The following is a 57671-nucleotide window of genomic DNA, read 5'->3' as shown; positions in this document are numbered from 1 at the left end:
TATTTCTAACGGTGTGGTAAATGCCTCGAACTGAACAAGGATTTACGTTAATCGAAACCTTATTTGCGTTATCCATATTAGCTGTGATGCTTTTACTCGTTCCGAAATTACAGGTGGAACAAACAGACAAACTGGAGCTTAAGCAATTTCTTGATACGTTGGAAATGGACGTGCTCTATTTACAGAATACAGCGAGTACGCAGAGGATAGATACACCTTATGTTTTAAAATTCCATCCGGATACCTACAGTATCACACTTAATCGCACCACCATCATCACACGGGAATATCCGTCCCAATTTTCTTTGGAGACTTCTTATCCGAAAGATGTTGCATTTTATGTGAGAGGTGTGATAAAAAATCCGCAAACCATTTGGATAAGCCTGGAAGGGGAACCGTACCAGATTGTATTTCCATTGGGGAAAGGCCGATTTTATGTTGAAAAACGATAAAGGATTTACCTTATTTGAAACCCTGATTGCTTCGCTGCTTCTATTCTCCATGCTTACCATGCTTTTGCCTCTTCTTTCCCTCCTTGCGAAAGAACAGTATGATTCCGTTGAAAGAGTCCATATAACAAATGAACTGCATGATGATTTGCAGGGGGCATTGATTGGAATAACGACTTATCCAAGCAACTATACTGTAACTCCTTACCGGGCTTCTGCAGCATTTTCTTTCAAACTGGAGGGGGAGTTTTTGAAAGGATGTGCAGAATGGACTAATGCCAAACAAAAAACAGAAACAAAATGTCTTTACGCCGTTTTGGAATAATCAGAATGGATTTACTCTGATTTCGATACTTGTCGCTTTCACAATTTTGGCATTAACGCTGCCTTTTGTGCATTATGCGCTGTCTACACTTTCCTTCAAGCAAACATATACAGAAGCCTTATCTGTGCAGCAATTTTTAATCCATTTACATGATGACGTCATTGCCTCTACTTCTGTTCATGTTGCTGATAACCAATTGCACGTCCGGTTTCTTGATCGAAATGACAATACAGAAAAGACAGCAACGTTCAGCCAGTATAATCGTTCTATACGAAGGCAGGTAAACAGACAGGGGCACGAAATATATCTTCATGATGTATCGGATGTTGTTTTTGAAGAACAGACAAATGCTATATTCTTAACAATTACCACAGAGTCAGGTGACGTATATGAAAAAACAATTTATAATGCTCCGTAATCAACAAGGCTTTTTATTATTGCATGTTGTCTGGGTTATCCTTATTGTCTTTCTGTCGATTCATTTTTTGGTTGATCAGTACCAGACTTCAAAAGAGATTGCTCATAATCAGTTAAACCATATTGAGATAGAAACACTTTCGCAAATGGCCTATCAGAAAGCACGTAAAGAAATAGATGAGGATGACATTTCTCCGTCATATCAAACTGATTATGTTTTTCCACAAGGGGAAGTGAAGATAGCATTCCGGGAAGAATTGGATGAAAATGTCTATATTCTCTTGTCTATTAAACCGAACGGTAATGATCATTTTTACCAGCTGAACAAACCATTTTTTTAATAATCTTTTAGTTGTTTTGCGCTGTGTAACTGCCTGTCCTATGTCACTAAATGACGTTTTTGTCATTGTTTTCAAATAAATAAATATTATTAGGGGACGATATTTATAAGAACCGTTTACAATCCTTTCGTGCTCATATATAATAACTATGAGAACGTTACCTATAAAGGAGGGGGAAGACATGGACCGCATGTTTCGTGTTCTTGCCTTTTGGACAGGTATTTTTACAGTAATGTTTTATGTAGGTGACATGCTGAATACTGCACTATTATTCCTGGTTCAAACGGCGTTTTTCCTTACAGTGAGTTACTTAAAGCTGTCTGAACGTATGTACATGTACTTATTTGGTGCATATTGTACGGTATTTATTGTGGGATATACCTGGTATTCAGAGTTTATCCTGGTACCTGGATTTGGACATTAAAAAAACAGCGGGAAAAAGACCATCTGTATATAAAACAGAAGGTCTTTTTTCATTGTCTAGGAAATTATAGAATTGCTTGTGGATAACTGGTTACAGATAAACGGCCACGTCCAGCTCCAAGCGCCAAACTTTAGAGATTTCACGTCACGCCCCGCGGGTGAAAGTCAACATCGACTCCTTACGTCGTCGTGTTCCCTTTATCTCAGGAAGTAAAGGAAGTTCGACCAAGATCGAACCACCCACAAAGACCGGGGGCGCAATCTCTACGTTTTTCGACGCACACGATGTGCTAGTGCAGGTGTTGCGACAAGGATGTCGCGTTCTTAGCCTGCAAGGGCGCTCTGCGCTTTTCTTATGCAGGAAAGAAAGGGTTGTTTTTCTTTTCATAATCGATCGTTGTTGCAGGACCATGGCCGGGGAGAATTGTTAAATCTGCCGGCAGCTGATACAGTTTTTCCTTTATGGAATGTTCCAGGGTGTCTATATCTCCTTCGATTAAGTCTGTTCTTCCAATACCTTGCTGGAATAATACATCTCCTGTGACAGCAAAATGGTCTTCCGGAAAAACAAAACTGATACTTCCCGGGGAATGTCCCGGCGTGTGCAAGGTATTTATGGAAAAGTTTTCGATATCCAATGTGCCTTCTTCCAACACTTTATCTGCCTCCAAAGCGGTGACGGTCTGTCCCGTCAGCTTAACGGATCCATTTAATTCGGGTTCACCCAGCCAGTCCCATTCGGCAGTATGAAGATAAACTGGTGCTTTCGTGTAATCCCGCACTTTATCCAATCCTCCGATATGGTCAAAGTGCGCATGTGTCAGCAAGATTGCTCGCACATTCAACTGATTGTTTTCGATAGCTTCGATGATTTTCTCGGGTTCACCGCCGGGGTCAATGATTAAAGCTTCTTTTTCTTCTTTTTTGTAAACGATATAGCAATTTGCCTGGACCATACCTACTGGCATCGCAATGATTTCCATATTCTTCACTCCATTCTTTTTATAATAACTCGACAAATACTAGGAAATACTATAAAATATAAATAGTTTAACGATAATTACATAGTAGGAAATACTGACATTTTACACAAGTTTCGTTACGTTGAAAAGGAGGAGATTTTCAGATGTACCATATTGTATTAGCTATTTTATTTTTAGTAGTTGCATTATTAGCGGTTTTATCTGTTGTTCGCCAGTTGAAGTATAAAAATATACTGGCACTGTTATTCTCTGCTCTCACTGCAGTTGTTTTTGGATTCTTTTCCGTTGCAACCCTTATCTCAGAAATTACAGGCTAACAAATACGTGTTTAAACTGCAGAAATATCCGGGCTTATTTGAATTCGTTCATCAGAATTCAGATAAGTCCGGATTTTCTTTGTTCTTCTTATTCCAACTGCCGGTTTGTTAAATAAAAAATGCCTCCATTAATCACTTGAAAAGTAATGGTTGGTTTGAATCGTTTCTCCAGAGCCTCTAGTTCTTCTACATATCGTGGATGATCAGGCTCATCTTCATAAAAATGCTTTAATGTTGTTTTCTCTGTTTCCAATTGTTTTATAGAAGCGGCAGCCCAAGCATTATCCTGATTTTGTACATGTTGCAATAATACATTCTGAATACGCAAAAACCCGCTTTGAGGCTGAATCATTGGCGTAAGCGTATAACAATAATCGGAGATGGTTCGATCGAGAGGGACCGCCTCCAGATAGTCCATCATGTTTGTAGACATATGTCCATGAAGTAACTGCAGACCGATCGAAAATATCTCATCCTTATGCTGGGCGCCACGGTAGCTGATTTTGATATTCGATACAAGCCAAGGGTACAAAGGGGTGTTATCTAAAGTGTGAACTTGTTCAAATAACCTTGTATAGCGTTCTTTGTCCATCAGTTTATTCATAATTTGATGGAGCCTCGGACTGCCGAAATGTATCCATTCTCCGGGTTCACTTGCTTTTTCTTTGTCTGTAATCAGACGAAGTACTTGAGGCTCTCCTTCTCGTCCTATTTTTTTAATGTAATGCCAATAGAAAGGGCGGTTCATCAATTCTTTATCCATTTCTTCAGTCAGTTGGATATGGATTTGGCCTTTCTCTTTCGAAAGGATTGTACAGTGTTTGGTTTCAAAATAATCGGTGAGAAAAGCTGATAAATCAATTTGCTGTTCCATCTTTATACTGCTCCTCATTTTGTATTTCCAAGTTTGCCTGCTCCATAACGGAAGCCAGGTTGTCGAGCTTAATGCGGACTTCTCCTGCTGAGGTGGATTCCTGATAAATCGATTCGATTTCTTTCTCCATACTGTCCACTTTTAACTCTGCTAAAATTGCGTCCAAATTACCAATCACATTTTCAAACAGATTTATTTTTTCATAAAGCATAGACAATACATGCTCCTCGATTGTCTGTTTGGTGACAATATTATAGATATGCACATCCGATTCCTGACCAAATCGGTGGATACGGCCAATCCGCTGTTCCAAACGCATCGGATTCCAAGGCAAATCATAATTAATCAGATGATGGCAAAATTGCAGGTTAATCCCTTCTCCGCCAGCTTCTGTAGCGATGAGCACTTGGGCATGGTCTTTAAATAATTGCTTCATCCAATCTTTTTTCCCTCTTTTAAATCCGCCGCGAAAAGGAACAGAAGAGATGCCGTGCTGCTGCAGATACCATTGTAAGTAGTACTGGGTGGCACGATATTCTGTAAAAACAATCACTTTTTCTCCATCCAGTGATTGAATCAGTTTGGTTAATTCCTCGGCTTTTGGATGATGCTCCAGCTGTTCAATCTGATGGATGACTTCTTGGATAGCTTCCTGATTTTCATGGCTGCCTAATTTTATGAGAGACGTAAAACAAGCTTCTCTGGAAGAACAGAACTCACGTAAATAAGTGATTTTCGCAAAGGATGCCATCCCAAAAGACAACGTCATTAATTGCTGGTAAACCTGCTGATAGTTATCAGGGAGGGATGTCCAGATTGTTTCAATGTTTCTTTTGGAATTGTTTAACGTTGTATCTTTTCTCGTATTACGAACCATCACCTGCTGTACAAGCTTCTTCAGATAAGGATCCTGTTCCATTTTTTTGCGATCCTTTCCGTATTTTTCTGTGAAACTTTTATAATTGCCTAAATGTCCAGGTTTTAAAAGACTGACAAGGTTAAATAATTCCAGCAGTTTATTCTGAACCGGGGTGGCTGTTAATAAGAGACAATACTTTTTCTTTAATTCCTGTACAAACTGATAGTTTTTTGTCTGCTCATTTTTTAATTTATGTGCTTCATCTACCAGAATGAAATCATAATCTAACGCTAAGATAGCTTCCCGGTGTGGGGAACGCTTAGCTGAATCAATAGAAGATATAATAATGGGATTGTCCTCCCAACTGTAATTTTTCCGGTAAGCAATAGCAGGAATGAAAAACTTTTCATTTAATTCCTTTTCCCACTGGTTAACGAGAGAAGCTGGAACAAGTATTAATGCCTTTTTAACCAGGCCTCTGACCATATATTCTTTTAAAACAAGACCGGCTTCAATTGTTTTTCCAAGGCCTACTTCATCTGCTAAAATGGCACGGCCGTGCATCGTTTCAATCACTTGTTCCGCAGCTTGTAATTGATGGTCTAAAATATCCAAATGAGACAAATATTCCAGTGCTTGCAATCCTTTGAAAGAAGGCCGTTTGATCACATTGGCAGCTTGATAAGCCATCCGGAAAAGTTCCCAATTGGTTAAACCATTTTCATCACGAAATGCTGCTTCCAAGTCCTTTATAAATTGATTGTCCTGACGAATTTGAATAGAATCCATATTTTCCATTCACATCCTTTCGGGTAAAATAAGGTTGCTTTCATTACTTTTCAGAAACGTTTATGATATAATTTTGTCAAATAGATTTTCCTGCTAACATATATATAGAATGGGATGTTATACATTCTTTAGTATAACCAACATGCATATATTCAATCAGCGGATGAGTACAAGGGGAGAGCTTACATGCTATGTAACGCCGAAGGAGCAAGTTAAGAGCGAATCTCTCAGGCAAAAAGACTCTTGTAGGACGCTACTCTGGAGAGTGTTTATAAGTTTTCGTGCTTATAAACCACCCACGAAGCAAGTATTCACATTTATCAGTCATGTGGATATGCAACTTTCTGGTTTGCGGACAGAGACTTCTTAAGTGTAGGAGTCTCTATTTTTGTGCAAAAAATCCATTTCTTTGTTTCACCACCAGATTTGAAAAGGAGAGAAGTCGATGAGTGAATTAAAGCGTACACCTATTTTCCCTGCTTATGAAAGGGTTGCCAAAACGATTGATTTCGGCGGATGGGATTTGCCGGTCCAGTTTTCAGGTATCAAGGAGGAGCACGAAGCGGTGCGGACAAAAGCCGGTCTGTTTGATGTATCGCATATGGGGGAGATTTTGGTAAGTGGATCAGAGAGCAGGCATTTTTTACAGACGGTATGCACAAATGATGTGACCAAGCTTGTACCAAATAAGGCACAATACACAATGATGTGCTATGAGGATGGCGGAACGGTCGATGATTTCATTGTCTATATGCTTGCAGAAAATGAATACTTGCTAGTTGTGAATGCAGCGAATACGGAAAAAGACTTTGCATGGCTGCAGGAACAAAATCATTTTTTCCATGCAGATGTCATTATAGAAAATAAAACGGAAAATTATGCGCAATTAGCATTGCAAGGGCCGAAAGCAGAGCAAATTTTACAAAAAGTTGTTGATGAACCGTTGCATACCATATCTTTCTTTCGTTTTAAAAAAGATGTCGTGATAGAAGGGATAAATGGAAAGGCTTTGATTTCAAGAACCGGTTATACAGGAGAGGACGGATTTGAAATTTATTTAAATTCCGAAAATGGTGAAGATTTGTGGCATCTTTTATTAGAAAAGGGAAATGAAGAAGGAATACAGCCGATTGGTTTGGGTGCAAGGGATACACTCCGGTTTGAAGCGAATCTTGCATTATATGGCCAAGAGTTATCAGCGGACATTTCGCCGTTGGAAGCAGGTTTAGGTTTTGCCGTGAAGCTGAATAAAGACACAGATTTTATTGGTAAAGATGCACTTGAACGACAAGCAAATAATGGAATGGAGAGACAGCTTGCTGGAATTGAAATGATTGATAAAGGAATTCCGAGACACGGGTATCCTGTATTTCATGGCGAGGATGAAATTGGTTTTATTACTTCCGGCACACAATCACCGACACTCAACAAAAATATTGGTTTAGCGCTGGTTCAATCCGCATTCGCAGAAATTGGAACAGAAGTGGAAATCCAAGTCCGCAAGCGGCGCTTAAAAGCGAAATTAGTCAAGACACCATTTTATCAGCGCAACAAATAAGGGGGAGAACAAATGGAGTTTCGTTATTTACCGATGACAAAGGAAGATAAACAGGAAATGTTGGATGTAATCGGAATCAAGGATACGGAGGCGTTATTTGCTGATATTCCAAGCAGTGTCCGCTTGCAGACAGAATTGAATTTAAAAGCACCGATGAATGAATTTGCCCTGTCCAGGGAATTGACAGCGATGGCAAATAAAAATACATCAACCAAGGATGTTGTATCTTTTCTTGGAGCGGGTGTCTATGATCATTACATTCCTTCGATTGTAGACCATGTTATTTCAAAATCAGAATTCTATACAGCTTATACGCCATATCAGCCGGAAGTTTCCCAGGGAGAATTACAGGCTATCTTTGAATTCCAGACCATGATTTCTGAGCTGACGGCTTTACCGATTGCCAACTCTTCCATGTATGACGGGGGGACGGCTTTAGCAGAAGCTGTAAATTTAAGTGCAGCGCAGACGAAGCGAAAGAAAGTGCTGGTATCGGACGCTGTTCATCCGGAATATCAGCAGGTTATCCAAACCTATGCCAAAGGACAGGAAGTGGAAATTATCCCGATTCCATTAAATAATGGCACAACAGATCTTACTCGTTTAGAAGCATTACTGCATGACGAGATTGCAGGGGTTGTTGTTCAATATCCAAACTTTTTAGGACAGATTGAGCCAATGGAATCGATTCAGAAACTATTAGAAGATCAGGAAAAAACGATGTTGATTGTTTCCAGTAATCCATTGGCACTCGGCTATTTGACGCCCCCGGGAGAGTTCGGCGCTGATATTGTAACCGGTGACACACAGGTGTTTGGTATTCCCGCCCAATTTGGCGGTCCGCACTGCGGTTATTTTGCAACAAGTAAAAAATTAATGCGAAAAGTTCCCGGACGCTTGGTCGGTGAGACAAAAGATGAAAATGGGGCAAGAGGGTATGTGTTGACCTTGCAGGCACGGGAACAGCATATCCGTCGTGATAAAGCAACGTCTAATATTTGCTCTAATCAGGCATTAAATGCATTAGCCAGCGCCGTTGCGATGAGTTCCATCGGAAAGCATGGGATACGGAAAATGGCGGAATTGAATATGCAGAAAGCCCGTTATGCAAAAAAGAAATTAAAGGAGATGGGGTTAGCTGTTGTTTATGAGGGTTCATTTTTCAATGAATTTGTGATTCAGCTCGATCAGGACATTGCAAAAGTGAATGCTGCTTTACATGATAAAGGATTCCTCGGCGGTTTTGATTTAGGAAACGTTGACCCATCCTATCATGGCCAGATGCTAGTCGCTGTGACAGAGATTCGTACCAAACAAGAAATCAATCAATTTGCTGAAGAATTGGGGGATATGCATGTCTGATAAAAATTTTCCGTTATTATTTGAGCGTGGTAAAGCAGGAAGAACGAGCTACAGTTTACCGGAACTGGAAATAGAAGCCTTTAATTTAGAAGAAGAGTTAGAGGATCGTTATATTCGCAAGGAACCGCCAAAGCTTCCGGAAGTAAGTGAATTGGATATTATACGCCATTATACCGGCCTTGCATCCCGAAATTATGGGGTTGATTCCGGTTTCTATCCGCTCGGTTCCTGTACGATGAAGTATAATCCTAAAATCAATGAAGATATTGCCCGCCTGGAAGGTTTTAGTCATATTCATCCTTATCAGGATCCAAGTACAGTACAAGGTGCTTTAGAAATGCTTTATGATTTGCAGGAGTCCTTAAAAGAAATTACCGGCATGCATGAGGTATCGCTGCAGTCATCAGCTGGCGCACAAGGAGAATGGACTGCATTAATGATGATTCGCGCCTTTCATGAAGCCAATGGAGATGATCATCGTACGAAAGTCATTGTACCGGATTCTGCGCATGGAACGAATCCGGCATCTGCAGCAGTGGCGGGATTTGAGGCTGTTACTGTAAAATCGAATGCAGAAGGACTTGTAGATTTGGATGATTTACGCCGTGTTACCGGAGATGATACAGCGGCATTAATGCTTACGAATCCGAATACGTTAGGGTTATTTGAAAAAGATATTTTAGAAATGGCTGAAATTATTCATGGAGCCGGCGGAAAACTATACTATGACGGTGCTAATTTGAATGCAATTATGGGCTATGTAAGACCGGGAGACATGGGGTTTGATGCGGTACATTTAAATCTTCATAAAACGTTTACGGGTCCTCATGGCGGCGGGGGTCCAGGATCAGGACCGGTAGGAGTGAGCAAGGAGCTGGCAGCTTATTTGCCAAAACCATTAATTATAAAGGAACAAGATACCTTTCGCTTTGATTATGACATGCCACAGTCTATCGGCCGGGTCAAACCGTTTTATGGGAATTTTGGTATTAACCTGCGAGCGTATACGTATATTCGGACGATGGGTGCAGAAGGCCTGAAAAAGGTTAGTGAATATGCCGTACTCAATGCAAATTATTTGATGCGCAAATTGGAAAAGGTATTTCAGCTGCCTTATCCGCAGCATTGTAAGCATGAATTTGTATTGTCAGGAAGCATTCAGAAAAAATTGGGCGTTCGTACGTTAGATATGGCGAAAAGACTGTTGGATTTTGATGTTCATCCGCCAACCATTTATTTTCCATTGAATGTAGAAGAGGGAATGATGGTAGAGCCAACAGAAACCGAATCGAAAGAAACGCTTGATTCTTTTGTGGACATTATGACCCGAATTGCAAAAGAAGCAGAAGAGGAACCGGAAATTGTCCAGGAAGCGCCGCATCATACAATCGTAAAGCGGATGGACGAAGCAACAGCAGCACGTAAACCCATTCTGCGTTATGAGAACACGTAAATAATATCTCAACTTTCGCATCTAAGAAAAAATATATAAACCTTGCTGTTCCAGGATGAACAGGCTCTCTATTATCATGCTCTCTTTGAGTTAATTCATCCTTTTGATATGATGTATAGCAACCGCTCCGGCCAACCACTCCGCTTTCCATGGGGACGGCTTCAGCTAACTTGAAAAGAAACCCGCTTTTCAAGTGGATCTTCAGCTCGCCCTGTTCCCATAGGAGTCTCCGTGGTTGGCCTGCGCTCTGATAGGATTCTGCAGCGGATGGAAGAAATAACATCTTGATGAAGTGAGATGAAAGAATCGCTTTGTAGCCTCAATAAATAATCATTAATTTGTTCAGCTATGTCAATCGTATAGAATATCCCACTAGCGGAGGCGGCCCGTTTTGTCTCCTGAGGGATCAGTACCATCTGAAGATGCCCTTTTGCCAAGTGCTCTTCTTGGCAAAAGTTAGCTGAAGAGCGTGCCCCTAGGAAAGCAAAACGGTCCGCCGCAGCGGTCAACTTACACTTTATCTTCTCATCCTAGTCAACAGATGTATGGAAAGGAAGTTACTTTTCATAGTGCAAAAGTTGCGTAATAATAAAAAACTGATTCAGAATTTGTCCTGAATCAGTTTTTTTATCGCAGTGTAACTGGCTATAAGACTCCCACTTTAAAAATAGAGAAAAATCGAAAATTGTAAGTGGGAGATCCAACAGCCAGTAACGGCCCGATTCGTTCAACTAAACTTCAGTGGGGATGAAAGAACCTCCCCACTGAAGGAAGTTTCACTTTATATGAAAGCACATAACTTTCTTATTATTTATTTTTTCGTTTTAATCTTTCCGGTCCATTTTTTAAATCCGCCTTTAAGCTGATAAATATCTGTAAATCCTTTTTTATGCAGCAACTGAGCAGCTCTTGCGGAACGGGTGCTGTTTTGGCAATACAGATATACAGGCTTGTCCTTCCGTAATTCGACCAGTCTTTGTTTCATTTGAGTAACCGGTATATTGCGTGCTCCCAGAATATGCCCTTTGTCAAATTCCTGCGGCTCGCGTACATCAATTAGTTGTGCTTTCCGGTAACCTTCTATAAATTGATCTTCTGTCAGTACGTGTAAATAAGTGCGTTGTCTATAGTAGCGAAAAATAGCAATCGCAAGTAAAACAACTAGAGCAATGAGTAAAAACGTCATTTTATTTCCCCCGTCTATCTTTATATTCTACATCTTTATTATATGGGTAGTGATTTTATTTTTCAAAGTTTTTATTTAGCAAGCCGGTAGCTATTCTAACAAAATAGCTAAAGTAACGCTTTTTCTCCTCTGAAGGAGAGTCAAAAAATGAATAGCGTTCGCAGTAAAATGATTTTTTATTCTGATAATTAACTATATATTGTGTCTAATTAATGAAATGAATACTATATATTGTTTCGGGAGGGCGGGGTATGATAAAATGAGAAGTAATCAATTGTAAGACAAGGAGCGATCATATTGACTACCCATGTAAAATCATTAAGACAAATAAATACAGATATGCTTAATGAAGATATCAAAAATTTCGACGCTGTTCATCCAATTACTAAAGAAATGCATATCACCCATCAAGGTGTATCTCGGCTAGTCATGCTGGATCGATATGCATATAAAGATACGGAGAAAAAAACATTAAAAAAAGGTGATTTTGTCGTTTTAACCGTAAAAGCAGATCCTAAATTTCCAGCACGGGGTCTTGGATTTATTATAGATATAAATTGGGAAGATAACAAGGCAGAAGTAGCTGTTGACTCGGATTATACTGGTGTTTTAGATCAGGAAGAAGAGCGGGAAACCGGTGTGATTACACGTTCACTTGATGTTATCGAGAAACCGCTGGAAATTTATTATGAACAAATTGCTAAAAGAAATGCGACCGGACTTGCAGAAGTAGAAGAAACGCAAGAGAGAAAAAACGCATCATTTGATGCTTTCTATAATCAATTGGTTTCTATGAACTTTATACCGGCAGGCCGTGTTCTGTATGGTGCAGGTGCGGACACAGATGTAACCTATTTTAATTGCTATGTGATGCCGTTTGTAAAAGATTCACGCGAAGGCATTTCCGATCATCGTAAACAGGTAATGGAAATTATGTCGCGCGGCGGCGGTGTAGGGACAAACGGTTCCACATTAAGGCCGCGGAATACACTGGCCAGAGGGGTCAATGGTAAATCTTCAGGAAGTGTCTCCTGGCTGGATGATATTGCCAAATTGACGAATCTGGTTGAACAGGGCGGTTCCAGACGTGGTGCACAAATGATTATGCTCGTCGATTCGCACCCGGATATTGTAGAATTTATTATTTCTAAAATGCAGAATCCGCGTATTTTGCGCTATCTGATAGAAAATACAGAGGACGAGCAAATGAAGCAGCTGGCCAATGAAAAATTAAAGTTTACCCCTTTAACAGAAACGGAATTTGATTTGTATCAGGGAATTGTGAATTATAAGGCGATCCCCGGCCAAGGCGGTTTTACGGATGCTGCCATGAAACAAGCAACAGATAAGCTGCGAGATGGAGGAACTTATTCCGTTCATAACCCGGAATTTCTGGCAGGTGCTAATATTTCTGTCTGCATTACCAAAGAATTTATGGAGGCCGTAGAACAAGATGCGGATTATGAGCTGCGCTTCCCTGATGTAGAAAATTATACCCCGGAAGAAATGAAAGCTTATAACGAGCAGTGGCATGAAGCGGGAGATGTCCGTAAGTGGGAAGAAATGGGCTATGGCGTTCGTGTGTATCGGAAAGTAAGAGCGAAAGAACTGTGGAACTTAATCAATATCTGTGCAACTTATTCCGCAGAACCGGGCATTTTCTTTATTGATAATGCCAATGATATGACAAATGCGAAAGCGTACGGTCAGCAAATCGTTGCCACAAACCCATGCGGAGAACAGCCGCTTGCGCCATTTTCTGTTTGTAACCTAGCCGCTGTTAATCTGGCGGAAATGGCAGATAAGAAAACCAAGACCGTCCATGTAGAAAAGTTAAAAGACACCGTGGAGACCGGTGTCCGGATGCAGGATAATGTGATTGATGCAACACCGTATTTTCTTTCCGAAAACAGAAAGCAGGCTTTAGGCGAAAGACGTGTCGGCTTAGGCGTGATGGGGTTGCATGACCTATTAATTTATTGTGAGACAGCTTACGGATCAGAAGAAGGAAATAAACTTGTGGATCAAGTGTTTGAAGTAATTGCAACTACTGCCTACCGTACTTCCATTGAGTTAGCAAAAGAAAAAGGCAGTTTCCCGTTCTTGGTAGGGGAAACAGAGAAAGAAACAAAAACACTTCGGGAACGTTTTATTCAAACAGGGTATATGCAAAAAATGCCTGCAGATATTCGAGAAGGTGTGTTAGAGCATGGTATCCGAAACTCACATCTGCTGACGGTCGCTCCAACTGGAAGTACCGGTACGATGGTCGGAGTAAGTACAGGTCTTGAGCCATACTTCTCATTTTCTTACTACAGAAGCGGGCGATTAGGCAAATTTATTGAAGTAAAAGCGGATATTGTCGAGGAGTATTTAGAGGAGCATCCCGAAGCAGCCGATCAGGACTTGCCAGATTGGTTTGTTACTGCCATGGATTTAAGTCCTGAAGCCCATGCGGATACACAATGTATCATCCAGCGCTGGGTAGACAGTTCCATTTCCAAAACGGTAAATGCACCGAAAGGATATACCGTTGATCAGGTAGAAAGTGTATATCGCCGGTTGTATAATGGCGGAGCAAAAGGCGGTACTGTCTATGTGGACGGAAGCAGAGATACGCAAGTCTTAACTTTAAAAGCAGAAGATACTCAAACCGGAGAACAAACCGAATTGTTCCCGAATGAGCAAGAAGATAAAAAAATTGTGCTGATGGATACTATTCAGGAATTAGATAAAACGAATGTAACAATCGGTTCCGAGGTCGGGGATACATGTCCTGTATGCCGGGAAGGAAGCGTGAAAGACATCGGCGGCTGTAATACGTGCACCAGCTGCGGAGCACAATTGAAATGTGGTTTGTAAAACAAAAAACGTATTATAATCTCTTGTTAAGGAACAAAGAGACACAAAAATTACTGCTGCAGCCTGATATCGTCATTGCTGATGATATCAGGCTGTTTTCTTTTCAGAAAAAATTCATCAGCCGTTTCTGGTATGCCATGGGCTCAAAAAAACATGTTTGCAATGTATGTGCTATATAAAGAATAATGGCTTGAGTTTTTTAGAAAAATAAGCTATGATTAATTTAGAAAAAAAGTTTCCTTTGATAAAAAAAATTAACGTTTTTATTGAAGGATTGATTTTGTTTCCTTGTGACCAAACAGAGAAAGGAGCTTTTTATGCCAACACCAAGCATGGAAGACTATATTGAAATTATTTATAATTTAATGGAAGCCAAAGGATACGCCAGAGTTTCATCCATTGCAGAGGCGTTAGAAGTACATCCTTCTTCCGTCACGAAGATGGTACAGAAATTGGACAAGGATAATTATTTAGACTATGAAAAATATCGTGGATTTGTGTTGACATCAAAAGGTAAAAAAATAGGGGAACGTCTTGTTTTTAGACACGAACTGCTGGAAGACTTTCTGGAGTTAATTGGCGTGAATGAAGAACATATATATGATGATGTCGAAGGGATTGAGCACCATCTCAGTTGGAATTCCATTGACAGGATAGCAGATGTTGTTGCTTATTTTAAAGAAGATGAGCAGCGTAGAAATGATTTACAGAAAACAAGTGAAGCAAATAAAGCATAGCCAGTTGTTCAAGGAATAACTGGTTTTTTAATTGTGTTTTCATACAAATCTATAGATAACCAATGTGCTTTTATGTGTTATGGAAAACATTCTTATCGAAAGTTCCTGCCATCCTGTATCATAAATCGGCAAGCATAATAAACAAGCTGATAAGCGTATAAATCAATAAGCACCTATACAGGATGGAGCGATAGGATGAAAATTGATGCTGTGTTTTCGGGCGGGGGCGTGAAAGGATTTGCTTATGTCGGTGTTTTAGAGTCTTGGCAAGAGAAAAATCTGCAGGTAGAGCGTGCTGCAGGGACTTCTGCAGGAGCAATTGTAGCAGGGCTATTAGCTGCAGGTTACCATTATGAAGATATTAAACATATCATGAAAACACTGGATGTTGAGAAATTAGCCGATCCGCCGCTTTTATCAAAGGTATTGCCGGTAACGAAATGGCTGTTTCTTTACTTTCAATTAGGATTATATAAGGGAGAACAGCTGGAAGTATGGCTGCAGGATATTCTTGCCAGGAAGGGCGTCTATCAATTTAGTGATTTGAAATCCGGTTCATTAAAGGTGGTCGCTAGTGATTTATCGCTAGGTAAATTGGTTGTGCTGCCGGATGACCTGGAGCGTGTTTATGGACTGCATCCGGACACGTTCTCTGTGGCTGCTGCTATTCGTATGAGCGCTGGATTCCCATATTTTTTTATGCCGAAAAGGCTGCAAGGCAGAAAAAAAGAAAAAAGCGTCATCGTTGACGGCGGTTTACTGAGTAATTTCCCATTATGGGTTTTTTCCGAAGAGGCAAAAAAGCAGCCTCGTCCGGTGATTGGTGTGAAATTAACAGATCCTTCTGCGTCGTTGGAACCTCGTAAAATTCAAAATGCCCTCCAAATGTTTCCGGCCCTTTTTGCGACGATGAAGCAGGCGCATGACAATCGGTATATCTCAAAGCAGCAAGCAGATCATATTATTTTTGTTGCTGCTCCAGAACAAAATTCCATGAATTTTGATATCACAGCGGAAAGCAGGGAAAGGCTGCGACTAATCGGAAAAGAATCCAGTGAGAAATTTTTGCGTACCTGGAGCGGATAGATTTAACTTTACAGCTTAATAAAACATTATATATAATTGAGAAAACGCATTCAAAAATGGATTTGTCTGCATACGTTTGGAAAACGGATAATAAAAAAAGGAGCTTACCATGCAAGCTCCTGTTACTGCATCATATATCTGTTTTTAAGAAGAAACGCGGTTCTTTTTCTTTGTTTTGTTTCCTTCGATGACACGTAAATGACTTGCTTTTTTAGGATTTCTTTTCTTTGGATTGGTTTTCTGATAGCTGGATCCGCCTGTTTTGACAGGCTGTTTGTGGCTGTATTTGGATTTTGATTGTTTTACAGCCTGCTTGTATTTTTTCATATTATCCCGTTGTTTTCCAGAAGGCTGCCGTTTGCGTATGAGAAAGAAATAAACCAATCCAAAGATAGCTGCCCCTATTCCGATAGAAATCAATAGTCTGGAGAGAAATGCGGCTGTATTTCCAAAAAGCTGGGATATCAAACCGAAAGCCGCAAAAGCAATAATGACATAGACGAAAATAGATACTGCTTTATTTTTCAATTGAAATCCTCCTTCCTCACGCATTATTTATGCTTTTATTTTATCATATTGTGCCTGTGTAGTCCTGTAAAGGGACTTCTTTTCCATCCATTGCTCTGTAAAATGTGTGCAGGAAAAGAAGTTATCATCTTCTGTAAACATTTCCTTCTCTATTACTTATTTATTCCCGCTTTTAATAAATATATTCCCATAGTCAAGCAGAAATATATTTTTATTGCCGTGTTCTCTGGATGTCTGGCAATCCATCATCTACTGATTTATTTCCTCGACGTTATTCTAACGGGAAGAATGGTTAAAACGAAAGAACATCATGTAGCGTTTGCTCTTTCGCTTTTATGTTCTCTCCGCTGTATAAAGTTTCGCTTTGTCATACCAGATTCCATATTTGGTCATACTAAAGATTGGAGGTGGTTGACAATGAGACGTATGTCAAAGAAACAACAAATAAATGATAACGAAGAATCTGTGTTAACAAAATCAATGTATACGGGTTTTGTAGGCGGGGTTAGCTTCAGCTTACTTGCGAGTGTGATGTATTATTTTAATTTTTTGGAGGTGGAGCCTAAAAGTTATCTGCTGACTTCCTGGGTATCTGACGCTTGGACAGATACATGGTTAGGCATTTTCTTTACAACGATTTTGGCAGGAGTCCTCTCTTTGCTTGTGGCGTTTGTATATTATTTTATTTTCAAAAAGATAAAGCATATGTGGGCTGGGATATTGTACGGTCTTATTTTATGGGTGCTTTTGTTTCTTTTATTCCGTCCGATATTTGATGATATTCCTGCAGTGATGGAATGGTCTGTCAATACGTGGGTGACAACGATATGTTTATTTATTTTATACGGCACATTTATCGGTTATTCTATCTCTTATGATTATATGGAATCGGAGAAAACGAAAGAGGAAATAAAAAATAGTTAGCATTCTCCCGGGATTATTCAAATGTATCTATATATGATAAAATGACATATGAATCTTGAGATTTCGGAGAGGATGAAGCGTTTTGACGAAAATGGACCGCTTACGTGAAAAGCTGGAAGAAAATAAAGTGGATGCGATATTGATTGACAGTCCTTATAACAGACGCTATATTACGAATTTTACCGGTACGTCCGGAGCAGCATTAATTACTGCAGACAAAGCTCTATTTATTACAGATTTCCGTTACACAGAACAAGCAGTTGAACAGGCTGAAAACTTTGAAATTATCGAACATAAACAAGGGCTGATTCAGGAGATTGCAAATCAACTTGACAAACTTGGTGTAAAAAGACTGGCTTTTGAGAAGGATTATACAACTTATAGTCAATTTGAGTCGTTTCAACGCCAATTTTCTCAGGAATTGGTTCCTGTACAGGGCATCTTGGAAACATTACGGATGATTAAAACACCAGATGAGTTGAAAATCATGAAACAAGCGGCAAAAATTGCGGATGATGCATTCACGCACATTCAATCTTTTGTTGAACCAGGCGTGCAAGAAATCGACATATCCAATGAGTTAGAATTTTTTATGCGCAGACAGGGAGCAACCTCTTCAAGTTTTGACACGATTGTCGCTTCAGGTTACCGGTCTGCATTGCCGCATGGTGTGGCATCTGGGAAGAAAATTCAGGAAGGCGAGCTGGTGACGCTGGATTACGGCGCATTATATAACGGTTATTGTTCCGATATCACAAGAACATTGGCTGTTGGAGAAATTTCTGTAGAATTACGGGAAATATATGATATAGTATTAGAGGCGAACCTTCGTGGTGTACAGGGAACGAAAGCTGGAATGACCGGAAAAGAGGCAGATGCTTTAACCAGAGATTATATTACGGAAAAAGGATTTGGTGAGCGTTTTGGCCATTCCACAGGACATGCTTTAGGTATGGAAGTGCATGAAGGTCCAGGATTATCCCCTCGATCAGACGCGGTATTGAAACCGGGTATGGTTGTAACAGTTGAACCGGGAATATATGTTCCGGGATTAGGCGGATGCCGTATTGAGGACGATATTGTCATTACAGAAGAGGGCAATGAGCGGCTGACATACGCTTCAAAGGAATTAATACAACTTTAAAGAGGGATTCCCATTAATAAGGATACAGGAGGAAAAATATGATTTCAGTAAACGATTTTAAAACAGGTCTAACCATTGAAGTAGAGAATGATATCTGGCAAGTGGTTGAATTTCAACATGTAAAACCGGGGAAAGGGGCGGCATTTGTCCGTTCAAAGCTTCGTAATTTACGTAACGGAAACATTCAAGAAAGAACATTCCGTGCAGGTGAAAAAGTAGGTAAAGCGCATATTGAAAATAATAAGATGCAATATTTATACGCCTCGGGCGACAGACATGCGTTTATGAATACTTTGACGTATGAACAGCTTGAAATTCCTGAGGAACAAATTAGAGAAAAATTGAAATTCATTAAAGAAAATATGGAAGTTTCCGTAATCAGCTATGAAAGTGAAATTATCGGAGTAGAACTTCCGAATAATGTAGAACTTGCCGTAACCGAAACAGAACCTGGAATAAAAGGGGATACCGCAAGCGGCGGTTCGAAGCCTGCTACAATGGAAACAGGACTTATCGTACAAGTTCCTTTCTTCGTGAATGAAGGAGATGTTCTTGTTATTAATACTTCAGATGGAAAATACGTTTCCAGAGCATCCAATTAACTCGGTACAAGCGGTCTGCTAAAAGAAGCAGGCTGCTTTTTTTAGGCTCTGTAAAATGGTATATATTGCGGTTCATGGTTTTCCGCCCTTTCTTTCCTCGCACAATTATTTCTACTCTTCCGATTAACAAATATCCCAAGGGCATAATTTCATTTCAAAATCATATATTTTTTAAGAGAATGTTCAAAGTGTCTTCAGCTTTTCTAATAGGACGAGTCCTTACAATGGTTTTTGGCAGGGCCAGCCTCCATCTTTATCCGATGATTAAGACGCTTTTTTTAGCAGACTTCTTCTAAGCTGGAGCCTTTGTAAGCATACCATTTAAAAACAAGCTAATTTGTATTCTTCAAAAAAGCGGGGTTTTATGATGAATGAGATTTTGCGGCTTTTCCCACCAACTTTTCAAGACAGAATAAAGCATTTTGTAGGTCAGCGTTGGCCGCAGCTTCAGGAAATTCGTGTACGTATGCACCAAAAAATAGAATTCATATTCGACGCATCTATTTGCTGGCTGGACGGTCCGTTGCCGGATAAGAAAGAAGCTGTTTACATTTTAAATCAGCTGAGTGAATATTCTTTATACCGGATGGAAGAAGAGTTACGCAATGGTTTTATAACGATTGAAGGCGGCCATCGTGTTGGAATTGCAGGAGGAATCATTACCTCAGGACAAAAAGTAAAAGCGATTCAGCCGGTATCTTTTTTTAATATTCGTATTGCCAAGCAGAAAAGAGGGTGTGCCGACGCTCTGATGCCTTACATCTATGATGGTGCGTATCATCACACCATGATTCTCGGAGCGCCACAATCCGGAAAAACGACGGTGATTCGGGATATTTGCAGGCAAATAGCCAGTTTCTCCGATGTCAACCGATCCAAAAAAGTAACCATTGTGGATGAGCGTTCTGAAATTGCTGCTTCTATCCGCGGTGTTCCACAGCATGACATCGGAATGCGTACAGATGTATTGGATGCCTGTCCGAAAGCAGAAGGAATGATGATGGCCATCCGCACATTATCCCCAGATATCCTGATTGTTGATGAGATCGGAACAGAAAGGGATGTAGAGGCTATAATTGAAGCTTCGCAAGCCGGTGTGCAGGTTATTTGTACATTGCATGCAAATGATATAGCGGATTTATACCGCCGGCCGACCATTCGAAAAATCATGCAGGAATCCATTTTTGAACGTTTTTTACTTTTGGGGCGGGGGCGAAGTATCGGCAAACTGACTTGTGCTTATGACGGGGACGGGAAGCGAATAAACCCCGGGCGAAGAGGTGGTGACATTGAAGTGGATTGGCGTGCTGCTTTTAATTAGTATGTCTACAGCACTTGGATGGGAATGGGGAAAGGCATTAAAACAGCGTCCCAAGCATATTCAATTTCTATTACAATCGCTTCAGATTTTAGAGGCGGAGATGGTCTATAGCCAGGTTCCATTACAAGAAGCATTTCAAATCATCGCAGATAAACTGCCAGTTCCGGTTGCCGGTTTCTATCAGCAGCTGGCGGCAGAACTTGAAAATAAAGAAAAAGATTTCAATGACATCTGGGAAGCAAGCGCCCGCCGATTAATCGGACAATCCTCTTTGCAAAAAAGTGAGCTGGAGATATTGCTTCAATTTGGGAGAACGCTGGGCCAGCATGATATTGAACAGCAGCAAAAACACTTAAAATTAACCAATATTTATTTAGAGGAGCAATGGAAAAATGCTGCAGAACGATTTCAGACGTATGGAAAGTTGTCGAATGTGCTGGGTTTGTTATGCGGTATCTTTTTAGCACTTTTGTTTATATAAACATCTTGTCAAAGAAATTTGCAGCAAAAGGGAAGGGGCAGGGACATGTTTATGGACGCATTAATTCTGTTTCAGATAGCCGGCATAGGTATTATTGTTGCGCTGATTCACACCATTTTAAAACAAATGGGAAAGGAAGAAATTGCACAGTTTGCGACATTAATCGGTTTTATACTTGTTCTTCTCATCGTGGTAAACGGGCTCTCTGATTTATTTCAGCAAATTAGGTCTGTATTTCTATTTTAAGGAGATTGGCTATGGATATTCTCCAGATTACAATTTTAGGTGTATTAGCAAGTATATTATATATCCTATTAAAAGAAGTTCATGCTCCGATTGCTTTTTTAATCGTACTTATCACGGGGATTGTTATCTTTTTTTCTATTGTTCAACAAGTCCAGTTAATATTTGAGACGATTCAAAGGCTGGGTGATCAAGCGAATGTACAAGGGCTTTATTTGACGACGATTTTAAAAATAATCGGAATCTCCTATATTGCTGAAATCGGGGCACATCTGACCAAGGACGCCGGACTGAATTCGGTATCGAAATACATTGAGTTAGCAGGGAAAATATTTATTCTGCTGCTGGCTGTTCCTATTATCACAGCAGTAATTGAAGCAATTATCGGTTTTATCCCGAATGTTTAATGGCAAAAGAAAATAAAAGCTGACACGTTCTAATATCGTCAGGAAAGGGAGTATCCAGATTGTCTAAAGGACTCGCCAAATTACTCCGGATGTTATGCATGTTTATCATTGCCCTGTTTATAATCCAAGGAAATAAAACGGTTGTTCAAGCGGAGGATGAGCCGATAACGGCAGAGGAGGAAGAAACGCTTCAAAATGCTTTATTAGATGAGATTTCGCTGGATGAGGTTCAAACTTACTGGGATCAGCTTGTCATGGAATATGGCGATAATTTGCCTGATTTACAAAAAATCAGTATTTATGAATGGATAAAAAATGGAGACAGTTTCTCTATCCAAGACATTCTGATGCATTTTTTGCGCTACCTTCTGCATGAACTGATTATTAATGGAAAGCTTTTAGGAACGCTGTTAATGCTGACGTTATTTGCCGTAGTACTGCAGTCGCTTCAATCCGCTTTTGAACAGACAACGGTCAGCAAAGTTGCTTATTTTGTTGTTTTCTTGGTCTTGTTGTTTATTGTTCTGAACAGTTTTTACCTGGCGACTTCTTATACAAAAGATGCGATTGATACGATGCAAAATTTTATGATTGCGCTATTGCCGCTGGTATTGGGGATGATGGCGAGTTTTGGAAATGTGATTTCCGTTTCTTTTTTTCATCCGGTTATTATATTTTTCATTCATTTTAGCGGGGTGTTTATTTCTGCTTTTGTCTTACCTTTATTATTTTTGTCTGCCATGTTGATTATTATCAGCAGTTTAAACAGCCATTACAAAGTAACGCATCTGGCAAATTTATTCCGAAATGTTGCTGTAGGCAGTCTGGGTGTTTTTTTAACGATTTTCTTGGGCGTGATTTCTGTTCAAGGTACGGCGACAGCGATCCAGGACGGGGTTGCAATGAAGACAGCCAAGTTTGTAACAGGTAACTTCATCCCTGTTTTAGGGCGCACGTTCACAGATGCTGCGGATACTATTCTCAGTGCATCCCTTATTCTAAAAAATGCAGTCGGTATGATCGGGCTCTTTATTATTTTATTTATTGTTGCTTTTCCAGCTTTGAAAGTCGGAGTAATAGCGATTATTTACAAGCTGGCTGCGGCGATATTACAGCCGCTCGGCGGAGGACCGATTGTGCAATGTTTAAATACAGTGAGTACGTATATTTTATTTATTTTAGCTTGTTTATTGGCTGTGTCCCTGATGTTCTTTCTCGGAATTGTCATTATTGTTGCTGCAAGTAATCTAACCGTCTTATTACGATAGGGGTTGATGAGAATCGAAATATTTACAGACTGGGTGACACAGATTATCTTATTTATCATTCTGGCGTCTGTCATTGATTTGCTTGTTCCGGCAAATCATCTGCAAAAATATGTGCGGCTGGCAATTAGTTTAATCTTAATTTTAATTCTGCTTCAACCGGTTTTTTACCTGTTTAACACCGATATAAATGCTGCTATATCAAGCTCTATGAATAAAATAGAGCATCAGCTCCAAGGTCAGCCATCGATAGAAAATCAAATTGATTTAGAAAAAAAAGAAATAGAAAGTGGACAAGATGCATATATTTTAGAACAAATGGCTAATGAATTGGAAGAGATAGCGGCAGATTCGTTGAAAGAGGAATTTGACGCAGAGATTGCCTCTATAGATTTCCAATTTTCTGTAATGGACTCCGTTTCTTACGAGGAGCTGACAGAGGTCATTGTTTATATAACAGAATCAGAACCAGGGGAAGGAGCGATGAATACGGTTGAAGATGTGGTTATTGAATGGGGCAATGAGGAGGAAACGGATGCAGAAGAGTCGTTACAAGAGATGGAGGCCCGTTTAAGAGAGCTTTGGGAAATTGAGGATAAAGAAATCAAGGTCTATTGGGAAGGAGAGGGATTTTGAAAAATAAACTGACTCACTTTTTAAAACAGACCACAGACAGGGAACAAGCTTCCGGTAAAGAACAAAAACAACCATCTAAAAAAATAGGTTTTATCGTCATTTTAGGTTTAGCGGGAATTCTGTTTATCATTATCAGCAATATTTTGAAACCGGAAGAGGAATCGCAGCCCGTTCCTTATGACGAATCACAGATAGAAGTATCCGAGGAGGCAGCTGCAGACACGACAGAGGGAGATATGAAAGAAATGGAGGATGCGTTAGGGGAGGAACTGTCCAGCATGTTGAACCAGATGGATGGCGTTTCGGACACGGAAGTGATGATTCATCTGGATGCAACGAGCGAACAAGTGTATGAAAAAAATAAAACAACGGGACAGCAGACAACAGATGAGACCGATCGAAACGGGGGTTCCAGAACAGTCGAGGATCAAACCGATGACGAGCAGGTCGTCCTTTACCGCCAGGGAGATCAGGAAACCCCTTTACTTGTACAATCAAAGCAGCCGGAAATCCGAGGCGTTTTCATTGTTGCAGCGGGGATGGAAAGTCAATCGATGAAAAGTCAAGTTATTGAAGCCGTATCCCGAGTGTTAGATGTCCCTTCACATAAAATCTCAGTAATGCCTAAAAATTAAGGAGGTAAAATGTATGTTAAAAAAACAAACAGTATGGTTACTCACAATGTTAAGTTTGATGGTTGTTTTAAGTGTTTATTACATTTTTTCAGCAAATGGGAATGATTTAGCTTTTGTAGATGATGGGCAGGAAGCAAGTTCAGAAGATGTAGTACCTGCAACGCAATCAGATGAAGGGGTAGAAGTAGACAATATCGAGAATGTAGATAGTGATGAATTGTTCACAACCATTCGTATGGAAGTTCAAGATGAACGCAGCCGGAAAAAAAGCCAGCTAACGGATGTAGTAGCCTCTGCAAATGCATCGCCGACTGAAAAGGATGAAGCATTGCAGGAAATTGACAGTTTAGAGGAATTAGCCAGCAAAGAAAACATTCTCCAAGAGCAGCTTCTAGGTGCAACAGAATATGAAGACGTTCTTGTTCGTACGGATGGTGAAAAAGTCCATATTCATGTAAAAACAGAGGATCTGCCTGTTACAGAAGCAGCAAATATTATGCAAATGGCCCGTGATGAATTTGGAACGGATATAAAAGCAGAAGTTAATTTCCAACCAACTGCAGGCTCGGAGGAAACAACCGAAGCGGAAGAGACGGCAGAAGAAACAGGTGAGGAAACAGAAGGAGCAGGGGAAGGAACAGAAGAAACAGGGGAAGAAGACACAGAAACGCAAGAATAAACAACAAGCCGGCAGCTCTATGTGTTGCTGGCTTTGCTTATGCACAGTAATTTTCTTACTGAAGTATAAACATATAAACCTTGCTGTTCCAGGATGAACATGAACTGAACTCTGTTATCATACTTGCTTTTCGTTAGAGCGTACTTCTATTTTTTGAACAAGATATGGTGTACAGCTACCGCTCCGGCCAAGCCCTCCGCTTTCCGACGTACAACGGTTTTTGATGGGGCGAGTAACCGCAGTCCCAGGACGTACTAGTGCAGACGTTGCAACAACGGTTTTAATGGGGTGAGTAATCGCAACCCCAGGAGTCACGGTTTTAGCCTGCAAACCACTTAGGAGTCTACGTGGTTGGCCTGCGCTCTAATAGGATGCTACAGCGTTTGGAAGAAATAACCTCCTGATGAAGCGGGATGAAAGAATCGCTTTGTAGCCTAAATAAATAATCATTCTGGTGCTTCATTGCATAAGAGCATGAATCTCATAACGAGAATATCTTTCATGCACAGAAAAAATGATTGCGAAACATTTTTTCTGTGTATGAAAAATGTGTTCTGTCTGATCTATTTTTATTTGTTCATCTATTTCATGCATAGAACCTCCCACTAGCGGAGGCGGACCGTTTTGACTCCTGAAAGGAAAGCGGAAAGCGTCGTTTAAAAACGTAACAACTGCGCCCCCGATCTTTGGGAGTGGTTCGACCTTGGTCGAACTTCCATCACTTATGAGATAAAGGAATCACCGTGAGTTTACGAACGGATGATGACTTATCGTAGGGCGCTCTCGGGAAGTTGTCTAGTTTTTGACGCTTGTAGCTGGACGAGGGAACAGCACCATCTGAAGATGCCCTTTTGCCAAGTGATCTTCTTGGCAAAAGTTAGCTGAAGAGCGTGCCCCTAGGAAAGCAAAACGGTCCGCCGCAGCGATGACCTTACACCTTACCTTCCAATCCTAGTCAACAATTGTATGGAAGAAACAATCAATTCCTGTTCTTGTGGAAAGAAAGTTACTTTTACAGTGCAAAAGTTGAGTTATATAAAAATTTCCAGACCGACATGAACAGGCAATAGCTGTTATACTGTAAACAAGGTGAAAGGAATTATCCATTGATAGAGTTACCTGAAACCTTGCTTTTCTGCCGTTTTATTCATGACAGCTGCCCGTGTAAAACAAATATGGTTCACAGTATACTTGAAGTTTTTGTTCATTTTATCGTAATATATTAGAAGGTAAGAAAAAATCCTTTTTGAAACAGTAATAAGATCTTAATTGAAATGAGGAGTGCCAACATGTTACAAGTAGATGAAATTAGAGAAATTATTGAAATGGTCGATAAATCATCATTAACCGAATTTTCCTATGAGGCAAATGGAGCAGTGATAGCAATGAAGAAAAATACCGGCTCTGTTACAACTACTGTTCAAACACAGCCTCAAACTGCAGCAGAACCTCAAGCTCAGGCAGTTCAAGAAGCGGTACCTGCAACAAGTGCACAACCAGAAGCACAAGCAGAGGAAACATCCCAGGCTCAAGCTGACTATGATTATGAAATTGTTTCCCCAATGGTTGGAACATTTTATACTTCTTCTTCCCCGGAAGGTGAGCCGTTTGTAACGAAAGGAAGCACTGTCGGTACAGACACGGTAGTATGTATTGTAGAAGCGATGAAATTATTTAATGAAATTGAAGCGGAAACCAATGGTGAAATTGTGGAAGTTTTAGTTGAGAATGGCGAGCTTGTAGAATATGGTCAGCCACTATTTAGAGTAAAGAAGAAGTAAGGGGATGGAATAAGTGATTAAAAAGCTATTAATTGCCAATCGTGGAGAAATAGCTGTCCGAATTATCCGTGCCTGTAAAGAGATGGGCATTGCAACAGTTGCTATATATTCGGAAGCGGACGAGGAATCTTTACATGTGGAATTAGCAGATGAAGCATATTGTGTCGGCCCAAAATTAAGCAAAGACAGCTATTTAAATATAACAAATATCATGAGCGTGGCTCTTTCTACGGAGGCAGATGCGATACATCCGGGATACGGGTTCTTAGCAGAGAATGCTGACTTTGCAGAGATTTGCAGAGCGTGTAATGTAACTTTTGTGGGGCCGACGCCGGAAGCCATTCAAAAAATGGGGATTAAGGACGTTGCCAAAGAAACAATGAAAGCTGCAGATGTCCCGGTTGTTCCTGGTTCAGAAGGTATTGTCGATGGGGTAGAACACGCAAAAGAGATTGCGCTTGAAATCGGCTACCCTGTTATTATTAAAGCAACTGCTGGGGGCGGCGGTAAAGGCATCCGCGTTGCCCATTCAGAAGAAGAACTAATCAAGGGAATGGAACTGACACAAAAAGAAGCGGAAACCTCCTTTGGTAATCCAGGTGTTTATCTTGAAAAGTATATTGAAGATTTCAGGCATGTGGAGATTCAGATATTGGCTGATACACATGGAAATGTCTTACATCTTGGAGAACGGGATTGCTCCATTCAACGCCGTTTGCAAAAACTGGTAGAGGAATCACCGTCACCTGCTATTAATGAAACATTGCGGGAACGCATGGGAGATGCTTCTGTAAAAGCAGCACAAGCAGTAGATTACGTTGGAGCAGGAACCATAGAGTATATTTTTGACAGAAAATCGGAAGCATTTTACTTTATGGAAATGAATACACGTATCCAAGTAGAACATCCGGTCACAGAAATGGTAACCGGAGTGGACTTAATTAAAGAGCAAATTCGGATTGCAGACGGAGAAGAGCTTGCATTTACGCAAGAGGAAATTACGTTTGAAGGGCACGCTATTGAATGTCGTATTAATGCAGAAGATCCGTACAAAGATTTCATGCCTTCCGCAGGGGAAATCGAAATGTATCTTCCTTCCGGCGGATTGGGAGTCCGGGTAGATTCCGGAGCTTACAGCGGTTATCGAATACCGCCATATTATGATTCCATGATTGCGAAGCTCATTGTTTATGCCGGAACCAGAAGTGAAGCAGTAGAGCGGATGAAACGCGCGTTAGAAGAATTTGTTGTGGAAGGTATTCGTACAACCATTCCATTTCAATATCAAATCATGAGCCATCCTGTGTTTAAAGAAGGAGACTTCAACACAAATTTCTTAACCGAATATCCAATCATCGAAGAAAAAGAAGATGAGGATAGCAAATAAGGAGTGAAGGCAATGAGCGATCAACTATTAGTAGAGATTCATGAGGATGAAAGCTTAGGCAGTGTACAGATTGTACCAGAAGTCCTTGAGGTTATTGCAGGTTTTGCTGCAACGGAAGTACATGGTGTTACATCGATGCACGGCGGCTTTGCAACTGGTGTTGCTGAAAAATTTGGCAGAAAGTCACATGGCAAGGGCGTACGTGTAGAACTAATTGATAATGGTGCTATTATCGATATTTATGTTATCCTTCAGTTTGGGAAATCGATTCCGGAACTTGCTTCTAAGCTGCAGGCAAATATTAAGCAAAATATCCAGACAATGACCTCTATTCAAGTTGAAGAAGTAAATGTGCATGTTGCAGGTATTCAAATGGATAACCAGGAAATTGTATAGATACTTTAAATGACAGACTCATGCCTCAAATAATGATATAAAGCAAGATGTATGAATATACATCTTGGCTACGGAAAAACACAGGCGTAACCAGCTTGTGTTTTTCTATTTGGATAACGGAAAATAAGCCTGCATCAGTTTTCATTTTTGTGTTACCGGGGTATACTGTATCCTAGCCAAAAAGATGGAAAACGTGTTATGATTTTAACAGTAAATGAAAGAATGTAGAAGGAGACGTGTGATGAATCGACATAAGGCCAGAGAAAAAGCTTTTCAGACGCTTTTTCAATTAGATATGAATGAAGATGAAATCAGTTTGGCGATGGAGTCACTGAAGGAAGAAGAACGACAAGATGTATTCTTGTCCACGCTGATTGAAGGTGTCATTACTTATAAAGAAACGATTGATTCTAAAATAGCGGAGAACCTTGAGAAATGGTCGATTGACCGGATTGCAGCAGTAGAACGCACGGTTTTAAGACTAGCTGTTTATGAATTATTATACATGGATGACATCCCTCTCAATGTATCCATTAATGAAGCTATAGAGCTGGCACATACATTTGGAGATGAGCAATCCGGTAAATTTATTAACGGTGTATTATCCAAGGTTATTTCTTAAGGAGGCGTTAGTGTGACTGCAGAATTATTGAATGGAAGAGAATTATCGGATAAATTAAAAGAAGAAATGAAACAAGAAGTCGCTGCATTAAAAGAACAGCAGCATATCCATCCCCATTTAACGGTTATTTTAGTGGGAGATGATCCTGCTTCAAAATCGTATGTGAGAGGGAAAGAAAAAGCCTGTGATTATACCGGTATTTCATCTGATTTGATTGAACTTCCCATATCAGTATCAGAGCAAAAGCTGTTACAAATTATTGAAGAACAAAATAATAATAACGATGTACATGGTATTCTTGTACAATTGCCTTTACCTGATCATATCGATGAACAGAAGGTTATTCACGCAATCTCTCCGTTAAAAGATGTAGATGGTTTCCATCCGGTTAATATTGGAAAACTGGTGAATGGAGAAGAAACATTTTTGCCGTGCACTCCTTTTGGTATTTTAACCATGCTGGAATCGAAAGATATTGATATAGAAGGAAAACATGCAGTGATTATCGGACGCAGCAATATTGTCGGAAAACCGATGGGACTATTGTTGTTAGAGAGAAATGCGACGGTTACATACTGCCATTCCCGTACAAAAAACCTTCGTGAAATTGCATCTGAAGCAGATATTTTAGTGGTTGCAATGGGCAGACAAAATGCTGTAGACGGAAGCTACGTAAAAGAAGGTGCAGCTGTCATTGATGTTGGTATCAACCGTATGGAAAACGGGAAACTGACAGGTGACGTGGATTTTGAAAGTGCGAAAGAAAAAGCTGCTTATATTACACCTGTTCCACGCGGAGTCGGTCCGATGACAATTACGATGCTTTTAAAAAATACCATTAAAGCAGCTAAAGGATTGGCTGAAAAGTGAAAGACAATTATTTAACGGTTACTGCACTGACAAGGTATGTCAAGCGTAAGATAGATACAGATCCCCATCTGCGCCAAGTTTGGCTGCGCGGGGAGATATCTAACTTTAAACATCACAGTCGCGGGCATATGTATATGACGATTAAAGATGACAATGCCCGTATTCAGGCAGTGATGTTTTCTTCCAATAACAGCAAGCTTGTCTTTCGCCCGGAAAATGGCATGAGTGTACTGATTCGCGGAGAGGTAAGTGTATATGAAGCAAACGGGCAGTATCAACTCTATATTCGTGAAATGGAGCCAGACGGTATCGGCGCATTGTACCAAGCTTTTGAGCAATTAAAAGAAAAATTGCAAACAGAAGGCTTATTTGATGCTGGTCAGAAAAAGGAAATTCCCGTTTATCCCAATCATGTCGGCGTTATTACATCACCCACAGGAGCCGCTGTACGCGATATTGTGACAACGATTGAAAGAAGGTCGCCTTCTGTGAGCATTACAGTTTTACCGGTTTCTGTTCAAGGACCGCAAGCTGCAGGTTCGATTGTTAAAAAAATACAGTACGCAAATGCTTTTCCGAATGAATATGATGTATTAATCGTCGGCCGCGGCGGGGGTTCTATTGAAGAATTGTGGAGCTTTAATGAAGAAGCAGTAGCACGAGCAATTTATACATCAGAGATTCCTGTCATTTCTGCGGTGGGACACGAAACGGATACAACGATTGCCGATTTTGTATCTGATCTACGGGCACCGACACCGACAGGAGCGGCCGAGTTAGCTGTTCCTTCACAAAAAGAGCAGTTGGATAAAGTGTCGTACTTGAAACAGCGACTCACTCAATATATGCGCTCAGGTATCCAGATGCATCAAAACCGTTTGGAATCTTTAAGCCAAACCTATGCATTAAAATACCCGAAACAGTTACTTGCTCAAAAAGAACAAGAATTGGATAATATGTTGGATACGTTAAACAAATCGTTGAAGAGAAAAATGGAACAGAAACGTATTTCTTATACCCATTTAAAACAGAGACTGGATACACAGCATCCAGAGCAGGAAATCAAAATAGCTTCTGAAAAAAATAATACCCTGCTGTCCGATTTAAATAAATCCATGAAACAGCGGCTCACCAAATCAGAAAGCGATTTGCAAGCTTCTATTAATAAATTAACATTGGTTAATCCACTCGCTATCATGGCCCGTGGATATGGAATCAGCTACGATCAGGATGGCAAGGTGGTCAAGTCGGTAAATGATGTGAGCGAGGGTGCACCGATGGATGTGCAATTGCAAGACGGATATGTACAAACAAAAGTACAGAAGATAGAGGAGGCAGATCAAAGTGGCGGAAGAGAAGAATTATGATGAATTAACGTTTGAGCAGGCTATGGAAAAGCTGGAAGTCATCGTAAAAAAACTGGAAGAAGGCGATGTGCCGCTGGAACAGGCTATCGAGTACTATCATGATGGAATGAAACTCTCTAAGCTTTGCAATGAAAAGTTAACTAACGTACAGGAAAAGATGGTTTCCATTTTAAACGAGCAGGGTGAACTGGAGTCATTTGATGTAGAGGAGGAAAAGTAAGATGCATGAACGATTGCAAGCTTATTTAGATTATTACCGGGAAGAACTGCAAAAAGCATATACAAGCTGCTTTGATAAGCTCGATATACCGGAAAACCTGAAATCGTCGATGCTCTATTCTTTAGATGCAGGGGGAAAAAGGTTGCGTCCGATTTTATTATTTGCAAGCTATGAAGTGTATGGGGAGGATGTACAAAAAGCGATGTCATCTGCTATTGCTCTGGAGATGATACATACCTACTCGCTCATTCATGATGATTTGCCAGCGATGGACGATGATGATTACCGCCGCGGAATGTTGACCAACCATAAAAAGTTCGATGAGGCAACAGCGATTCTTGCCGGAGATGCATTGCTCACCTACAGCTTTGAGCTGATTTTAAGTGATCCACTTCTCACTTCGGATCAAAAAGTAACGCTCACAAGAGCTTTAACGGCTTGCAGCGGACCAAAAGGAATGGTCGGCGGACAAATTCTTGATATGGAAGCGGAAAAGCAATCTGTTTCATTAGAAGTAATGGAAGAGATCCATACGTTGAAAACAGGTGAGCTGATTCGATTTGCGATTTTTGCAGGAGCATATTTAGCGGATGCCACAGCGGATCAGTTACATTATTTAGAGAAGTACGCGCATTATTTAGGTCTTATTTTTCAAGTGCAGGATGATATTCTCGACGTTTCCGGGGAAGAAGACAAATTGGGTAAACCTGTCGGAAGTGATGAATTGAATGAAAAAAGCACTTATCCGAAATTATTAGGACTGGAAGGCGCAATTGCTCAAAAAGAAGAATATGTCCAAAAAGCATATGAAAACTTAAAATTAGCGGATGCTGAAGATTCGCTGTTAAGAGCGTTAACGGATTACTTTAGTGAAAGAGACCACTAAACAGGTAAAGGAACAGGTTTATGAAAAAAAAGAAAAAAATTGCTGAGCTATTGGTGGAACGGGAACTGGTGGAAGATTTAGAAAGTGCCAAACGTGCTTGCATGGCCGGATTGGTTTATTCCGAAGAAGAACGCATGGATAAACCCGGAATCCTTATCCCTGTTGAAAAACCGCTCCGAATCAAAGACAAGCGTTTAAAATATGTAGGACGGGGCGGTTATAAGCTTGAAAAAGCACTTCAAACATTTCCGGTGAGTGTAGCAGATAAAATCTTTATGGATATCGGTTCATCAACAGGCGGCTTTACAGACTGTGCTTTAAAAAATGGTGCTAAAAAATGCTATGCGATTGATGTTGGCTATAATCAATTGGACTGGAAGCTCCGTAACGATTCCAGGGTTATCAGCATGGAACGGACAAACTTCAGGCATGTGACATCGGATTTGTTGTACGCCGGCTGTCCTGAAGCAGCTTCAATCGATGTGTCTTTTATTTCGTTAAAACATATTTTTCCTGTTCTTGCGACATTACTCCAGGAACAAAATGATGTCATTGCCTTAATAAAACCTCAATTTGAAGCCCTCAGAGAACAGGTGGGGGAAAAAGGAATTGTAAGAGACGCAGCAATTCATTTAGAGGTTTTGGAAAAAGTCATACATTACGCTAAGGACGCTTCCTTCGACTTAATGGATATTACTTATTCACCTATCAAAGGAACAGAAGGCAATATTGAATTTTTGGCGCATTTCAAATGGGCAAATAAAGAGACGCCCAAAGATATTGTTTTAGAAAAGGTTGTGGCGGAAGCACAGCAGGCATTGGCATTAATCGAATAGATTTGGCGGCATGATGATAAAGGAGGGTTTGTAAATGAGTAAAATACAGCGCCATATAAAAATTCGTGAATTAATTACAGAAAATATTATTGAAACACAGGATGAACTGGTTGATTCATTGAAAAATCTCGACTATAACGTGACACAGGCTACTGTTTCACGAGATATTAAAGAATTGCAATTGGTAAAGGTGCCGACAAATACGGGCCAGTATAAGTACAGCTTACCGGCAGACCAGCGGTTTAATCCATTACAGAAACTGCAGCGCCTGATTGTGGATACGTTTGTCAAAATCGAAAATGCAAGTCATTTTATTATTTTAAAAACACTCCCCGGTAATGCGCATGCAGTTGGCGTCCTAATCGATAATCTGGACTGGGAAGAGATTATGGGAACCATCTGCGGAGATGATACTTGCTTAATTATATGCAGAACGCCGGAACATGCGGAAGATATTAAAAATCGATTAATTGGAATGCTTTAAGAGGATGTTCAAAATTATTTAGTCGGGGGGAGCAGCATGTTAACGGAATTATCTATAAAAAACTTTGCAATTATTGAGGAACTGTCCCTGAATTTTCAAGAAGGATTAACGGTGTTAACCGGGGAAACCGGGGCAGGAAAATCAATTATCATTGATGCGATCCAATTATTGGCCGGCGCAAGAGGGTCGGTTGACTTTGTTCGACATGAATCGAAAAAAGCAGAGATTGAAGGACTTTTTTTCATCGATCACGAAAATCATCCTATTTATCAGGTCGGAAAAGCATACGGGATTGAAATCAATGACGAGCAAATTGTGCTGGGACGGACGATAACCTCATCCGGAAAAAGCATCTGCCGAGTGAACAGTAAATTAGTGACACTGGCAATTCTTCGCGAATTTGGAAAAACATTGATTGATATCCATAGCCAGCATGAGACCCAATCACTGATGGATAATGAGCAGCATATTGACTTTTTAGACCTTTATCTTGGAGACGAGATGAAAGAAGCTAAAAAGGAATATCGGAATATTTATGAGCGGCTGGAAAAGTTAAAAAAGAAGTATCGTGATCTGAATGATAATGAACAAGAGATGGCGCAGCGCCTGGATTTGCTTCAATTTCAACAGCAAGAATTAACGGAAGCACAGCTTGTACCCAATGAAGATAAGGATTTAGAAGAAGAACGGAACCAGTTAGCCAACTATGAAAAAATACACCAGTCGCTTTCTGACGCTTATTATTCTTTATATGGCGAACAACGCGGATTGGATTTAATCAATCATGCACAGCGGTCTTTACAGGATGCGGCTGATTTGGATCCCTTTATTGCTGAAAAAGCAGATGCAATCTCCAATCATTATTATATGCTGGAAGAAAGCTCTTATGATATCCGGAATTATCTTGACCAGTTGCAATATAACCCGGAAAGACTCAATGAGATTGAGCAGCGAATGGATGAATTGAACAGATTAAAACGGAAATACGGTTCCACAGTGGAAGAGATGACAGACTATTTAGGCCGGGTGGAAGAAGAGATTGAACAGATTTCAAACCGAGAAACGCATTTAAATACACTGGTCACTGAAATTGATGAGCTGGAAAAAGATGCTTTATTAGAGGCAGATCAGCTTCATCATTTGCGAAAGCAGGCTGCTGATAAATTAACAGAAGATATTCACCGGGAATTGAAAGATCTCTATTTGGAAAAAACGACCTTTTCCATCGATTTTGAGGATTCAACACAACGAAAGCTGAAATCAAACGGTTATGATAAAATATTATTTCGTATTTCCACCAACGTCGGCGAACCTTTAAAAGATCTGACAAAAATAGCTTCAGGCGGAGAATTATCCAGAATCATGCTTGCTTTAAAGAAAATTTTTTCAAAGCATCAAGGTATTACGAGTGTTATTTTTGATGAAGTGGATACAGGTGTCAGCGGAAGAGTTGCACAGGCGATTGCTGAAAAAATTCATGAAGTCTCACTGGATTCACAAGTTCTATGTATCACCCACCTTCCCCAAGTTGCCGCCATGGCAGACACACATAAATTTATCCAAAAACAAGAAAAAGAAAACCGCACTTTTACTTCTGTTGTTGAATTAAATGATACAGAACTTATTGAAGAATTAAGCCGAATGGTTACAGGAACAAAACTGACAGATACCGCGATAGAACATGCGAAGGAAATGTTAGCGTTGGCAGATCGTTTTAAAAAATCAAATTAAAGGGATAAAAACCTGAAAAAACCGGACAATATAAGTACCGGTTTTTTCTTTTTCCTATACTTACAAATTCCGTCAATAGCGTGTCTGTTTGCATCCGAGGAACAATACACTATACATTCGTTTCTCTATTTTTTAGAGGAAAAGATACACATATCACATAGGTTGTTCCAGTTTAAACTGCCCTCCAACTGCAAAAAGTATAGGTACAGAAAGATCATATTTTTTGTAAGAGGAGGAGTCGATTCATGCAGAGACCAGGCAAGAACAAGTGGATATATCTCATTAGCCCGCTTTTATCACTTGTTTTTATGTTATTTTTTATTTCCCCTTCCTTTATCCACGCAGAAACTTCCATGCAGGGATATAAAGAAGTATTTCAAGATCATCCCATCCTTCCTTTTTTCAATAAAGGAGAACGTACCAATAACGAAAATAGTGACAAGCAGTATCAAGACCTCGAGGATGTCAGAATAATCCCGGGAGGACAGTCAATTGGCGTTCAATTAGAAACAAAAGGTGTGCTGGTGGTTGGACATCATAAAGTGAAAGAGTCAGAAGGAACAAAATCACCGGGGGAAGCCGCCAAAATAAATGTCGGTGATACAATTGTAGAAATTAACGGACAAAAAATTAACCATATGACCGATATCAAACCAATTGTAGATCATAGCGGTAAAGAAAACAAAGCGCTGCAAGTCAAGCTGAAGCGTGGAGATAAATTTATGGAAACCAACTTACAGCCTGTTTTTGATAAAAAAGAAAAAGCCTACAAAATTGGTTTATATATCAGGGATACAGCAGCAGGTATTGGAACGATGACATTTTATGAACCGAAATCAGGAAAATATGGTGCTTTAGGTCATGTTATTTCCGATATGGATACGAAGAAACCGATTGACATTAAACAAGGGTCAATTATTCACTCATCCGTGACCTCCATTGAAAAAGGGGATAATGGGCTGCCAGGCGAGAAGCAGGCATCTTTTCAAACCCAGGAAAAGCGAATCGGTAATATAACAAAAAACACAGACTTTGGGATATTTGGAAAACTGGAGAAAGGAGTCAATCATGAAAAATATGAAGAATCCTTTCCAGTGGCATTATCTCATGAAGTAAAAGAAGGTCCTGCAAAAATTTTAACGGTTGTAGATGGAGAAAAAATTGAAGAATTCGAGGTTGAAATTATCAGCAGTGTTCCTCAGAAATCAGCTTCCACAAAAGGAATGGTTATTCAAATTACAGATCCGCGCTTGTTAGAAGTAACAGGCGGAATTGTTCAAGGAATGAGCGGAAGTCCCATTATTCAAAATGACAAAATTATTGGCGCTGTAACCCATGTATTTGTTAATGATCCCACTTCCGGTTATGGTGTTCACATTGAATGGATGCTGGAAGATGCCGATATTATCGAACCGGATAATGATAATGAAGTTGCGGCATAAAAAGACAATACAAAACCTGTGGCGGCGAAGGCAAATGGCTGTCACAGGTTTTGTATTATATATTTCGGAAAAGAAACCGGTTCGCTTTTTTATAAGGAATGTTTTTTAAATTTCTTGAAAAAAATACATATATATCTGTTATAATGAAAACGGATACAATGATGTCTTGAACAAGATGTCGAAAGATGTTGAAAAACGGAGAATAAAAGAGAATGTGAAAGAAAATCGAAATAAATCAAATTTATTTTGATTTTTAAGAGGATATTCTTATTATTTGTAGAATAAGTAATAAGCGCATAAAAAGCAAAAGGGAGGATTTTTTAGTGAGTAAAATTTCAGTATGTTTTGTAGATGATAACCGTGAGTTAATTCAATTAATGGAGGACTTTTTTGGACAGCAGAATGAAATAGAGGTTGTCGGAACCGCATTAAATGGCAAGGATTGCATCACATTAATCGAGGAAAAAACACCAGATGTTTTGGTATTAGATATTATTATGCCGCACATGGATGGTATTGCGGTATTAAATGAAATTAAAAAAATGAACTTAACTAAAAAACCACACGTTATTATGCTGACGGCTTTTGGCCAGGAAGAGGTCATGAAAAAAGCAGTGGACTTAGGTGCTTCTTATTTTATTCTGAAACCATTTGATATACAGAACTTGGCTGATCAAATTCTTCAAGTACGGGGATTCACTGCGCCAAGAGTATCTAATATAACGAAAACAAATGTAGATGATAAAAAGAAACAGGATTTGGAAGCTAATATAACCAATATAATTCATGAAATCGGCGTACCTGCGCATATTAAAGGATACATGTACTTAAGAGAAGCAATTACAATGGTTTATAACGATATCGAGTTGTTAGGCTCCATTACAAAAGTACTTTACCCGGATATCGCTAAAAAGTTCAGCACAACTGCTTCACGTGTTGAAAGAGCGATTCGCCATGCCATAGAGGTTGCCTGGAGCAGAGGCAACGTTGATTCTATATCTGCTTTATTTGGTTACACCATCAATATCTCCAAAGCTAAACCTACAAATAGCGAATTCATTGCGATGGTGGCTGACAGATTAAGGCTGGAGCATAAGGTGAGTTAGTGGGTACTAAACCCGATGTGTAACAGGATTTATATTACTTATACAATATTTACAATCCGGTATATAAAAGCAGATACATTCCTTTTTAGGACGATAAATAAATGGTTTGTTCATCATAAGACATTTTTCTTTAATAGGGTGTAATATTGCCCTGGTGAAGAGAGATGTCTTTTGTTATATACAGTTACAGAGTTGCGAATGCCAAAACAACGGCATAAATTCATGATGCGATGTTATGAAGGGAATATACTGTGGTGCCATCAAATTGAATTATCCAAGAATGAAAACTGCAATTTGGTACCATGCTGCAAGCCCGACAAGCAACAAAGCAGAAAATATTTTAATGATATTTTTCCTGGAAAAATAATTTTTGTCCGGATGGACTTCTAAAAATGTGAGAATGAGTAAAAGCATGGACAGAAAAGGAAGGGTTAAATAATCTGCAACTTTCGTTAAATAAATAAGACCACATACAAAGGCAATGAGGATAATCGGAATATAAATCCATCTTTTTTTTATGATGTCAGGCAAGGCAATACACTCCTTAAGCTTGTCTTTAATACAAGCATATGAAGCGTGTGCATCATATATGTTTAAAAAGTTAACAGGTACATTTACACGAATGTGACTGTTAACTTTTTTAATTCATAAATATTTCGTTGTACAGCTGTCTATATATCCCTCGGGATACTCAGAGAGCTGTATCGTTTGGATTAATGTATATTACGATACAGTCCGATAACTTTACCAAGAATCGTTACGTTTTCATAATAGAGAGGTTCCATTGTCGGATTTTCAGGCTGCAGACGGAAACGGTTCTTTTCTTTAAAAAATCGTTTGACAGTAGCTTCATCATCTTCTGTCATAGCTACAACAATATCCCCGTTATCCGCAGAATTTTGCTGTTTAACAATAACCATATCATTATCCAGGATGCCTGCCTCAATCATGCTTTCCCCGTCGATAATAAGTACAAACAGATTATCATCCGGTCCGGCTGAAGAGCTGGGAACAGGAATGTATTCCTCAATATTTTCAATTGCAGTAATAGGAATGCCTGCTGTTACTTTACCAATCACAGGTATATAAATGGCTTTATCTCTGGGCGCTTCATTCTCATTGCCGTATATAATTTCAATAGCACGGGGTTTCGTCGGGTCTCTGCGAATATACCCTTTATTTTCTAATCTCTCTAAATGACCATGAACAGTAGAACTTGAAGCTAATTCGACAGCTACTGCAATTTCACGTACGGAAGGCGGATAGCCTTTTTGTTCTACTTCATCTTTAATAAAGTTAAAAATCATCTGCTGTCTTTTTGATAGTTTTGTCATGATTTTCTCCCCTCTAGCATAGGTATTTGTTATTTACAAGTATAGCATGTATTTCTGTCTTTTACAAACAAACGTTCTAAAAATTGTTGACAAGAACAGTTGTTCTTTATATACTATTTTTAGAACAGCTGTTCCGGAGATTTATAAAATAACTGAAGGGGAGTTTTAAAATGTTTGAAAAACTAATGAAGTCTGATGCGTTTTATATTATATCTTTTATTGTAGCTTTGTTATTTTTATATGTAATGATGGTGACGACTGCTTAGATTTTGGAACAGGATGACTTATTTCCTTGCTTATTTTATAAGGATTGAATAAAATTTGTAACGAAAGCGAAACAACATAACAGGATAACCCGGAATTTGGACAAGAACGGTTGACTATTGGAGGAAAAGATATTGCGAACGATTATTTACTGCCGGGTGAGTACAGATAAAAAAACACAGGAAACATCACTGGAAAGACAATACGAAGAATTAACAGCCTTCGCTGAAAAGTTACATTTCACTGTCATTGACTGCATACAGGAAAAAGCCAGCAGCTATGATATCGATAGAGATGGTATATTTAAGCTTCTTGATTATTTTTCCCGTCAAGAAGCTGACTGTCTTTGTATTCAGGATGAAACGAGGCTGGGAAGAGGAAATACAAAAATTGCTTTATTTCATCAACTGCGAAAAATGAATATACCGATTTATACCGTAACGCATGAAGGGGAACTCGAATTGAATGAGTCTGACTCGATGGTCCTGAACATTGTCGGTATAGTAGAAGAACATCAGCGCAAATTACATAATATGAAAATAAAACGGGGCATGCGCAGAGCTGTATCTAATGGATATAATCCGCAGGAAAATTTAAATCATATTGATCAGTCTCCCGGAAGAGAACGTGCTGAGATTCCAATTAAAGAGATTGTACGGCTTCGTCAGAATCAATTAACATTTCAAGAAATTACATCGGTTTTAAATGGACTGGGGTATCACGCCTCGAAAGCAACGATCCATCGCCGCTATCAGGAATATATCAATTCCTTGAATGATGACTGACAGTGACGTAATATAGAAGGGTAAAACAATGCTTTAGATTATCCGACATGTCATAATGCATTGACAACATTTTGAATATGTAGCGACAGAAGGAGGGACAAGTTATGTTGTCTAAAGACAAATTAGATAGAATAAACGTATTAGCGAAAAAATCGAAAAATGAAGGTTTGACCGAAGACGAAAAAACAGAACAGAAAGAACTTCGTGAAGCGTACCTTGCAAATGTGCGGGGAGCTTTTAAAAATCACTTAAAAGGGATGACAGTAGTGGACCCTGAAGGCAATGATGTGACACCGAAAAAACTCCGTGATTATCAGGATCGTAACAAGAAACATTAATTGGCTGCATGGACTTAGCTTGTATCGTTCCGTATTTCATTATAAAATAGAGTTATGAACAGAATATGTTTGCAGTGGAAGGAGAAAAATAATGACACAAGAAATTGAACAACTATCCATTAATACGATTCGCACATTAGCTATTGATGCAATTGAAAACGCAAGCTCAGGCCATCCTGGTTTGCCAATGGGGGCAGCACCGATGGCTTACACACTTTGGACTGACTTTATGGATCATAATCCGAAGAATTCAAAATGGTTCAACCGGGATCGTTTTGTATTATCAGCGGGGCATGGTTCGATGTTACTTTACAGCCTGTTGCATTTATCCGGCTATAAAGTTTCTATTGACGATTTAAAAAATTTCCGTCAATGGGATTCAAAAACACCGGGGCATCCGGAAGTGCATCATACAGACGGGGTTGAAGCAACAACCGGTCCATTAGGACAGGGTATTGCGATGTCTGTTGGAATGGCAATGGCAGAAGCACATCTTGGCGCGACTTATAATAAAGAAGGTTATGATGTAGTAGATCATTACACTTACGCTATTGTCAGCGATGGAGATTTAATGGAAGGGATTTCTCACGAAGCAGCGTCGCTTGCAGGCCACATGGGCTTAGGGAAGCTGATTGCTTTATATGATTCCAATGATATTTCATTAGACGGCGATTTAGACCGTTCATTCTCTGAAAACACAGAACAACGCTTTAAAGCATATGGCTGGCAAGTACTGCGGGTAGAAGACGGCAATGATCTCAAAACTATTCGTCAGGCGATTAAAGAAGCACAGCAAAATAAAGACCAGCCGACATTAATTGAGGTCAAAACTGTTATTGGTTATGGTTCTCCAAATAAATCTGCTTCCAGCGCTGCCCACGGAGCTGCACTTGGAGCGGACGAAGTGAAATTAACAAAAGAGAATTACAATTGGACGTATGATGAATTCCATGTACCTGATGAAGTATATGCCGACTTTAAAGAAAAAATTATTGATGACGGTTCAGACAAAGAAGCTGCTTGGAATCAACTTGTTTCAGCTTATACGGAAGCTTTTCCGGAGTTAGGTAAAAACTTAGAACTTGCAATAAAAGGGGAACTTCCTGAAAACTGGGAAGAAAATCTGCCGGTTTATGAGGAAGGTTCTAAGCTGGCTACACGCGCTTCATCTGGTGAAGTATTAAACGCCGTGGCGAAAACTGTTCCAAACTTTTTTGGAGGCAGTGCAGACCTGGCTGGATCGAATAAAACAACAATCAAAGATGAAAATGATTTTACAAAAGAAGATTATACCGGACGCAATATTTGGTTTGGTGTACGAGAACATGCCATGGGCGCAGCATTAAATGGAATGGCTCTTCACGGAGGATTAAATATCTTTGGGGGAACATTCTTTGTATTCAGTGACTATTTACGTCCTTCTATCCGCCTGGCATCTATTATGAATGCACCGGTAACTTATGTATTCACCCATGATTCGATTGCAGTAGGTGAAGATGGACCGACGCATGAACCTATTGAACAATTAGCAGCTTTACGTGCTATGCCGCATTTATCGCTCATTCGTCCAGCAGATGCCAATGAAGTACAGGCTGCGTGGAGAATAGCTTTAGAGTCAACTAACCAGCCGACAGCTCTTGTGTTGACACGCCAAAACATTCCTACACTGGCTCATACGGCAGAACTTGCATACGACGGCGTTAAAAAAGGCGCTTATATTGTAAGTGACTCTGAAAAAGAGACACCAGATGCGCTGCTTTTAGCTACCGGTTCTGAAGTTCACTTGGCAGTTGCAGCTCAAGAAGCTCTTCAAGCAAAAGATATCGATGTGCGAGTAGTTAGTATGCCTTCTTGGGACCGTTTTGAAGTACAAGATGAAGCTTATAAAAATAAAGTACTTCCGAAAGAGGTAACTGCCAGAGTCGGACTTGAAATGGCTTCCTCATTCGGATGGGACCGTTATGTCGGTCTGGAAGGCAAAACCCTTACCATTGATCGTTTCGGTGCTTCTGCTAATGGCGATTTAATTATTGAAAAATATGGTTTTACCGTAGAAAACGTTGTTCAATTAGTAGAAGAAGTAACGAAATAAAAAAGAATATATGATGTCTATAAAGAGAGAGATGGATACCATTTCTCTCTTTATTCTTGTATTCGACAAAAGAAGTTGTTTCTTGCACGCTATTTTGACAAGTTCCGGAGATAGATTCCCCTATAATAGATAGACAAAGGGGGAATACGTGATGAATGAATACGCAATTTATTGGATAGAAGAAAATGTGGCAAAAAACTATTTTCATAAAAGTGATTTATTACATCGGTTCTTTTTGGAATGTAATGAGAAAAAGGATGAAATCATTATAAGAAAGCAATTTCGATTTATAACACGAAAAATCCATTTTTATAAGTTTGCTATGCATTTGAAGACGTTTTCTTCGCCGGAAATTAACGTAAAACGAATTGGAAATCGAGTTCTCATAAAAAGGGGAGAAGAGACAGTTTGCCTGTATATTGAGAATGGAGAATTAATTTTGAAATGTAATCATTTAACTACCGCAGTGTCACTGCTTTTTCCTATTTTAGAAGATATTCATCCTTATTTCTTTGTTCAGGGGAAAGATACACCGCAATACGGGTGGATTTCTCCTAAGCCATTGAAAGCTATGAATGATGAAAGTCAAGTGTTGTATAATTTCCTCTAATCTAATATACTGTACTAGAGACAACACGAAGGAGGAAATGTAGTAACATGAGTACGATATGGGTAGTATTAATTGCAATTGCAGCTTTAATTGCTGGTGTTGCTCTTGGATTTTTCATTGCTAGAAAATATATGATGAACTACTTGAAAAAGAATCCGCCGATCAATGAGCAAATGCTTCGTACATTGATGATGCAAATGGGCCAAAAGCCGTCACAAAAGAAAATCAATCAAATGATGCGGTCTATGAATAACCAAAATCAGAAATAACCCTTGATATATCAGCCTTACAACCATCTTGATTTTTTCTGATTATAATAAAAAACTGTCGGATTAATTTTTTCTTTAAAGTAAAAAGTGATTGGTTACGTAATTTCAAAAACCATTTTTCTGTTAAAAGTGAAGCAGAAGAGTGGTTTTTTATTTTCTTGTATGATTTAGTTACTCAACTTACGTACTTAAAAATAAGCATATAAACCTTGCTTTGAGTTAAAGTGTCCTGCTATTTTTTTGAACAGGGTATGGTGTACAGCTCCCGCTCCGGCCAAGCCCCCCGCTTTCCGACGTACAACGGTTTTTGATGGGGCGAGTAACCGCAGTCCCAGGACGTCCTAGTGTCGGCCGTTGGTCACAGGACGTGACCGGTCTTAGCCGACTAGGAGTCTCCGTGGTTGGCCTGCGCTCTAATAGGATGCTACAGCGTTTGGAAGAAATAACATCCTGATGAAGTGAGATAAAATAATGGCTTTCATGCACAGAAAGGAATGCTTGCTGAACATTTTTATCATGCACCACGAAAAATGTGTTCTGTCTAATCTACTTTTATTTGTTCAGCTATTTCATATAGAGAACATCCTACTAGCGGAGGCGGACCGTTTTGACTCCTGAGGGATCAGCGCGCTCTTCAGCTAACTTTTGCCAAGCGCTCTTCTTGGCAAAAGTTAGCTGAAGAGCGTGCCCCTAGGAAAGCAAAACGGTCCGCCGCAGCGGTGATATGCCTCACACTTTCCCTTCTCATCTTTCTCAACAGCTGTATGAAAGAAACGATCAATCTCTGTTCCCTTGGAATGGAAGTTACTTTTAAAGTCCGAAAATTGAGTTAGTTAAAAATCCTTCCTAAAAAAGATCAAAACGAAATCTATAATAGGTATTACACCATCAAATTCAGCGAAGAACCGAAAAAGGAGAAGAGAATATTTTTGAAATTTCATTCATAAAGTGTGTATAGATTGTCATAAATTTGACTTTTATTTTTGTGTTTCTCTGTTAAAATAGAGATGATTAGGGGGGAGTCATGTGGAAGAGATTAATATTTTTCTGGCCTTTGCAGCTGGATTCCTTTCATTTATTTCGCCTTGTGTTCTTCCTTTATACCCTGTATTTCTTTCGTATATTACTGGAATGAGCATGGATGAAGTAAATCAAGATGATAAACGGCTCGATCGAAAAGCGATATTACATACAATATGTTTTCTAATCGGTTTTTCAAGTATTTTTATAATGATTGGATTTACGACAACATATATTTCCGAATTTTTAATGACTTATCAAGATACCATTAGACAGATTGGCGCTATTTTAATTATCTTTTTTGGTCTGGTTATTGTAGGCGTTTTAAATTTCGAATTTCTGATGAAAGATCGTAAAATTCAGTTTAAAAACCGTCCGGCCGGGTTTTTTGGTTCCATTATTATTGGAATGGCGTTTTCTTTAGGCTGGACACCGTGTACTGGACCGATTTTAATGGTTGTATTCTCGTTAGCGGCAACGAATCCAAATATTGGGCTTGTTATGATGATCAGCTATATCTTAGGTTTTGCTATTCCTTTCTTGTTACTTGCTTTTTTCATCGGCAAATTAAAGTGGTTTAGAAAGCATAGCAAAAAAATGGTGAAAATCGGCGGATGGATTATGATATTCATGGGGGTTGCCTTATTCTTTGATTGGATGACGAAAATTACAGCGTTTTTAGCAAATTTATTCGGATTTTCCGGTTTTTAAATTTATTGATATGATAACCGGATTCCTTTGAAAACATTTTATTGAGCGGGAAGTATCGGCCGCTATGACGTGGACCGGTATTTTCTGTTGTATAAAGAAAAGAGTTGTTATTTATGTATTTAGCAATTGCGACAACAGCTGTCTTTGCATTCATGGCAATTGTGATGATTTTTGTACGAATGCGTGCTTCCAGAAGGCCGGCATCTGTAAAAAAGATTATATTACCGCCTTTTTTCATGAGTACGGGTGCATTGATGTTCTTATTTCCCATGTTTCGGATAAGCTGGCTTCAGGTTGCAGAAGCGTTGGCTGTGGGAATCATATTTTCGATTTTTTTAATAAAAACATCAAAATTAGAGCTTTCTGATGATAATATTTACGTCAAACCTTCGAAAATGTTTCCGGTTATTTTAGTTGGCTTATTAATCATTCGTATCACTATTAAGCTTATTATTGGGACAAGCATCTCCGTAGGCGAGACCTCAGGAATGTTCTTTTTACTTGCCTTAGGGATGATAGGTACATGGAGGCTGGCTATGCTCTATCAATATGTACAATTAACCAAAAAGCAAAGTGCATGACGTTCTGCACTTTGCTTTTTGGTTGCGGACAAATTCCAATGCTGAAAGAACCTGAAAAATTCCTGCTGCCAAGATATACGAATTAACCTTATGAATTTTTCTGTTTGTATTTTTCTCTCCAATTCTCCTGATAGTCTTCTTTGGATTGTTTGAAAAAAGATTCATATGGAGTGACATCAATGTTTTTTTCTTTTAGTTTTTTACGAAGAAATTTGTGATCTTTTTTCGGTGTTGCTAAAATATATCCTTCTATCAATGTTGCATGTGTAATAGTAGCTTCATTTTTCTGAATGGATAACTCTCCAATTTTGCTGGCGATTCTTTGTCTGGCTACATCTCTGAACAGTTCAGGAACAGGGGAGACCAATTCTTCCAAAAAGTCCTTTTCTGTTTGGGACCATTTATGTATGGTTTGCTCTAAATAATGTTCTTCCCAGTCCATAATAGATCGTCCGTCTTCTTTCGGGAGTTTTTTTAAAAACTTTCGAAACATAAAATATCCACCGATTGCCATTAAACCAATTAATAAACAGCCCCACAGTATAATAATCAGTGATATCATCGCACACCTCACCTTAATTTTACATGAAAAAATTACGAATATTGCTAATTTATTCTCAACTAATCAATTTATTTTTTTAGAAAATTGTAGTAACATGAATTTAACCATTGTTAAGTTTCCTTACTTTAACATTATAAAGATAATAAGAAATATACACAAGTATTCATAATTGTTTCGTCATAATCATACATATTATTTATAACACCTTCTGAAAGGAGCATGGGTATGGATAGAAATAATAGAAATGAGAACCCGAGTGACTTACAAAGTTCTGAAAGTCGTTATAATTTACACCCTGATGCAGCGCTTTCAGCGGCCATTATTTCATGGCTGAGCAAGAAAATAGAAGGAATAGTAGTGGTCATGAATACCAATCAGGAAATTGAATATATTAGTGACTCTGTATATGGGATACTTGGCTATGATCCGGAAGAAGTAATCGGAAAAACGTGGAGCAATTCTCCGATTAAAATAGATTCAGAAATTATTTCACAAGCTGTAGCAGATGACGAAATGAAACACAAAAAACTATTAATAGACATTCCGGATAAAAATGGGGAGAAGCTTTCTTTTTCTTGTGAGTTAAACAATATTTTTCAAGATATAGATGTTGAAAAAAGATACTTGTTTTACCTGGAACGAAAAGAAGAAGATACCAGGTTGGATGATTTAATGATTCGTTCGGAAAAGATGAATGTAGCTGGGCAGTTAGCTGCCAGTTTGGCTCATGAAATCCGCAATCCGCTTACATCGCTGAAAGGTTTTTTGCAATTGCTGCAGGCTGGTGCACAGCATAAAGAAGAATATTTTAATGTGATGATTGAAGAAGTCGATAAAATTGAGTCGATTACATCTGAACTGCTATTTATTTCTAAGCCGTTGACGGACAACCGTTCCAAAGAAAAAGTAACAAAAATGATGCAAGATGTAGAACTGTTATTACAATCGCAAGCGACGCAAAAAGATATTCAAATTCAATTGCAAAGCAGTACAGAAGCGTCTATTCTTTGTGACCGGTCCCAAATTAAACAAGTTCTGATTAATCTGGTGAAAAATGCGATTGAAGCCATGGAACAGTCCGGAAAAATAATCGTAGAAGCGGAAGAAATAGAACATAAAGTAAAATTATCCGTTATTGATGAAGGCTGCGGGTTGCCGGAAGATGCCGTGCATCGATTGGGAGAGCCGTTTTTCACAACGAAAAGTTCTGGTACAGGACTGGGGCTTTTGATTACGAAGAAAATCCTCAGCAACCATGACGCCGATCTGCATATGTATAATAATGTCTCCAAAGGGAGTACATTTGAGATTATTTTTCCTAAAGCTGATGACGAAGCTGGTATAGACGAATAATGTTATCCTGGTTGTTTTATATTCCTTTTTTCTATTAATAATCAGCAATCATATAAGTTAAATTTATCTCTTGGCATAACTTTTTACTATCTACTATTTAACAATAATTATTTGTTTTATTTACTAGATTCCTATATTATATATTATGAACGGTTTATTAATTGGAATAGCATATGAATGAAAAAAGGAATACCTTCTTTATTGTAATGAGAAGAAGGGTAGGAAATGAAAGGGGTAACACTATATGTCGAACACAAATGCGTATAATGCAAAAAAGCAGTTCGAATTGAATGGTAAAACGTATAATTATTACCATTTGAAAGCGCTGGAAGAAGCGGGTTTAGGTAAAGTAGATCGCTTGCCTTTTTCTGTGCGTGTTCTTTTAGAATCATTATTAAGACAACAAGATGGCCATCAAATTAAAAATGAGCATGTTGAATCCTTAGCACAATGGGGAACAGATAAAGCTACAGGGGAAGATGTTCCGTTCAAGCCTTCTCGTGTCATCCTTCAAGATTTTACAGGGGTACCTGCCGTTGTAGATCTTGCATCCCTTCGTAAGGCAACTGTTGACCTAGGAGGAGAGCCGGATAAAATCAACCCGGAAGTTCCTGTAGACTTAGTTATTGACCACTCTGTACAAGTTGACCAATATGGTACTTCGGATGCGTTACGTGCAAATATGGAACTGGAATTTGAACGTAATGCTGAGCGTTATCAGTTCTTAAACTGGGCACAGAAAGCATTTAATAACTATCGTGCTGTACCGCCTGCAACTGGTATTGTCCATCAGGTAAACCTGGAGTATCTGGCTGATGTTGTGCACGCACGTGAAAATGAAGACGGTACTTATGATACATTCCCGGATTCACTTGTGGGAACAGACTCTCATACGACGATGATTAACGGCCTTGGTATTCTTGGCTGGGGCGTTGGCGGAATTGAAGCAGAAGCAGGTATGCTTGGACAGCCTTCTTTTTTCCCTGCACCGGAAGTTATCGGCGTGAAATTTACAGGTTCCTTCCCGAATGGAACAACAGCAACCGACCTGGCATTAAAAGTAACGCAAGTGTTGCGTGAACAAAATGTTGTCGGGAAATTCGTAGAGTACTTCGGTCCAGGACTGAAGGATATGCCATTGGCAGACCGTGCTACCATTTCCAACATGGCTCCGGAATATGGTGCTACTTGCGGTTTCTTCCCGATTGACCAGGAAACATTGGATTATCTGAAATTAACCGGACGCAGTGATGAATTAATCAGCGTTGTAGAAAAATACAGTAAAGAAAATGACTTATGGTATGATTCAGATGATGCGGATCCAGAATATACACAAGTCATCGAAATTAACTTGTCCGAATTAGAGCCGAATCTTTCCGGTCCAAAACGTCCGCAAGATTTAATCGCTCTTTCTGACATGAAAAAAGAATTCAATAAAGCAATAACTGCGAAAGAAGGCAACCAAGGATTCGGATTAGATAAATCTGAATTTGATAAAGAGGTTGAAATCAACCATCCAAACGGAAAAACTTCTGTGATGAAAACAGGAAGTCTTGCGATTGCGGCGATTACATCCTGTACAAACACATCCAACCCTTACGTGATGTTAGGTGCTGGATTGGTTGCGAAAAAAGCAGTTGAAAAAGGCTTGGAAGTTCCTGAGTATGTCAAAACGTCATTAGCACCTGGTTCAAAAGTAGTAACACGCTACTTGGAAGATGCCGGTTTGCAAACGTATTTAGATCAATTAGGCTTTAACCTTGTAGGTTACGGATGTACAACATGTATCGGTAACTCGGGTCCATTACGTGAAGAGATTGAACAAGCGATTGCCGAGAATGATTTAGTCGCATCTTCCGTATTATCCGGTAACCGTAACTTTGAAGGGCGTATCCATCCGCTGGTGAAAGCAAACTACCTTGCTTCTCCGCCACTTGTTGTTGCCTATGCACTGGCTGGAACAACGGATTTGGATCTCGTAAAAGAGCCTATTGGCAAAGATTCAGACGGTAAAGATGTTTACATGCAGGATATTTGGCCAACACTGACAGAAATCAAAGATGAAGTACAAAAAGTAGTAACACCTGAAATTTTCCGTAAAGAGTATGAAGATGTTTTCAACTCAAACGAAAAATGGAATGAAATTGATACAACAGATGAACCGTTGTTTGAGTGGGATGAAGATTCTACTTATATTCAAAACCCACCATTCTTTGAAGGTTTAACGCCTGAGGCAGGTACTGTTGAGCCACTTAGCGGGTTACGTGCTATCGGCCTGTTTGGAGATTCTGTCACAACCGACCATATCTCACCAGCAGGTGCTATCGCAAAAGATATGCCAGCAGGTAAGTTCTTGCAGGAAAAAGGTGTTTCACCTAGAAACTTTAACTCTTACGGATCTCGCCGTGGTAATCATGAGATTATGATGCGTGGTACATTTGCAAACATTCGTATCCGTAACTTGCTGGCTCCTGGCACAGAGGGCGGTTATACAACATACTGGCCAACTGGCGAAGTCATGCCAATCTATGATGCTGCAATGAAATATCAACAAGATGGAACAGGTCTTGTAGTTATCGGCGGAAAAGATTATGGCATGGGCTCTTCCCGTGACTGGGCTGCAAAAGGTACAAATCTGTTAGGAATCAAAATGGTTATTGCGGAAAGCTTTGAGCGTATTCACCGTTCGAACCTTGTTATGATGGGTGTATTGCCGCTTCAATTTGAAAAAGGCGACAGTGCGGAAAGCTTAGGGCTAACAGGGAAAGAAACATTTGCTGTAGATGTGGATGAAACTGTAAAACCTGGCGATTTAGTAAACGTAACTGCAACAGATGAAGATGGAAAAGTAACTTCCTTTAAAGCAGTTGCCCGTTTTGATAGTGATGTTGAAATTGATTACTATCGTCATGGTGGTATCCTGCGTATGGTACTGCGTGATAAAGTAAAAGCATAAGCAGTTAGATATGTAACTGATAACGAAAAAGAGTTTTGCTGATTGAAGGCAAAACTCTTTTTCTATGGAGTCTATATTCTTTACAAATTTTGCGTTCCTCTTTACGATAGAAGCAGGAAAACTATGTGGATGGTGGGAGATACGATTGTATAAACGAATATTTGCGCTTACTCTATTGCTTGTTCTTGTCGGGGTTGTTATTGCAAATGTGATCGTGGATAGAACAGATGATACAACAGGGGGAGAAGAGGAGGCGGAACTTGTAGACGATGGTTCATCCAGCCAAGGTGCCGGCATTGCACCTGCAGAAAGTACTGGAATAGAGCCCGGTGAACCCGCTCCTGACTTTGAACTCGAGACGTTGGAAGGAGAAAGTTTTCGTCTGTCTGATTTACAGGGAGAGAAGGTGATTTTAAACTTCTGGTATTCTTGGTGCCCTCCTTGTATTGAAGAAATGCCTGAAATACAGGAATTCTATGACGATTATCAGGATGAGGTAGAAGTAGTTGCTGTTAATATGACACAGCATGAAAATCAATTGTCGGATATCGGGGATTTTATTGATGAAAATGAACATACTTTTACAGTACCGTTAGATGAGGACGATTCGTTATCGGAACCATATGTTGTCTATGCTGCACCGACGACATATTTTATAGGAACAGATGGTACGATACAACAGCCTAGAAGAATTGGACCGATGGATTATGAATTCATGGAAGAAATGGTTCAGGGAATGGATTAATTGACCGAGAAGGAAGAGGAGGAAGAAAGTTTGTTAGTTACAGAAACACCTATAGAAGTAAGATATCAGGAAACCGATCAGATGGGAGTGGTGTATCATGCTAACTACCTTGTATGGTTTGAAATCGGCCGTACAAAGTTTGTAGAGGCGTTAGGGCTTAACTACCATCAAGGTATGGAGCAGCAAAATGTTGTTTCTCCGGTGATTGACGCGCACATTTCCTATAAAAATGCTGTGCGCTATGGTGAAAAACCAGTTGTAAAAACATGGCTGGAAGCTTATGATGGCTTACGTACGGTTTATCGGTATGAAATTTTAACAGAAACAGGAGACACTGCTGTTACAGGTACGACCACACATACGATTGTGGATAAAGACACATTTCGGCCGCTGTCGATCCGCAGAAAATTTCCTGATTGGCATGCTGCCTATCAAAAACAGCTTGGCAGTTAAGAAAGTATAAACTTTCTTACTGCATAAGTGTAACTAAGGTTGTCACCTAAAGGCTTGGTGACAACCAAGTTTTCTAAAGAAAGAGGAGTAAGAATGGCTTTTGGCTTAAAAAGAGAAGAATTAAATCAGTGGAAGCGAAATGTCCGGGCCGGGAAAATTGATTTTATTACGCATTATTGGCTGGATGACCGCTTTCCTGGCTGCAATACAGTGACCAAAGTGGGTTGCAGTGATTTGGAAAAACTGAAAGAATGGGGCAGAAAATATCAGCTGGATGAATCCTGGATTGATTTAAAGCCGGAATACCCCCATTTTGATCTATTCGGTGATTACCAGTGGAAAATTTTAAAATCAGAAAACCGGTTGGAGCAATTGGAACGGTTTCAGTAAAAAAACGCAGGTGAGCTACCTGCGTTTTTTTACTGTCTATTCGTTTCTTTCGAGGTATTCTATTTTAGGTTCCTGGCTGGAATCATCATAAGATATGGACAAATCAGCGCCTTCAAAATACCAATCATCTGATTCTTCGATAAAAAACAGAATATCGTTTACTTTGGCAGAAGCTGCTTCATTTTCGGGTTCCTCCGCTTTTATACCAAGTGAAAATCCAGCTATTCTGCCGCCCACTCCGCCATATCTCGGGAAGAAACGGACATGTTTTTCATCTTGAAGATCTAACTCTTCTTTATACCAATTTGCTGCTTGTTCTGTTACTGTTATTTCCATTCTATCTCTCCCTTCCAAGAAAAAACGTTAAGGGTGCTTTTTCTTTTCACCCTTTTCCGGGACGTAATCCACGCCCCCTGCATGAAACGGGTGACATTTACTAATTCTTTTTATAGATAATATAGCCCCTTTAAAAAAACCAAAACGTCGGAACGCCTCTAATGCATAAGCGGAACAAGTAGGGTAGAAACGGCAAGACGCCGGTGTGAAAGGGCTAATAGCAAGCTGATAAAAGCGGATTAGCCCAATAAAAATATATTTCATTTGATTATCACCCTTGTCCGTTACGCTTGTCGTAGGTAACCGAAGCAATGGCATCATGCATATGAATCGACTCTTCATTACGGCAGGCTACATAAAACTTCATTACTGCAGGTAATTCATACAAATCGGCAGCAATTAAACGAACGATATCCTCCACAAATCGAGGATTTTCATAAGCAGATTCTGTCACCATTTTTTCATCCGGTCTTTTCAAAACAGGATGAAGCCTGGCACTTGCATTGCTTTCGGCAGCTTCTAATAAAAGTACTTTCCAATCTTCATCTTCATTGGAAAAGTCAGGGTCAAGTTCTGCTTCAACCGTTACATTCCCACGTTGATTATGCGCACTATATTCACTGATTTCTTTAGAACAAGGGCACAATGTTGTAATTTGTACATTTAAAGAAACATTGATTTGATACCCCTTGTTTGCTGAATAACATACGGAAACAGATGCTTCAGCATGGTTCAGTCCAGCCGCAGAGCTATAAGGTGCTTTTCGCTCATAAAACCATGGAAAGCTGACGGAAATCGTTGCGTCTGTCTGTTCCAGTTTCGTTGCCAAATCCTTTGTGAATTGTTTTAATGCACCTACGGAGACGTTGAATCCGTTTTGATGGTATTGCTCCAGCAGTTCCATGAAACGGCTCATATTTGTTCCTTTGCTGTTTGCAGGGATGCTGGATGAGAATGAGAATGTACCGATAGTAGTTTGTTCCAATGGAGCTTGTCCGCTTAACACACGAACAGGATATTTTACATTGGAAACACCGACTGCATCTAAATCAAAAAGAAAATCGCGTTTTACATTTTGTAGATCGGCCATTTTATTTTTTTCAGTCGGTTTTTTCTTCTCGCCGGGTGGTACAGAACCAAATAATTTATGCCTTTCTTCCTTTGAAGGAAGTTTTTTTAATGGAATGGTGTTGAATTGCTGCATAGAAAACGCCCTTTCTAGATAAACCCTGAAGTAGTCAGATGTTTAAACAATCATTATAGCCACTAGTATACTGAATCAAGCTTAAATATTCAATTTATCGGCTTTTACATCCAAGTTATTTTAGGCTCTGTCCCTTTTACTATTCGTTTAATATTTGACCAGTGCCGGTACGTTACAAAGATGGTTAATATCAGAATAACAACGGTTAATCCGGTGTTCTGGAAAAACAATGATGCGAAAAAAGCAATAACTCCTGTAATCATAGAGGAGAGGGACACATATTTAGATAAATACAACGACAGAAAAAAAGTTGCAATCATAATAACAAATAAGATGGGATTAATTCCCAGAATCATCCCGCCGGATGTTGCCACCGCTTTGCCGCCTTTAAATTTAGCAAAAATCGGATAAGTATGTCCTAAAACAGCAATAATACCAATAATTAATGGGTAAGCATCAGCATGAAATAACTGCGGCAACACAGCAGCTGTCGTCCCTTTTAAAATATCACCCAGAATAACAATGCTGCCCGCCTTAAAACCAAGTACACGAAAGGCATTAGTGGCTCCAAGGTTACCGCTTCCGTGTTCACGAATATCTATTTTATAACCAATTTTGCCAATAACTAAGGCGAATGGAATAGATCCTAAGAGATATGCAATAATCCCGAAAATAATATAATCCATGCGTTCCCAACTCTCTTTTTCAAATTCTTATTCTATATTCCTAAAGCTATTTTAGCATGAACCAATCGGTTTAAGTACATATTTTTTTAGAAAAGTACCCGAAAGCTTGTATATATATAAATTGGATTCATAACTCTAACTTGTGTGCTTAAACAATAAAGTGATTTATTTTTGGATTAAGCGCATTAACTAGCGTAGTGTTTTCCGTAGCGGTCATTATCCCCTAAATTTAGTTGATTTTGATGAGGAGCTCTGATGAAGCCAAATAAATAGTAACCGTAAGTTGATTTATTTTATTTGTCTTTTCATTGGAGAGAAAATAAAATAATGAATGGGTTTTAAACACGTATAAACGGGAATCTTTTTTGGAAGGAGGTTTTTCATGATTACATTTAACGATATTACAAAAACGTTCCCGGATGGAACAACTGCTGTCGATCAATTTAATCTTACAGTGGAAAAAGGCGAATTGATGACATTGATCGGTCCCAGCGGCTGCGGAAAAACAACAACAATGAAGATGATTAACCGTTTGATCGATCCGTCTGCAGGAACGATATACATAGACGGAAAACCGGTAAGTGATTATTCCATTCATGAATTACGGTGGAATATTGGATATGTCCTACAGCAGATTGCTTTATTCCCTCATATGACTATTCGGGAAAATATCCAGGTAGTTCCTGAGCTGTTGAAATGGAGTAAAAAGAAAACGGAGAAGCGAACAGATGAATTGTTAGATATGGTCGGGCTGGATCCCTCTACTTTTAAAAAACGATATCCACGCGAGCTTTCTGGCGGTCAGCAGCAACGCATCGGTGTTATCCGGGCATTAGCTGCAGACCCGGACATTATTTTAATGGACGAGCCATTCAGCGCGCTTGACCCGATTAGCAGAGAACAACTGCAAATCGATATCGACAAACTGCAAAAAGAGATAAAAAAGACGATTGTGTTTGTAACGCATGATATGGATGAAGCATTAAAAATGAGTGACCGGATTTGCTTGATGAGAGAGGGAAGTGTGGTGCAGTGTGACTCACCAGAACAATTAATGAAACATCCTCAGAATGATTTTGTCGAAGAATTTATAGGGAACCGGCAATCGCCATGGCTGAAATCTGTTCAGGAAGTTATGAAAACAGATGTGCATTCTCTGTATGAACAGGAGCAAGAAAATACTGTGACAATTCCTATAAAAAGCACCTTGGAAGATGCATTTACAATCATCCAGTCAGCAAACCAGGCGGTGTTTCCGGTAGTGGATAATGATCAAAAAATTGTTGGAATGGTGACAAGAGATGAAATGCTTCATTACTTCTATCAGCAGGAGAAGGAAGGGGCGAGCATTTTATGAATGCCTTTATTGACGTATTCCAAAGTCGGCAGGATATGCTCCTTCAAGCTATTTGGGAGCATTTGCAAATTTCTTTAATTTCACTCGGTGTTGCGATTTTAATTGCTGTACCAATAGGCATTATTCTGACAAGATATCCGCGTGTAGCTGAGCCGATCATTGGTACTTCTGCTGTGTTGCAGACCATACCAAGTCTTGCTGTGTTGGCATTTTTAATCCCCTTTTTAGGGATTGGTATTCAGCCGGCTATTGTAGCATTAGTACTTTATGGACTGTTGCCGATTCTCAGAAATACATACACAGGAATTGCAGAAGTGGACCCCGCATTACAAGAAGCTGCCAGAGGCATGGGGATGAATGCACGGAAGCAATTAATGAAAGTGGATTTGCCAATTGCGATGCCTGTTATCATGGCTGGTATCCGTACCTCCATGGTTCTTATCGTAGGGACTACAACCATTGCGGCTTTAATCGGTGCTGGCGGTCTGGGAGATATTATTTTACTTGGTTTGGACCGCGGAGGAGATATTCCGCTTGTATTATTAGGAGCGATTCCAGCTGCTTTATTAGCTATTATTCTCGATTTTATTCTGCGTTTATTTGAAAAGCTTTCTAAGAATTATGGAATCAAAGCATTTACAGCAATGTTGATTATTGTTGTTCTTGTTGCGACCATCCCGTTCATGGTTCCGAGCAACCAAAAAGGAGATATTGTTATTGCTGGGAAATTGGGAGCAGAGCCGGAAATCATTATGAATCTCTATAAAATTTTAATCGAAGAAGACAGTGATATTTCCGTTGATATAGAACCGAACCTTGGAAAAACGGATATGGTATTTAATGCGCTGCAGCAAGGAAGTATCGACATTTATCCGGAATTTACAGGTACGGTTATTGTTTCCCTGCTTGATGAACAGGCAGAATCCAACGAAGCAGAAGAAGTATACGTACAAGCCAGAGATGGTATTAAAGAAGCATATAATTTGGAACTTTTAGAGCCAATGTTGTTTAATAATGCATATACGGTAGCTGTGACAGAAGATTTTGCGGAAGAAAATAACCTGGATGATATCTCTGATTTGAAGCCGCTTGAAGATCAGATGACAGCAGGATTCACATTAGAATTTAATGACCGCTATGATGGCTATGTCGGAATGCAGGATATTTATAATCTGGACTTTAATGAGGTAAATACCATGGATCCAGGTCTTCGTCAAGAGGCGATTGCCAGTGGAGAGGTGGATGTGATTGACGCTTATGGAACAGATAGTTATATGGTAGAATTAGGGCTAGTATCCTTGGGAGATTCTGAAAACTTATTCCCGTCCTATCAGGGTGCACCGTTAATGCGGGAAGACACGTTAGAGCAGTATCCGGAACTGGAAGACATTCTGAATCAATTAAGCGGACAAATTACAGATGAGGAAATGCAGGAGATGAATTACCAAGTGGATTATGAGGATGCAGCTGCAGAAGATGTTGCCAGAGATTATTTAACAGAAAACGGCTTTGTTGAGTAAGAAAAAGCAGGAGTACCAAAGAAGTATTTTAAAGGAGGAATAACCATGCCTGTTGAAAACCCAAGTCAAGAAAGATTGAAAGAAATTCTGG

64 protein-coding genes and 1 riboswitch (2 of these 65 cut by a window edge) are annotated in these 57671 nt (G+C 39.5%); of the genes, 52 read left to right on the top strand and 12 right to left on the bottom strand.

From position 1 onward, the window contains the following. From comGC to ACFQ19_RS09385, 6 genes are all read left to right on the top strand, one after another. Window positions 1–34 carry the 3' end of a competence type IV pilus major pilin ComGC gene (gene comGC, locus ACFQ19_RS09410; protein WP_379591823.1) on the top strand. Its footprint begins 272 nt before the window's first position, so 34 of the gene's 306 nt are visible here — the last part of the coding sequence; its start codon lies off the left edge, out of view; the stop codon is at window positions 32–34. After that, window positions 21–452, top strand: coding sequence for a competence type IV pilus minor pilin ComGD (comGD, locus tag ACFQ19_RS09405; protein ID WP_379591822.1), 432 nt, complete (start codon window positions 21–23; stop codon window positions 450–452). Before comGC ends, comGD begins: the two co-directional genes overlap by 14 nt. Further along, window positions 436–774, top strand: coding sequence for a hypothetical protein (locus tag ACFQ19_RS09400; RefSeq protein ID WP_379591821.1), 339 nt, complete (start codon window positions 436–438; stop codon window positions 772–774). The genes comGD and ACFQ19_RS09400 overlap by 17 nt, the downstream gene beginning before the upstream one ends. Further along, window positions 725–1192: a competence type IV pilus minor pilin ComGF gene (gene comGF / locus ACFQ19_RS09395; protein ID WP_379591820.1), complete on the top strand. Its 468-nt coding sequence runs from the start codon at window positions 725–727 to the stop codon at window positions 1190–1192. Before ACFQ19_RS09400 ends, comGF begins: the two co-directional genes overlap by 50 nt. Further along, on the top strand, window positions 1164–1532 hold the full coding sequence (locus ACFQ19_RS09390; RefSeq protein ID WP_379591819.1) for a hypothetical protein: 369 nt from the start codon (window positions 1164–1166) through the stop codon (window positions 1530–1532). Before comGF ends, ACFQ19_RS09390 begins: the two co-directional genes overlap by 29 nt. A 181-nt stretch (window positions 1533–1713) precedes the next feature. Further along, window positions 1714–1956, top strand: a complete 243-nt coding sequence (locus ACFQ19_RS09385; protein WP_379591818.1) for a DUF2626 domain-containing protein — start codon at window positions 1714–1716, stop codon at window positions 1954–1956. A gap of 352 nt (window positions 1957–2308) precedes the next feature. Here the strand turns inward: ACFQ19_RS09385 and ACFQ19_RS09380 are convergent, their stop codons facing one another. Further along, window positions 2309–2938, bottom strand: a complete 630-nt coding sequence (locus tag ACFQ19_RS09380) for an MBL fold metallo-hydrolase (protein ID WP_379591817.1) — start codon at window positions 2936–2938, stop codon at window positions 2309–2311. A gap of 143 nt (window positions 2939–3081) precedes the next feature. Here ACFQ19_RS09380 and ACFQ19_RS09375 point away from each other — a divergent pair, with 143 nt between their 5' ends. Next, on the top strand, window positions 3082–3255 hold the full coding sequence (locus tag ACFQ19_RS09375) for a DUF2759 family protein (protein WP_379591816.1): 174 nt from the start codon (window positions 3082–3084) through the stop codon (window positions 3253–3255). An 88-nt stretch (window positions 3256–3343) separates the two neighbouring features. On the opposite strand, the gene ACFQ19_RS09370 is transcribed toward ACFQ19_RS09375, so the two are convergent. Together ACFQ19_RS09370 and ACFQ19_RS09365 are read right to left on the bottom strand one after the other, a co-directional pair. After that, window positions 3344–4129, bottom strand: a complete 786-nt coding sequence (locus ACFQ19_RS09370; RefSeq protein WP_379591815.1) for a YqhG family protein — start codon at window positions 4127–4129, stop codon at window positions 3344–3346. Next, the gene (locus tag ACFQ19_RS09365) at window positions 4113–5777 is read right to left on the bottom strand and encodes a DEAD/DEAH box helicase (RefSeq protein WP_379591814.1); all 1665 of its coding nucleotides are present in this window, start codon (window positions 5775–5777) and stop codon (window positions 4113–4115) included. The genes ACFQ19_RS09370 and ACFQ19_RS09365 overlap by 17 nt, the downstream gene beginning before the upstream one ends. A 163-nt stretch (window positions 5778–5940) precedes the next feature. Next, window positions 5941–6030, top strand: a riboswitch (glycine riboswitch). A 192-nt stretch (window positions 6031–6222) separates the two neighbouring features. Here ACFQ19_RS09365 and gcvT point away from each other — a divergent pair. Genes gcvT through gcvPB form a run of 3 tightly spaced genes read left to right on the top strand, consistent with a single transcriptional unit; the run spans window position 6223 to window position 10150 of the window. Further along, window positions 6223–7335: a glycine cleavage system aminomethyltransferase GcvT gene (gene gcvT / locus ACFQ19_RS09360; RefSeq protein WP_379591813.1), complete on the top strand. Its 1113-nt coding sequence runs from the start codon at window positions 6223–6225 to the stop codon at window positions 7333–7335. A 12-nt stretch (window positions 7336–7347) separates the two neighbouring features. Then, on the top strand, window positions 7348–8697 hold the full coding sequence (gene gcvPA, locus ACFQ19_RS09355) for an aminomethyl-transferring glycine dehydrogenase subunit GcvPA (RefSeq protein ID WP_379591812.1): 1350 nt from the start codon (window positions 7348–7350) through the stop codon (window positions 8695–8697). Further along, the gene (gene gcvPB / locus ACFQ19_RS09350; protein WP_379591811.1) at window positions 8690–10150 is read left to right on the top strand and encodes an aminomethyl-transferring glycine dehydrogenase subunit GcvPB; all 1461 of its coding nucleotides are present in this window, start codon (window positions 8690–8692) and stop codon (window positions 10148–10150) included. The genes gcvPA and gcvPB overlap by 8 nt, the downstream gene beginning before the upstream one ends. An 811-nt stretch (window positions 10151–10961) precedes the next feature. Here the strand turns inward: gcvPB and ACFQ19_RS09345 are convergent. Beyond that, window positions 10962–11336 carry a rhodanese-like domain-containing protein gene (locus ACFQ19_RS09345; RefSeq protein WP_379591810.1) on the bottom strand — a complete coding sequence of 125 codons (375 nt, stop codon included), beginning with the start codon at window positions 11334–11336 and terminating at the stop codon, window positions 10962–10964. A gap of 339 nt (window positions 11337–11675) precedes the next feature. On the opposite strand from ACFQ19_RS09345, the gene ACFQ19_RS09340 reads away from it, so the two are divergent. The 3 genes from ACFQ19_RS09340 (at window position 11676) to ACFQ19_RS09330 (ending at window position 16021) form a co-directional block, all read left to right on the top strand. Next, window positions 11676–14198, top strand: a complete 2523-nt coding sequence (locus tag ACFQ19_RS09340) for a vitamin B12-dependent ribonucleotide reductase (protein WP_379591845.1) — start codon at window positions 11676–11678, stop codon at window positions 14196–14198. Window positions 14199–14515: 317 nt separating this feature from the next. Beyond that, window positions 14516–14935, top strand: a complete 420-nt coding sequence (gene mntR, locus ACFQ19_RS09335) for a transcriptional regulator MntR (protein ID WP_379591809.1) — start codon at window positions 14516–14518, stop codon at window positions 14933–14935. Window positions 14936–15130: 195 nt separating this feature from the next. Beyond that, window positions 15131–16021: a patatin-like phospholipase family protein gene (locus ACFQ19_RS09330; RefSeq protein WP_379591808.1), complete on the top strand. Its 891-nt coding sequence runs from the start codon at window positions 15131–15133 to the stop codon at window positions 16019–16021. Between the two features lie 144 nt (window positions 16022–16165). Here ACFQ19_RS09330 and ACFQ19_RS09325 read toward each other — a convergent pair whose 3' ends face one another. Beyond that, a complete protein-coding gene (locus tag ACFQ19_RS09325; protein ID WP_379591807.1) occupies window positions 16166–16549 on the bottom strand; it encodes an SA1362 family protein in 384 nt (127 codons plus the stop codon). Between the two features lie 417 nt (window positions 16550–16966). Between ACFQ19_RS09325 and ACFQ19_RS09320 the strand changes: the two genes are divergently transcribed. The 24 genes from ACFQ19_RS09320 to spo0A all read left to right on the top strand — a co-directional run bounded on the left by ACFQ19_RS09320 (window position 16967) and on the right by spo0A (window position 38014). Then, window positions 16967–17473 (top strand): YqhR family membrane protein, encoded by a 507-nt coding sequence (locus ACFQ19_RS09320; protein ID WP_379591806.1) that lies wholly within the window; start codon window positions 16967–16969, stop codon window positions 17471–17473. 82 nt (window positions 17474–17555) lie between these two features. Then, the gene (locus ACFQ19_RS09315; RefSeq protein ID WP_379591805.1) at window positions 17556–18617 is read left to right on the top strand and encodes a M24 family metallopeptidase; all 1062 of its coding nucleotides are present in this window, start codon (window positions 17556–17558) and stop codon (window positions 18615–18617) included. Between the two features lie 38 nt (window positions 18618–18655). After that, window positions 18656–19219: an elongation factor P gene (efp, locus tag ACFQ19_RS09310; protein ID WP_379591804.1), complete on the top strand. Its 564-nt coding sequence runs from the start codon at window positions 18656–18658 to the stop codon at window positions 19217–19219. Window positions 19220–19586: 367 nt separating this feature from the next. Then, window positions 19587–20540, top strand: coding sequence for a stage III sporulation protein AA (spoIIIAA, locus tag ACFQ19_RS09305; protein WP_379591803.1), 954 nt, complete (start codon window positions 19587–19589; stop codon window positions 20538–20540). Then, entirely contained in the window at window positions 20509–21021 is a 513-nt protein-coding gene (gene spoIIIAB, locus ACFQ19_RS09300) for a stage III sporulation protein SpoIIIAB (protein WP_379591802.1), read from the top strand. Before spoIIIAA ends, spoIIIAB begins: the two co-directional genes overlap by 32 nt. A gap of 45 nt (window positions 21022–21066) precedes the next feature. Then, window positions 21067–21267, top strand: a complete 201-nt coding sequence (gene spoIIIAC, locus ACFQ19_RS09295; protein WP_379591801.1) for a stage III sporulation protein AC — start codon at window positions 21067–21069, stop codon at window positions 21265–21267. A gap of 11 nt (window positions 21268–21278) precedes the next feature. Further along, window positions 21279–21671 carry a stage III sporulation protein AD gene (spoIIIAD, locus tag ACFQ19_RS09290; protein WP_379591800.1) on the top strand — a complete coding sequence of 131 codons (393 nt, stop codon included), beginning with the start codon at window positions 21279–21281 and terminating at the stop codon, window positions 21669–21671. A 98-nt stretch (window positions 21672–21769) separates the two neighbouring features. After that, window positions 21770–22939: a stage III sporulation protein AE gene (gene spoIIIAE / locus ACFQ19_RS09285; RefSeq protein WP_379591844.1), complete on the top strand. Its 1170-nt coding sequence runs from the start codon at window positions 21770–21772 to the stop codon at window positions 22937–22939. A gap of 6 nt (window positions 22940–22945) precedes the next feature. After that, entirely contained in the window at window positions 22946–23572 is a 627-nt protein-coding gene (gene spoIIIAF / locus ACFQ19_RS09280) for a stage III sporulation protein AF (RefSeq protein ID WP_379591799.1), read from the top strand. Then, window positions 23569–24207 carry a stage III sporulation protein AG gene (gene spoIIIAG, locus ACFQ19_RS09275; protein WP_379591798.1) on the top strand — a complete coding sequence of 213 codons (639 nt, stop codon included), beginning with the start codon at window positions 23569–23571 and terminating at the stop codon, window positions 24205–24207. The genes spoIIIAF and spoIIIAG overlap by 4 nt, the downstream gene beginning before the upstream one ends. Before the next feature lie 13 nt (window positions 24208–24220). Continuing rightward, on the top strand, window positions 24221–24886 hold the full coding sequence (locus ACFQ19_RS09270) for a SpoIIIAH-like family protein (RefSeq protein ID WP_379591797.1): 666 nt from the start codon (window positions 24221–24223) through the stop codon (window positions 24884–24886). 1289 nt (window positions 24887–26175) lie between these two features. Beyond that, a complete protein-coding gene (gene accB, locus ACFQ19_RS09265) occupies window positions 26176–26667 on the top strand; it encodes an acetyl-CoA carboxylase biotin carboxyl carrier protein (RefSeq protein ID WP_379591796.1) in 492 nt (163 codons plus the stop codon). A 13-nt stretch (window positions 26668–26680) separates the two neighbouring features. Further along, complete coding sequence (gene accC, locus ACFQ19_RS09260) at window positions 26681–28054, top strand: acetyl-CoA carboxylase biotin carboxylase subunit (protein ID WP_379591795.1); 1374 nt, start codon at window positions 26681–26683, stop codon at window positions 28052–28054. A gap of 12 nt (window positions 28055–28066) precedes the next feature. After that, window positions 28067–28450: an Asp23/Gls24 family envelope stress response protein gene (locus ACFQ19_RS09255; RefSeq protein ID WP_379591794.1), complete on the top strand. Its 384-nt coding sequence runs from the start codon at window positions 28067–28069 to the stop codon at window positions 28448–28450. 241 nt (window positions 28451–28691) lie between these two features. Then, a complete protein-coding gene (gene nusB / locus ACFQ19_RS09250) occupies window positions 28692–29072 on the top strand; it encodes a transcription antitermination factor NusB (RefSeq protein ID WP_379591793.1) in 381 nt (126 codons plus the stop codon). 12 nt (window positions 29073–29084) lie between these two features. After that, window positions 29085–29942, top strand: a complete 858-nt coding sequence (gene folD, locus ACFQ19_RS09245) for a bifunctional methylenetetrahydrofolate dehydrogenase/methenyltetrahydrofolate cyclohydrolase FolD (RefSeq protein ID WP_379591792.1) — start codon at window positions 29085–29087, stop codon at window positions 29940–29942. After that, window positions 29939–31309 carry an exodeoxyribonuclease VII large subunit gene (xseA, locus tag ACFQ19_RS09240; protein WP_379591791.1) on the top strand — a complete coding sequence of 457 codons (1371 nt, stop codon included), beginning with the start codon at window positions 29939–29941 and terminating at the stop codon, window positions 31307–31309. The genes folD and xseA overlap by 4 nt, the downstream gene beginning before the upstream one ends. Beyond that, on the top strand, window positions 31287–31529 hold the full coding sequence (gene xseB / locus ACFQ19_RS09235; protein WP_379591790.1) for an exodeoxyribonuclease VII small subunit: 243 nt from the start codon (window positions 31287–31289) through the stop codon (window positions 31527–31529). Before xseA ends, xseB begins: the two co-directional genes overlap by 23 nt. A gap of 1 nt (window position 31530) precedes the next feature. Next, entirely contained in the window at window positions 31531–32415 is an 885-nt protein-coding gene (locus ACFQ19_RS09230) for a polyprenyl synthetase family protein (RefSeq protein WP_379591789.1), read from the top strand. 20 nt (window positions 32416–32435) lie between these two features. After that, window positions 32436–33251: a TlyA family RNA methyltransferase gene (locus tag ACFQ19_RS09225; protein ID WP_379591788.1), complete on the top strand. Its 816-nt coding sequence runs from the start codon at window positions 32436–32438 to the stop codon at window positions 33249–33251. A 34-nt stretch (window positions 33252–33285) separates the two neighbouring features. After that, entirely contained in the window at window positions 33286–33735 is a 450-nt protein-coding gene (gene ahrC, locus ACFQ19_RS09220) for a transcriptional regulator AhrC/ArgR (protein WP_379591787.1), read from the top strand. Window positions 33736–33771: 36 nt separating this feature from the next. Then, window positions 33772–35466, top strand: coding sequence for a DNA repair protein RecN (recN, locus tag ACFQ19_RS09215; protein WP_379591786.1), 1695 nt, complete (start codon window positions 33772–33774; stop codon window positions 35464–35466). Window positions 35467–35711: 245 nt separating this feature from the next. Next, window positions 35712–36908, top strand: a complete 1197-nt coding sequence (gene spoIVB / locus ACFQ19_RS09210) for a SpoIVB peptidase (RefSeq protein WP_379591785.1) — start codon at window positions 35712–35714, stop codon at window positions 36906–36908. A gap of 323 nt (window positions 36909–37231) precedes the next feature. After that, entirely contained in the window at window positions 37232–38014 is a 783-nt protein-coding gene (spo0A, locus tag ACFQ19_RS09205; protein WP_379591784.1) for a sporulation transcription factor Spo0A, read from the top strand. A gap of 270 nt (window positions 38015–38284) precedes the next feature. Here spo0A and ACFQ19_RS09200 read toward each other — a convergent pair whose 3' ends face one another. Next, window positions 38285–38545: a hypothetical protein gene (locus ACFQ19_RS09200; RefSeq protein ID WP_379591783.1), complete on the bottom strand. Its 261-nt coding sequence runs from the start codon at window positions 38543–38545 to the stop codon at window positions 38285–38287. A 182-nt stretch (window positions 38546–38727) separates the two neighbouring features. After that, window positions 38728–39348, bottom strand: coding sequence for a transcriptional repressor LexA (gene lexA / locus ACFQ19_RS09195; RefSeq protein ID WP_379591782.1), 621 nt, complete (start codon window positions 39346–39348; stop codon window positions 38728–38730). Between the two features lie 398 nt (window positions 39349–39746). Here lexA and ACFQ19_RS09190 point away from each other — a divergent pair, with 398 nt between their 5' ends. From ACFQ19_RS09190 to ACFQ19_RS09160, 7 genes are all read left to right on the top strand, one after another. Next, window positions 39747–40397: a YneB family resolvase-like protein gene (locus tag ACFQ19_RS09190; protein WP_379591781.1), complete on the top strand. Its 651-nt coding sequence runs from the start codon at window positions 39747–39749 to the stop codon at window positions 40395–40397. A gap of 104 nt (window positions 40398–40501) precedes the next feature. Then, on the top strand, window positions 40502–40735 hold the full coding sequence (locus ACFQ19_RS09185; protein ID WP_379591780.1) for a DUF896 domain-containing protein: 234 nt from the start codon (window positions 40502–40504) through the stop codon (window positions 40733–40735). A 91-nt stretch (window positions 40736–40826) separates the two neighbouring features. Continuing rightward, window positions 40827–42827 (top strand): transketolase, encoded by a 2001-nt coding sequence (tkt, locus tag ACFQ19_RS09180; protein ID WP_379591779.1) that lies wholly within the window; start codon window positions 40827–40829, stop codon window positions 42825–42827. A gap of 151 nt (window positions 42828–42978) precedes the next feature. Then, a complete protein-coding gene (sirA, locus tag ACFQ19_RS09175; RefSeq protein WP_379591778.1) occupies window positions 42979–43437 on the top strand; it encodes a sporulation inhibitor of replication protein SirA in 459 nt (152 codons plus the stop codon). A 47-nt stretch (window positions 43438–43484) separates the two neighbouring features. Beyond that, on the top strand, window positions 43485–43706 hold the full coding sequence (locus ACFQ19_RS09170; RefSeq protein WP_080874558.1) for a YneF family protein: 222 nt from the start codon (window positions 43485–43487) through the stop codon (window positions 43704–43706). A 1026-nt stretch (window positions 43707–44732) separates the two neighbouring features. Then, window positions 44733–45437, top strand: a complete 705-nt coding sequence (locus ACFQ19_RS09165; protein ID WP_379591777.1) for a cytochrome c biogenesis CcdA family protein — start codon at window positions 44733–44735, stop codon at window positions 45435–45437. A gap of 113 nt (window positions 45438–45550) precedes the next feature. Then, entirely contained in the window at window positions 45551–46018 is a 468-nt protein-coding gene (locus ACFQ19_RS09160) for a CcdC family protein (RefSeq protein WP_379591776.1), read from the top strand. Window positions 46019–46106: 88 nt separating this feature from the next. Here the strand turns inward: ACFQ19_RS09160 and ACFQ19_RS09155 are convergent, their stop codons facing one another. Further along, complete coding sequence (locus ACFQ19_RS09155; protein ID WP_379591775.1) at window positions 46107–46580, bottom strand: DUF2621 family protein; 474 nt, start codon at window positions 46578–46580, stop codon at window positions 46107–46109. Between the two features lie 225 nt (window positions 46581–46805). Here ACFQ19_RS09155 and ACFQ19_RS09150 point away from each other — a divergent pair, with 225 nt between their 5' ends. The 5 genes from ACFQ19_RS09150 to ACFQ19_RS09130 all read left to right on the top strand — a co-directional run bounded on the left by ACFQ19_RS09150 (window position 46806) and on the right by ACFQ19_RS09130 (window position 52477). Beyond that, a complete protein-coding gene (locus tag ACFQ19_RS09150) occupies window positions 46806–47933 on the top strand; it encodes an ATP-binding protein (protein WP_379591774.1) in 1128 nt (375 codons plus the stop codon). A gap of 244 nt (window positions 47934–48177) precedes the next feature. After that, window positions 48178–50889, top strand: coding sequence for an aconitate hydratase AcnA (gene acnA, locus ACFQ19_RS09145; protein ID WP_379591773.1), 2712 nt, complete (start codon window positions 48178–48180; stop codon window positions 50887–50889). A gap of 145 nt (window positions 50890–51034) precedes the next feature. After that, complete coding sequence (locus ACFQ19_RS09140) at window positions 51035–51634, top strand: TlpA family protein disulfide reductase (protein ID WP_379591772.1); 600 nt, start codon at window positions 51035–51037, stop codon at window positions 51632–51634. A gap of 30 nt (window positions 51635–51664) precedes the next feature. Then, window positions 51665–52087: an acyl-CoA thioesterase gene (locus tag ACFQ19_RS09135; RefSeq protein ID WP_379591771.1), complete on the top strand. Its 423-nt coding sequence runs from the start codon at window positions 51665–51667 to the stop codon at window positions 52085–52087. A 93-nt stretch (window positions 52088–52180) separates the two neighbouring features. Further along, the gene (locus ACFQ19_RS09130) at window positions 52181–52477 is read left to right on the top strand and encodes a hypothetical protein (protein WP_379591770.1); all 297 of its coding nucleotides are present in this window, start codon (window positions 52181–52183) and stop codon (window positions 52475–52477) included. Window positions 52478–52513: 36 nt separating this feature from the next. On the opposite strand, the gene ACFQ19_RS09125 is transcribed toward ACFQ19_RS09130, so the two are convergent. From ACFQ19_RS09125 to plsY, 4 genes are all read right to left on the bottom strand, one after another. Beyond that, window positions 52514–52813 (bottom strand): HesB/YadR/YfhF family protein, encoded by a 300-nt coding sequence (locus ACFQ19_RS09125; RefSeq protein ID WP_379591769.1) that lies wholly within the window; start codon window positions 52811–52813, stop codon window positions 52514–52516. A 27-nt stretch (window positions 52814–52840) separates the two neighbouring features. Next, window positions 52841–53077, bottom strand: a complete 237-nt coding sequence (gene yidD / locus ACFQ19_RS09120) for a membrane protein insertion efficiency factor YidD (RefSeq protein WP_379591768.1) — start codon at window positions 53075–53077, stop codon at window positions 52841–52843. A gap of 7 nt (window positions 53078–53084) precedes the next feature. After that, entirely contained in the window at window positions 53085–54017 is a 933-nt protein-coding gene (gene folE2 / locus ACFQ19_RS09115; protein ID WP_379591767.1) for a GTP cyclohydrolase FolE2, read from the bottom strand. A gap of 104 nt (window positions 54018–54121) precedes the next feature. Next, the gene (plsY, locus tag ACFQ19_RS09110) at window positions 54122–54703 is read right to left on the bottom strand and encodes a glycerol-3-phosphate 1-O-acyltransferase PlsY (protein WP_379591766.1); all 582 of its coding nucleotides are present in this window, start codon (window positions 54701–54703) and stop codon (window positions 54122–54124) included. Between the two features lie 382 nt (window positions 54704–55085). On the opposite strand from plsY, the gene ACFQ19_RS09105 reads away from it, so the two are divergent. The 3 genes in view from ACFQ19_RS09105 to ACFQ19_RS09095 are tightly spaced (at most 45 nt apart) and all read left to right on the top strand, a layout consistent with a single transcriptional unit that may run on beyond the window. Further along, a complete protein-coding gene (locus tag ACFQ19_RS09105) occupies window positions 55086–56060 on the top strand; it encodes an ABC transporter ATP-binding protein (protein WP_379591765.1) in 975 nt (324 codons plus the stop codon). Further along, window positions 56057–57580, top strand: coding sequence for an ABC transporter permease/substrate-binding protein (locus tag ACFQ19_RS09100; protein ID WP_379591764.1), 1524 nt, complete (start codon window positions 56057–56059; stop codon window positions 57578–57580). Before ACFQ19_RS09105 ends, ACFQ19_RS09100 begins: the two co-directional genes overlap by 4 nt. Window positions 57581–57625: 45 nt before the next feature. Further along, a protein-coding gene (locus ACFQ19_RS09095) for a CoA-binding protein (RefSeq protein ID WP_379591763.1) crosses the window boundary here: on the top strand, window positions 57626–57671 show its beginning. The gene runs 371 nt beyond the window's last position; 46 of the gene's 417 nt are visible here — the first part of the coding sequence; its start codon is at window positions 57626–57628; its stop codon lies beyond the right edge, outside the window.

The organism is Oceanobacillus locisalsi (genome assembly GCF_042675985.1).
Taxonomy (GTDB): Bacteria; Bacillota; Bacilli; order Bacillales; family Amphibacillaceae; genus Oceanobacillus; species Oceanobacillus locisalsi.
The sequence above is the reverse complement of the archived record's forward strand: the minus strand, read 5'-3'. Positions and strand labels throughout refer to the sequence as shown.

What these genes read in the sequence shown, in the direction of transcription:
- comGD (WP_379591822.1), top strand. Translation starts at nt 21, where the DNA reads ATGCCTCGAACTGAACAAGGATTTACGTTAATCGAAACCTTATTTGCG.
- ACFQ19_RS09400 (WP_379591821.1), top strand. Translation starts at nt 436, where the DNA reads ATGTTGAAAAACGATAAAGGATTTACCTTATTTGAAACCCTGATTGCT.
- comGF (WP_379591820.1), top strand. Translation starts at nt 725, where the DNA reads ATGCCAAACAAAAAACAGAAACAAAATGTCTTTACGCCGTTTTGGAAT.
- ACFQ19_RS09390 (WP_379591819.1), top strand. Translation starts at nt 1,164, where the DNA reads ATGAAAAAACAATTTATAATGCTCCGTAATCAACAAGGCTTTTTATTA.
- ACFQ19_RS09385 (WP_379591818.1), top strand. Translation starts at nt 1,714, where the DNA reads ATGGACCGCATGTTTCGTGTTCTTGCCTTTTGGACAGGTATTTTTACA.
- ACFQ19_RS09380 (WP_379591817.1), bottom strand. Translation starts at nt 2,938, where the DNA reads ATGGAAATCATTGCGATGCCAGTAGGTATGGTCCAGGCAAATTGCTAT.
- ACFQ19_RS09375 (WP_379591816.1), top strand. Translation starts at nt 3,082, where the DNA reads ATGTACCATATTGTATTAGCTATTTTATTTTTAGTAGTTGCATTATTA.
- ACFQ19_RS09370 (WP_379591815.1), bottom strand. Translation starts at nt 4,129, where the DNA reads ATGGAACAGCAAATTGATTTATCAGCTTTTCTCACCGATTATTTTGAA.
- ACFQ19_RS09365 (WP_379591814.1), bottom strand. Translation starts at nt 5,777, where the DNA reads ATGGATTCTATTCAAATTCGTCAGGACAATCAATTTATAAAGGACTTG.
- gcvT (WP_379591813.1), top strand. Translation starts at nt 6,223, where the DNA reads ATGAGTGAATTAAAGCGTACACCTATTTTCCCTGCTTATGAAAGGGTT.
- gcvPA (WP_379591812.1), top strand. Translation starts at nt 7,348, where the DNA reads ATGGAGTTTCGTTATTTACCGATGACAAAGGAAGATAAACAGGAAATG.
- gcvPB (WP_379591811.1), top strand. Translation starts at nt 8,690, where the DNA reads ATGTCTGATAAAAATTTTCCGTTATTATTTGAGCGTGGTAAAGCAGGA.
- ACFQ19_RS09345 (WP_379591810.1), bottom strand. Translation starts at nt 11,336, where the DNA reads ATGACGTTTTTACTCATTGCTCTAGTTGTTTTACTTGCGATTGCTATT.
- ACFQ19_RS09340 (WP_379591845.1), top strand. Translation starts at nt 11,676, where the DNA reads ATGCTTAATGAAGATATCAAAAATTTCGACGCTGTTCATCCAATTACT.
- mntR (WP_379591809.1), top strand. Translation starts at nt 14,516, where the DNA reads ATGCCAACACCAAGCATGGAAGACTATATTGAAATTATTTATAATTTA.
- ACFQ19_RS09330 (WP_379591808.1), top strand. Translation starts at nt 15,131, where the DNA reads ATGAAAATTGATGCTGTGTTTTCGGGCGGGGGCGTGAAAGGATTTGCT.
- ACFQ19_RS09320 (WP_379591806.1), top strand. Translation starts at nt 16,967, where the DNA reads ATGAGACGTATGTCAAAGAAACAACAAATAAATGATAACGAAGAATCT.
- efp (WP_379591804.1), top strand. Translation starts at nt 18,656, where the DNA reads ATGATTTCAGTAAACGATTTTAAAACAGGTCTAACCATTGAAGTAGAG.
- spoIIIAA (WP_379591803.1), top strand. Translation starts at nt 19,587, where the DNA reads ATGAATGAGATTTTGCGGCTTTTCCCACCAACTTTTCAAGACAGAATA.
- spoIIIAC (WP_379591801.1), top strand. Translation starts at nt 21,067, where the DNA reads ATGTTTATGGACGCATTAATTCTGTTTCAGATAGCCGGCATAGGTATT.
- spoIIIAD (WP_379591800.1), top strand. Translation starts at nt 21,279, where the DNA reads ATGGATATTCTCCAGATTACAATTTTAGGTGTATTAGCAAGTATATTA.
- spoIIIAE (WP_379591844.1), top strand. Translation starts at nt 21,770, where the DNA reads ATGTTTATCATTGCCCTGTTTATAATCCAAGGAAATAAAACGGTTGTT.
- spoIIIAF (WP_379591799.1), top strand. Translation starts at nt 22,946, where the DNA reads ATGAGAATCGAAATATTTACAGACTGGGTGACACAGATTATCTTATTT.
- ACFQ19_RS09270 (WP_379591797.1), top strand. Translation starts at nt 24,221, where the DNA reads ATGTTAAAAAAACAAACAGTATGGTTACTCACAATGTTAAGTTTGATG.
- accB (WP_379591796.1), top strand. Translation starts at nt 26,176, where the DNA reads ATGTTACAAGTAGATGAAATTAGAGAAATTATTGAAATGGTCGATAAA.
- ACFQ19_RS09255 (WP_379591794.1), top strand. Translation starts at nt 28,067, where the DNA reads ATGAGCGATCAACTATTAGTAGAGATTCATGAGGATGAAAGCTTAGGC.
- nusB (WP_379591793.1), top strand. Translation starts at nt 28,692, where the DNA reads ATGAATCGACATAAGGCCAGAGAAAAAGCTTTTCAGACGCTTTTTCAA.
- ACFQ19_RS09230 (WP_379591789.1), top strand. Translation starts at nt 31,531, where the DNA reads ATGCATGAACGATTGCAAGCTTATTTAGATTATTACCGGGAAGAACTG.
- ACFQ19_RS09225 (WP_379591788.1), top strand. Translation starts at nt 32,436, where the DNA reads ATGAAAAAAAAGAAAAAAATTGCTGAGCTATTGGTGGAACGGGAACTG.
- ahrC (WP_379591787.1), top strand. Translation starts at nt 33,286, where the DNA reads ATGAGTAAAATACAGCGCCATATAAAAATTCGTGAATTAATTACAGAA.
- recN (WP_379591786.1), top strand. Translation starts at nt 33,772, where the DNA reads ATGTTAACGGAATTATCTATAAAAAACTTTGCAATTATTGAGGAACTG.
- spoIVB (WP_379591785.1), top strand. Translation starts at nt 35,712, where the DNA reads ATGCAGAGACCAGGCAAGAACAAGTGGATATATCTCATTAGCCCGCTT.
- lexA (WP_379591782.1), bottom strand. Translation starts at nt 39,348, where the DNA reads ATGACAAAACTATCAAAAAGACAGCAGATGATTTTTAACTTTATTAAA.
- ACFQ19_RS09185 (WP_379591780.1), top strand. Translation starts at nt 40,502, where the DNA reads ATGTTGTCTAAAGACAAATTAGATAGAATAAACGTATTAGCGAAAAAA.
- tkt (WP_379591779.1), top strand. Translation starts at nt 40,827, where the DNA reads ATGACACAAGAAATTGAACAACTATCCATTAATACGATTCGCACATTA.
- sirA (WP_379591778.1), top strand. Translation starts at nt 42,979, where the DNA reads ATGAATGAATACGCAATTTATTGGATAGAAGAAAATGTGGCAAAAAAC.
- ACFQ19_RS09170 (WP_080874558.1), top strand. Translation starts at nt 43,485, where the DNA reads ATGAGTACGATATGGGTAGTATTAATTGCAATTGCAGCTTTAATTGCT.
- ACFQ19_RS09160 (WP_379591776.1), top strand. Translation starts at nt 45,551, where the DNA reads ATGTATTTAGCAATTGCGACAACAGCTGTCTTTGCATTCATGGCAATT.
- ACFQ19_RS09155 (WP_379591775.1), bottom strand. Translation starts at nt 46,580, where the DNA reads ATGATATCACTGATTATTATACTGTGGGGCTGTTTATTAATTGGTTTA.
- ACFQ19_RS09150 (WP_379591774.1), top strand. Translation starts at nt 46,806, where the DNA reads ATGGATAGAAATAATAGAAATGAGAACCCGAGTGACTTACAAAGTTCT.
- acnA (WP_379591773.1), top strand. Translation starts at nt 48,178, where the DNA reads ATGTCGAACACAAATGCGTATAATGCAAAAAAGCAGTTCGAATTGAAT.
- ACFQ19_RS09130 (WP_379591770.1), top strand. Translation starts at nt 52,181, where the DNA reads ATGGCTTTTGGCTTAAAAAGAGAAGAATTAAATCAGTGGAAGCGAAAT.
- ACFQ19_RS09125 (WP_379591769.1), bottom strand. Translation starts at nt 52,813, where the DNA reads ATGGAAATAACAGTAACAGAACAAGCAGCAAATTGGTATAAAGAAGAG.
- yidD (WP_379591768.1), bottom strand. Translation starts at nt 53,077, where the DNA reads ATGAAATATATTTTTATTGGGCTAATCCGCTTTTATCAGCTTGCTATT.
- folE2 (WP_379591767.1), bottom strand. Translation starts at nt 54,017, where the DNA reads ATGCAGCAATTCAACACCATTCCATTAAAAAAACTTCCTTCAAAGGAA.
- plsY (WP_379591766.1), bottom strand. Translation starts at nt 54,703, where the DNA reads ATGGATTATATTATTTTCGGGATTATTGCATATCTCTTAGGATCTATT.
- ACFQ19_RS09105 (WP_379591765.1), top strand. Translation starts at nt 55,086, where the DNA reads ATGATTACATTTAACGATATTACAAAAACGTTCCCGGATGGAACAACT.
- ACFQ19_RS09100 (WP_379591764.1), top strand. Translation starts at nt 56,057, where the DNA reads ATGAATGCCTTTATTGACGTATTCCAAAGTCGGCAGGATATGCTCCTT.